The 45200-nt window shown below is 63.9% G+C and carries 42 protein-coding genes and 2 pseudogenes; 26 read left to right on the top strand and 18 right to left on the bottom strand.

Features of this window, described 5'->3' with window-relative positions:
* The 4 genes and pseudogenes from SE92_RS37010 to SE92_RS18980 all read left to right on the top strand — a co-directional run.
* Positions 1–260, top strand: a pseudogene (locus tag SE92_RS37010) (2-hydroxy-acid oxidase); the annotation flags it as partial.
* Positions 257–1579: a glycolate oxidase subunit GlcF gene (glcF, locus tag SE92_RS18990; protein ID WP_063197411.1), complete on the top strand. Its 1323-nt coding sequence runs from the start codon at positions 257–259 to the stop codon at positions 1577–1579. The pseudogene SE92_RS37010 and the gene glcF, both read left to right, overlap by 4 nt.
* Before the next feature lie 84 nt (positions 1580–1663).
* On the top strand, positions 1664–2044 hold the full coding sequence (locus SE92_RS37160) for a hypothetical protein (RefSeq protein ID WP_063197409.1): 381 nt from the start codon (positions 1664–1666) through the stop codon (positions 2042–2044).
* A gap of 390 nt (positions 2045–2434) precedes the next feature.
* Positions 2435–3451: a TorF family putative porin gene (locus SE92_RS18980; RefSeq protein WP_063203627.1), complete on the top strand. Its 1017-nt coding sequence runs from the start codon at positions 2435–2437 to the stop codon at positions 3449–3451.
* Between the two features lie 153 nt (positions 3452–3604).
* Here the strand turns inward: SE92_RS18980 and SE92_RS18975 are convergent, their stop codons facing one another.
* Positions 3605–5362, bottom strand: a complete 1758-nt coding sequence (locus tag SE92_RS18975; protein ID WP_063197407.1) for an ABC transporter ATP-binding protein/permease — start codon at positions 5360–5362, stop codon at positions 3605–3607.
* A 313-nt stretch (positions 5363–5675) separates the two neighbouring features.
* Here SE92_RS18975 and SE92_RS18965 point away from each other — a divergent pair, with 313 nt between their 5' ends.
* Positions 5676–7340: an L-lactate permease gene (locus tag SE92_RS18965; RefSeq protein ID WP_063197403.1), complete on the top strand. Its 1665-nt coding sequence runs from the start codon at positions 5676–5678 to the stop codon at positions 7338–7340.
* A gap of 138 nt (positions 7341–7478) precedes the next feature.
* Positions 7479–7877: an META domain-containing protein gene (locus SE92_RS18960; protein ID WP_063197401.1), complete on the top strand. Its 399-nt coding sequence runs from the start codon at positions 7479–7481 to the stop codon at positions 7875–7877.
* A 169-nt stretch (positions 7878–8046) separates the two neighbouring features.
* Here SE92_RS18960 and SE92_RS18955 read toward each other — a convergent pair whose 3' ends face one another.
* From SE92_RS18955 to SE92_RS18945, 3 genes are all read right to left on the bottom strand, one after another.
* Entirely contained in the window at positions 8047–9258 is a 1212-nt protein-coding gene (locus SE92_RS18955) for a hypothetical protein (RefSeq protein WP_063197399.1), read from the bottom strand.
* Positions 9259–9400: 142 nt separating this feature from the next.
* The gene (gene groL, locus SE92_RS18950) at positions 9401–11032 is read right to left on the bottom strand and encodes a chaperonin GroEL (protein WP_063197397.1); all 1632 of its coding nucleotides are present in this window, start codon (positions 11030–11032) and stop codon (positions 9401–9403) included.
* A gap of 197 nt (positions 11033–11229) precedes the next feature.
* Entirely contained in the window at positions 11230–11526 is a 297-nt protein-coding gene (locus tag SE92_RS18945; RefSeq protein ID WP_063197395.1) for a co-chaperone GroES, read from the bottom strand.
* A gap of 316 nt (positions 11527–11842) precedes the next feature.
* On the opposite strand from SE92_RS18945, the gene SE92_RS18940 reads away from it, so the two are divergent.
* The gene (locus tag SE92_RS18940) at positions 11843–12364 is read left to right on the top strand and encodes a hypothetical protein (RefSeq protein ID WP_063197393.1); all 522 of its coding nucleotides are present in this window, start codon (positions 11843–11845) and stop codon (positions 12362–12364) included.
* Between the two features lie 118 nt (positions 12365–12482).
* Here the strand turns inward: SE92_RS18940 and SE92_RS18935 are convergent, their stop codons facing one another.
* Entirely contained in the window at positions 12483–13271 is a 789-nt protein-coding gene (locus SE92_RS18935; protein ID WP_063197391.1) for a protein phosphatase CheZ, read from the bottom strand.
* Between the two features lie 316 nt (positions 13272–13587).
* Between SE92_RS18935 and SE92_RS18930 the strand changes: the two genes are divergently transcribed.
* Positions 13588–14400 carry a L,D-transpeptidase gene (locus tag SE92_RS18930; RefSeq protein WP_063197389.1) on the top strand — a complete coding sequence of 271 codons (813 nt, stop codon included), beginning with the start codon at positions 13588–13590 and terminating at the stop codon, positions 14398–14400.
* 73 nt (positions 14401–14473) lie between these two features.
* On the opposite strand, the gene SE92_RS18925 is transcribed toward SE92_RS18930, so the two are convergent.
* From SE92_RS18925 to SE92_RS18900, 6 genes are all read right to left on the bottom strand, one after another.
* The gene (locus SE92_RS18925; protein WP_063197387.1) at positions 14474–15304 is read right to left on the bottom strand and encodes a DUF2076 domain-containing protein; all 831 of its coding nucleotides are present in this window, start codon (positions 15302–15304) and stop codon (positions 14474–14476) included.
* Between the two features lie 120 nt (positions 15305–15424).
* On the bottom strand, positions 15425–16270 hold the full coding sequence (locus tag SE92_RS18920; protein ID WP_063197385.1) for a ChbG/HpnK family deacetylase: 846 nt from the start codon (positions 16268–16270) through the stop codon (positions 15425–15427).
* Positions 16267–17313, bottom strand: coding sequence for a glycosyltransferase family 2 protein (locus tag SE92_RS18915; RefSeq protein WP_063197383.1), 1047 nt, complete (start codon positions 17311–17313; stop codon positions 16267–16269). Before SE92_RS18915 ends, SE92_RS18920 begins: the two co-directional genes overlap by 4 nt.
* Before the next feature lie 98 nt (positions 17314–17411).
* Positions 17412–18389, bottom strand: a complete 978-nt coding sequence (hisG, locus tag SE92_RS18910; protein WP_063197381.1) for an ATP phosphoribosyltransferase — start codon at positions 18387–18389, stop codon at positions 17412–17414.
* A gap of 3 nt (positions 18390–18392) precedes the next feature.
* Entirely contained in the window at positions 18393–19544 is a 1152-nt protein-coding gene (locus SE92_RS18905; protein ID WP_063197379.1) for an ATP phosphoribosyltransferase regulatory subunit, read from the bottom strand.
* Positions 19545–19769: 225 nt separating this feature from the next.
* Entirely contained in the window at positions 19770–20003 is a 234-nt protein-coding gene (locus tag SE92_RS18900) for a hypothetical protein (protein WP_063197377.1), read from the bottom strand.
* Between the two features lie 135 nt (positions 20004–20138).
* Between SE92_RS18900 and SE92_RS18895 the strand changes: the two genes are divergently transcribed.
* On the top strand, positions 20139–20705 hold the full coding sequence (locus tag SE92_RS18895) for a hypothetical protein (RefSeq protein WP_245324643.1): 567 nt from the start codon (positions 20139–20141) through the stop codon (positions 20703–20705).
* Positions 20706–20715: 10 nt separating this feature from the next.
* Positions 20716–21729, top strand: coding sequence for a helix-turn-helix domain-containing protein (locus SE92_RS18890; RefSeq protein ID WP_063197375.1), 1014 nt, complete (start codon positions 20716–20718; stop codon positions 21727–21729).
* Here SE92_RS18890 and SE92_RS18885 read toward each other — a convergent pair.
* Positions 21726–22481 (bottom strand): 16S rRNA (uracil(1498)-N(3))-methyltransferase, encoded by a 756-nt coding sequence (locus SE92_RS18885; protein ID WP_063197373.1) that lies wholly within the window; start codon positions 22479–22481, stop codon positions 21726–21728. The genes SE92_RS18890 and SE92_RS18885 overlap by 4 nt on opposite strands.
* A 209-nt stretch (positions 22482–22690) precedes the next feature.
* Here SE92_RS18885 and SE92_RS18880 point away from each other — a divergent pair, with 209 nt between their 5' ends.
* Together SE92_RS18880 and ubiA are read left to right on the top strand one after the other, a co-directional pair.
* Positions 22691–23368 carry a hypothetical protein gene (locus tag SE92_RS18880; protein ID WP_063197371.1) on the top strand — a complete coding sequence of 226 codons (678 nt, stop codon included), beginning with the start codon at positions 22691–22693 and terminating at the stop codon, positions 23366–23368.
* Positions 23365–24303 (top strand): 4-hydroxybenzoate octaprenyltransferase, encoded by a 939-nt coding sequence (gene ubiA / locus SE92_RS18875; protein ID WP_063197369.1) that lies wholly within the window; start codon positions 23365–23367, stop codon positions 24301–24303. The genes SE92_RS18880 and ubiA overlap by 4 nt, the downstream gene beginning before the upstream one ends.
* A 112-nt stretch (positions 24304–24415) precedes the next feature.
* Here the strand turns inward: ubiA and SE92_RS18870 are convergent, their stop codons facing one another.
* Entirely contained in the window at positions 24416–24934 is a 519-nt protein-coding gene (locus tag SE92_RS18870; RefSeq protein WP_063197367.1) for a DUF6101 family protein, read from the bottom strand.
* A gap of 265 nt (positions 24935–25199) precedes the next feature.
* Here SE92_RS18870 and SE92_RS18865 point away from each other — a divergent pair, with 265 nt between their 5' ends.
* The 7 genes from SE92_RS18865 to SE92_RS18835 all read left to right on the top strand — a co-directional run bounded on the left by SE92_RS18865 (position 25200) and on the right by SE92_RS18835 (position 31202).
* On the top strand, positions 25200–26603 hold the full coding sequence (locus SE92_RS18865) for a TldD/PmbA family protein (protein ID WP_063197365.1): 1404 nt from the start codon (positions 25200–25202) through the stop codon (positions 26601–26603).
* Positions 26590–27399, top strand: a complete 810-nt coding sequence (locus tag SE92_RS18860; RefSeq protein WP_063197363.1) for a 3'(2'),5'-bisphosphate nucleotidase CysQ — start codon at positions 26590–26592, stop codon at positions 27397–27399. Before SE92_RS18865 ends, SE92_RS18860 begins: the two co-directional genes overlap by 14 nt.
* A 63-nt stretch (positions 27400–27462) precedes the next feature.
* On the top strand, positions 27463–27705 hold the full coding sequence (locus SE92_RS18855; RefSeq protein ID WP_063197361.1) for a DUF4170 domain-containing protein: 243 nt from the start codon (positions 27463–27465) through the stop codon (positions 27703–27705).
* The gene (locus SE92_RS18850) at positions 27702–28421 is read left to right on the top strand and encodes a lysophospholipid acyltransferase family protein (RefSeq protein ID WP_063197359.1); all 720 of its coding nucleotides are present in this window, start codon (positions 27702–27704) and stop codon (positions 28419–28421) included. The genes SE92_RS18855 and SE92_RS18850 overlap by 4 nt, the downstream gene beginning before the upstream one ends.
* Entirely contained in the window at positions 28414–29730 is a 1317-nt protein-coding gene (locus SE92_RS18845) for a 3-deoxy-D-manno-octulosonic acid transferase (RefSeq protein ID WP_063197357.1), read from the top strand. Before SE92_RS18850 ends, SE92_RS18845 begins: the two co-directional genes overlap by 8 nt.
* Positions 29723–30739 (top strand): tetraacyldisaccharide 4'-kinase, encoded by a 1017-nt coding sequence (gene lpxK / locus SE92_RS18840; protein WP_063197355.1) that lies wholly within the window; start codon positions 29723–29725, stop codon positions 30737–30739. Before SE92_RS18845 ends, lpxK begins: the two co-directional genes overlap by 8 nt.
* Before the next feature lie 157 nt (positions 30740–30896).
* On the top strand, positions 30897–31202 hold the full coding sequence (locus SE92_RS18835) for a hypothetical protein (protein WP_063197353.1): 306 nt from the start codon (positions 30897–30899) through the stop codon (positions 31200–31202).
* Between the two features lie 32 nt (positions 31203–31234).
* On the opposite strand, the gene SE92_RS18830 is transcribed toward SE92_RS18835, so the two are convergent.
* On the bottom strand, positions 31235–31465 hold the full coding sequence (locus SE92_RS18830) for a DUF2093 domain-containing protein (RefSeq protein WP_063197350.1): 231 nt from the start codon (positions 31463–31465) through the stop codon (positions 31235–31237).
* A gap of 219 nt (positions 31466–31684) precedes the next feature.
* Between SE92_RS18830 and SE92_RS18825 the strand changes: the two genes are divergently transcribed.
* Positions 31685–32509, top strand: a complete 825-nt coding sequence (locus SE92_RS18825) for a dienelactone hydrolase family protein (RefSeq protein ID WP_063197348.1) — start codon at positions 31685–31687, stop codon at positions 32507–32509.
* 257 nt (positions 32510–32766) lie between these two features.
* Positions 32767–32919 carry a hypothetical protein gene (locus SE92_RS35945; RefSeq protein ID WP_157095551.1) on the top strand — a complete coding sequence of 51 codons (153 nt, stop codon included), beginning with the start codon at positions 32767–32769 and terminating at the stop codon, positions 32917–32919.
* Between the two features lie 152 nt (positions 32920–33071).
* On the opposite strand, the gene xseA is transcribed toward SE92_RS35945, so the two are convergent.
* A complete protein-coding gene (gene xseA, locus SE92_RS18820) occupies positions 33072–34694 on the bottom strand; it encodes an exodeoxyribonuclease VII large subunit (RefSeq protein WP_063197347.1) in 1623 nt (540 codons plus the stop codon).
* A gap of 163 nt (positions 34695–34857) precedes the next feature.
* Between xseA and SE92_RS18815 the strand changes: the two genes are divergently transcribed.
* The 3 genes from SE92_RS18815 to SE92_RS18805 all read left to right on the top strand — a co-directional run bounded on the left by SE92_RS18815 (position 34858) and on the right by SE92_RS18805 (position 37737).
* The gene (locus SE92_RS18815) at positions 34858–35661 is read left to right on the top strand and encodes an acetoacetate decarboxylase family protein (protein WP_198172702.1); all 804 of its coding nucleotides are present in this window, start codon (positions 34858–34860) and stop codon (positions 35659–35661) included.
* Positions 35662–35743: 82 nt separating this feature from the next.
* A complete protein-coding gene (locus tag SE92_RS18810) occupies positions 35744–36982 on the top strand; it encodes an ABC transporter substrate-binding protein (RefSeq protein ID WP_084251848.1) in 1239 nt (412 codons plus the stop codon).
* On the top strand, positions 36979–37737 hold the full coding sequence (locus tag SE92_RS18805) for an SDR family NAD(P)-dependent oxidoreductase (RefSeq protein ID WP_063921225.1): 759 nt from the start codon (positions 36979–36981) through the stop codon (positions 37735–37737). Before SE92_RS18810 ends, SE92_RS18805 begins: the two co-directional genes overlap by 4 nt.
* Here the strand turns inward: SE92_RS18805 and SE92_RS18800 are convergent.
* Positions 37734–38501 (bottom strand): IclR family transcriptional regulator, encoded by a 768-nt coding sequence (locus tag SE92_RS18800; protein ID WP_063197343.1) that lies wholly within the window; start codon positions 38499–38501, stop codon positions 37734–37736. The genes SE92_RS18805 and SE92_RS18800 overlap by 4 nt on opposite strands.
* 199 nt (positions 38502–38700) lie before the next feature.
* Here SE92_RS18800 and SE92_RS18795 point away from each other — a divergent pair.
* Positions 38701–38999 (top strand): annotated as a pseudogene (locus tag SE92_RS18795) (transcriptional regulator).
* Positions 39000–39251: 252 nt separating this feature from the next.
* Here SE92_RS18795 and SE92_RS18790 read toward each other — a convergent pair.
* Complete coding sequence (locus SE92_RS18790) at positions 39252–40673, bottom strand: hypothetical protein (RefSeq protein ID WP_063197341.1); 1422 nt, start codon at positions 40671–40673, stop codon at positions 39252–39254.
* A 224-nt stretch (positions 40674–40897) separates the two neighbouring features.
* A complete protein-coding gene (locus SE92_RS35940) occupies positions 40898–44236 on the bottom strand; it encodes a metallophosphoesterase (RefSeq protein ID WP_157095550.1) in 3339 nt (1112 codons plus the stop codon).
* A gap of 469 nt (positions 44237–44705) precedes the next feature.
* Between SE92_RS35940 and SE92_RS18780 the strand changes: the two genes are divergently transcribed.
* On the top strand, positions 44706–45200 hold a 495-nt coding region (locus SE92_RS18780), incomplete at its 3' end, for a phosphoribosylamine--glycine ligase (protein WP_502686768.1).

Below are 45200 nucleotides of genomic sequence, written 5' to 3'. Positions count from 1 at the left end.
TCTACGATTGGGGCGGCGGCCTGATCTGGGCGGCGCTACCGCCGAAGGCTGACGCGCATGCCCCGGCGGTGCGCGCGCGCGCGGCCGCGGTCGGAGGGCACGCTATGCTGATCCGGGCGGCCGAAGATGTCAGGCGGGATGTCGACGTATTCCATCCGCAAGCACCGGGTATTGCGGCGCTGAGCGAGCGGGTGCGCGCCAGTTTCGATCCAAAGACCGTTCTCAACCGGGGACGCTTGAGGCGGGGCGTTGGAGCATGAAGACCGAATTCTCACTGGCCCAGCTCGCCGATCCCGATATCGCGGAAGCCGACAAGATCCTGCGCGCCTGCGTCCATTGCGGCTTCTGCACGGCGACCTGTCCGACCTATGTGCTGCTCGGCGACGAACTCGATAGCCCGCGCGGCCGCATCTACCTGATCAAGGAGATGCTGGAGAAGGACCAGACGCCGACGGCCGAGGTGGTCAAGCATGTCGACCGCTGCCTGTCGTGCCTGGCCTGCATGACGACCTGCCCCTCGGGGGTGAACTACATGCACCTCGTCGACCAGGCCCGGGTCAGGATCGAGCAACGCTATCAGCGGCCGCTCACCGAGCGGCTGCTGCGCCAGGTGCTGGCCTTCGTCCTGCCGGACCCGCAGCGCTTCCGCATCAGCATGGTGCTGGCGCGGCTGGCCCGTCCGCTTGCCGTGTTCCTGCCGACCCCGCGGCCCTCGGCGACGCCCGGCCTGATCCAGCGTCTCAAGGCGATGCTGGCGCTGGCACCCAACCGGCTGCCGCCGCGGGGTGCGCTGCCGGGTAGCGTGTTCGCGGCCCTCGGCAAGAAGCGCGGCCGGGTCGCGCTGCTGCAAGGCTGCGCCCAGCAGGTGCTGGCGCCGCGTATCAACCAGGCCGCGATCAGTCTTCTCACCCGCCACGGCGTCGAGGTTGTCCTGGTTCGGGACGAACAGTGCTGCGGCGCGCTGACCCATCATCTCGGCAACGACGCTGATGCCTTGGCGCGGGCGCGCGCCAACGTCGCGGCGTGGCGGAAGGAAGCGGCCGGCGAGGGGCTCGACGCCATCCTGGTGACCACGTCCGGCTGCGGCACGGTGATCAAGGACTACGGCTATCTGCTGCGCGAGGACAAAGCCTTCGCCGCCGATGCGGCGCAAATGTCCGCGCTCGCCAAGGACATCACCGAATACATCGCCGGTCTCGGACTCGAACCGACCGCGCGACATGACGACATCGTCGTCGCCTATCACTCAGCATGTTCGTTGCAGCACGGACAGAAAATCACGACGCTTCCGAAAGAATTGCTTTCCAAGAATGGATTCGTGGTGAAAGATGTGCCCGAGAGCCATTTGTGTTGCGGTTCGGCGGGGACCTACAACATTCTCCAGCCCGAGCTTGCGGGCCGGTTGCGCGATCGCAAGGTCGCCAACATCGCGAGCGTCAAGCCGGACATGATTGCCGCGGGCAATATCGGCTGCATGGTGCAGATTGCCAGTGGCACTTCAGTTCCGGTCGTACACACGATTGAGCTTCTCGATTGGGCTACGGGCGGGTCGCGGCCGGCACTGAATGCGCAGGTTTGAGCTTTCAGAGCCTGAACTTTCCTCCCGAGGTGACGACTGAAGGCGCCCGATCGACCATTGTTTGGCGGCAACAGGAGGACCACGATGGCGAAAGCGAAGAAGAAGAAAAGCAAGAAGGCCAAAAAGGCGAAGAAGGCCGTAGCGGCCAAGAAGACCGCGAAGAAGGCGACGAAGAAGGCAGCCAAGAAGTCCGCGAAGAAGTCTGCCAAGAAGTCGACCAAGAAAACTGCAAAGAAGGCCACCCCGAAGAAGGCCACCCCGAAGAAGACGGCAAAGAAGGCGGCGGCCAAGAAGGCTGCACCGAAGAAGGCCGCGAAGAAAGCGGCACCGAAGAAGGCGAAGGCAGCTCCCGCGCCGAAGCCGTCAGCGCCGGCGGCAACTCCGGCTCCCGAGCCGGCGGCCGAGACAAGTTGGGCGATGCCTTCGTCTTCTGCGGAAGCGGCGCCGGCCGAGGGGCAAGGCTAGGTCCCCGTCCAGCGCCCGCGCTCGTCAACCGGAAGGCCGCGGCGGCGACGCTGCGGCCTTTTTGCATCGCCACAGGCACCTCTGGACGCTGCCCCTTTCCACGCCCGGCTGATTCGTAGCGCGGCTGCCACGGCTACCCGCCGCCCCGTACTTGCACGGTCTCTCCGTGCACTTTGGAATGCAAATAATGTGATCGAGAAGACACACAGGCCGACAACCTTTCGTGGAATCGCCAAAACGCCTAAAAAGTCGGCAGATGCCCGTGATTTTTGCTTCACGGCCCCCATCCCTCAATCCAGATTGTCGCAGTAACGCAATTTTGCACGTAGGTCGTTCGCCCCGGGGGGCTTCCGGGATCCGACTGGGTAAAAACTGGTGATGGGGATCGAAATGAAAAAAGTGGCTTTGTTGGCAACGGCGCTGGCAATGGTGACGACGGGTTCGGCTTTCGCGGCGGATATGGCTGTGAAGGCCAGGAAGGCCCCGCCGGTGGTTGCCTTCGATCCCTGGGATATCGCCTTCGGCGGCGCGATCATGAGCAATTACGTCTTCCGCGGTATCACCCAGTCGAACAACAAGCCGTCGGTCGCTGCCTATTTCGAGCCGCGCTACAACGTCACCAAGGACCTTCAGCTCTATGTCGGCGTCGCCGGTGAGAGCATCTCCTTCCCGAACCGCGCCGCGGCCGAGATCGACATCTACGGCGGTATCCGCCCGACCTTCGGCGCGTTCGCGTTCGACATCGGCGTCTGGGGTTACCTGTATCCGGGTGGGACCTGCTACTACGGCGCGGCGGCCGACACCGCCGGCAACCCGCTCAGCGCAGAGTGCGCCACCAACTTCCTGCCGAACGGCAACGTCATGAAGAGGGATGTCAGCTTCTTCGAAGTCTACGGCAAGGTGAATTACACGATCAACGACAACTGGAGCGTCGGCCTCAACGAGTACTATTCGCCGAACTTCCTTAACACCGGCGCTTGGGGCAACTACACCTCGATCACGGGCAAGTGGACCGCGCCCAGCACAACGTTTGGCTCAAGCGGCGTCGGAATGTACGTGTCGGGTGAATTCGGCCGCCAGTGGTTCGGCACCTCCGACTCGTTCTACGGCACCGGCATCCCCAGCCCGCTGGGCGGCGGTCCGTTCCCGAACGGCATCAAATATGCCGACTACAACACCTGGAACCTCGGCGTCGGCTTCACCTACAAGGTGATGACGCTGGATCTCCGTTATTCCGACACCGATCTGTCGAAGGCGAACTGCAACGCCTTCACCAGCGACAACACCTCCACCTTCAACAACAGCTTCAGCAGCATCAATCCCTCGGGCGTCGGCTCCAAGTGGTGCGGCGCGACCGGCATCGCCAAGCTCTCGTTCGACCTGACGGCGATGACCAACCTGAAGTAAGTTCCTCCCGGGACGGCTTTCTAAGGGGCGGCAGAGCAATCTGCCGCCCTTTTGCTTTTCTCGACGCCGTCATGGCCGGGTCAAGCCCGGGCATGACGAGTGTACGGGAGTGAGGGCTCGAACTCGATGGCCAGCGGCCACACGGCGCTCGCCTCAGCGCGCCGCCGTCGGCTCCCGGGCCGGCTCGCCGGTTTTGCCGAGGACGTGAATCTCGCCGTCCTCCACCAGCGTCACCTTGCGAGTATGGAAAACGTCCAGGGTCGAGCGGTGGCCGATCGAGACGATGGTGGCCTGTGGCAGCTTCTCCGTCAGCAGCCGATAGAGCCGGTCCTCGGACGGCTCGTCCAGCGAGGCGGTCGCCTCATCGAGGAACAGATAATCCGGCACGTGCAGCAGCGCGCGGGCAAGCCCAAGGCGTTGCTGTTCGCCGAGCGACAATGTCCGGTTCCAGTGACCGTCCTCGTTGAGCCGGTCGGCCAGCTGCTTCATGCCGACTGCAATCACGGCATCGCGGATCTTCTCGGCCGGGATGGAGCCGTGCTCGGCAGGGTAGATGACGGCGTCGCCCAGCGGGCCGATCGGGAAATACGGCCGCTGCGGCAGCATCATCAGCTTCGACGTCGCGGGGATAGCGATCGTGCCGGTGCCGAACGGCCAGATGCCGGCAATGGCCCGGAACAGGGTCGACTTGCCGGAGCCCGACGCGCCGGTCACCAGCACCCGCTCCGACGGCTGGATCGTGAAGGCATCGGCTGCGACCAGAGGTGTGCCGTTCGGCAGCCTGACGAGCAATTGCTCGAGCGCGATGGCCTTGCCCTTCGATGGCGTGACGTCGATGGTCGGCTCCAGCGCCGCGCCTCGGGCGGAGGAGCTGACCGACATCTCGAAGCCGTCGAGGCGGGCGATCACCGAGCGCCACTCGGCGAGCGAGCGATAGGCGGTGACGAAGAAGGACAGAGCGTCCTGCACGCTGCCGAACGCCGAGCCGGTCTGCATCATGTCGCCGAGCTGGATCCGCTTGGCGAAGTAGGCCGGCGCCACCACTACATAGGGAAAGATCGTTGCGGCCTGACCGTAGCTGGCCGTGAACGCGGTCAGGCGCTTGGTCCGGCTCATGATCTCGTACCAATTGCCGATGACGAAGCCGAAGCGCCGCAGGAGATGCCCGCGCTCCGCGTTCTCACCCTTCAACAGGGCGATCTGCTCGGAATTTTCGCGCACGCGGATCAGGTTGAAGCGGAAGTCGGCCTCAAAGCGCTGCTGCTCGAAATTGAGATTGATGAGCGGTGCGCCGATCCAATGGGTCAGCGCGGTACCCGCAATCGCATAGGCCACCGCACACCAGACCAGGAAACCGGGGATGACGATGTCGGTGCCGTAAATGTACAAGGGCGCCTTGTAGGACAGTCCCCAGAGGATGACGACGAAGGAGGCCAGCGTCACGACCGAGGACAGCAGGCCAAGGCCGATCGACAGTGTCTGCTCGACGAAGGTCTTGACGTCTTCGGTGATGCGCTGGTCCGGATTGTCGGCGGCGTCGCCCTTGAGCTGCATGCGGTAATGGGTGGCGCCGTCGAGCCATTCGCCGAGATAATGTCGCGTCAGCCATTGCCGCCAGCGGATCTGCAGCCACTGGTTCAGATAGAGCTTGTAGACGGCGAGCGCGACGAAGGTGAAGGCGAGGCCGAGGAAGATCCAAACCTCCTTGACGAACTCGGGGAGGTCATAGGCCTGCAGCGCGCTGTAGAACCGGTTCTGCCATTGATTGAGCAGCACGTTGATCGCGACCAGCACCAGCTCCATCGCGATGACGACGGCGAGCAGGCCGCGGCCAACCCATTTGTCCTCGGACCGGAAATAGGGAGCGGCGATTCGCCAGACGATCGCGAGCGTGGCGCTGATGTTCTTCACAGAGCGGGGTCTCCTAGGGGGATGTGCACAACCACCCGGAGCCAAGGACTTGAGACCATGGCGGAAATGGGCGCGCTTAGACTAAAGTCGCGAGTTCTGCAATTTGCGTTGGCTTGTCGCAGCTTGCAACCCTAGCATGGGGCTCGACGGCGCGGGGTGGGGTGACCTGGGATTTCGCGAGCTTGTGAGCGGACGGGAACCGCTGCAATCGCGAGGAATTCGTGTCCATCTCGGGGGTTATCGCTTCCAGCGTCAAGCAGGTCCGGCTGTCCACGCGGGCCGCCTGCAGCAACATGCGTGGGGGAGGAAGACCATGTGGAATCAAGTCTATGATCCGCTGCACAGCCCGGTGCTGTCGACGATCGCGGCGGCGGTGCCGGTCGTCACGCTGCTGGTCCTGATCGCCAGCGGCCGCGTCCAGGCGCATATCGCGGCTATTATCGCCGTGATCGTGGCCAATCTGATCACGATCTTCGTCTTCACCATGCCGGCGAACATGTCGATCCGCGCCTCGGTGCTGGGCATCGTCACCGGCTTCTTCCCCATCGGCTGGATCGTGCTCAACGTCATCTTCCTCTACCAGGTGACGGTGAGCACGGGACGCTTCGAATTGCTCAAGCGCGCCATCGGCGGCGTCACTGAGGATCGGCGGCTGCAATTGCTGCTGATCGCGTTTTCCTTCGGCGCGTTCTTCGAGGGCGCCTCGGGCTTCGGCACGCCGGTCGCCATCACCGGTGCCGTGCTGATCGGCCTCGGCTTCTCGCCGCTCGCCGCCTCCGGCCTGTCGCTGATCGCCAACACCGCGCCCGTCGCCTACGGCGCGCTGGGCACGCCGATCCAGGGTCTCGCCTCGGTCACCGGGCTCGATCCCTACATCCTCGGCGCCATGGTCGGCCGGCAATTGCCGTTCTTCTCGCTGATCGTGCCGTTCTGGGTGGTGTGGGCGTTCGCGGGCTGGAAAGGCATGAAGGATGTCTGGCCGGCGATCCTCGTCACCGGCATCTCGTTCGCTGTTCCGCAATTCGTGATCTCGAACTTCATCAATCCCTGGATCGTCGACATCGGTGCGTCGCTGATCTCGATGGGCGCGTTGATCCTGTTCCTGAAGGTCTGGCAGCCGAAGCAGCTCTGGCTGTCGCCGGCGCTGCGCGGCCGCGATGAATCGGCAGCCACGATGGCGGCGGCCAAGCCGCTCGACAAGACGCCACTGACGCAGAGCGAGCTGTTCAGCGCGTTGCTGCCGTGGATCGTCGTCTGCATCGTGATGCTGGTCTGGGGCAATGGCGGCTTCAAGACTTGGGCGAATTCGATTTTCGTCTGGAACTATCCCGTTCCCGAGCTGCACCAGATGATCAACAAGATGCCGCCGGTGGCGGCCAAGCCGACGCCTGAGGGAGCGGTGTTCGGCTTCACCTATCTGTCGTTCACCGGCACGGGCATGCTGATCGCGGCGATCATCTCCGGTGTCCTGATGGGCGTCGGTCCCGGCAGGCTCCTGACCGAGTACGGCCGCACCATCCGGCTGTGCGCGATCTCGCTGATCACGATCTCGGCGATGCTGGCGATCGGCACGCTGACCCGGCTCTCCGGCGTCGACGCCACGCTTGGCCTCGCCTTCGCCGCCACCGGCGTGCTCTATCCCTTCTTCGGCACGCTGCTCGGCTGGTTGGGCGTGGCGCTGACGGGATCGGACACGGCGTCCAACGTGCTGTTCGGCAATCTGCAGAAGATCACGTCCGAGCAGCTCGGTCTGTCGCCGGTCCTGATGGCCGCGGCGAACTCGTCCGGCGGCGTGATGGGCAAGATGATCGACGCGCAGTCGATCGTGGTCGCCTCCACGGCCACCAACTGGTACGGCCACGAGGGCACGATCCTGCGCTTCGTGTTCTGGCACTCGATCGTGCTGGCCTGTCTCGTCGGTGTGCTCGTGACGTTGCAGGCCTATGTCTGGCCGTTCACGGCGCTGGTCCTGAAGTAGCAGGCCACGCCCCGATTCGACGCAAATCCCCGCGAGGTTCGCCCTCGCGGGGATTTTTGCATCCGGGTTGCGCGAACCTTCTCAATGGCGCCGCCGTCTTATAGAAGGTGCCGCAAATCACGTCGGACGAGAGGTTTCATGGTTTCGCTCAAGCATTTGGTGTGTGTGGCGGTTGCAATGCTCGCGATGTCGACGCTCGCGCGTGCCGAGGACGGTTTTCCGTTCGGCACCGAGATGACGCTGGAAGCACTGCCGCAACCCGGCTCCAAGCGGATTCCGAACATCGAGATCGGCGACCATGGCGAGGTCTTGCTGGAGCTCTGGTGCAAGGGCGGCAAGGGCCAGTTTTCCGTCGCCGGCAACACCGTGATCTTCGTTCCCGGCCAGATCCAGGATCGTAATTGCCCGCCTGCACGCGCGCAGGCCGACGACGAGTTCGTCGCGGCGCTCTCCAGTGTCGAGACCTGGAAGCGCCAGGGCGACGTGCTGACGCTGATCGGCCCGAAGCCGTTGCGGTTCCGGACGACGGGGAATTAGGGCTCTCGCGAACGTTGCTCTCGTGTCCCGGACAAGGCGCAGCGCGCAAGCGATGCGCCGCAGAGCCGGGACCCAGCCTTTCATCCGCGACTTTGCTTGTGGCTCTGGGCCCCGGCTCAGCAGCGCATCACTGAAGTGCTGCACTGCGTCCGGGGCACGATAGCGCCACCTATTTCCACACCGACTTGTCGGCGTCCCAGCGCTGGCCTTTCAGCTCCCTGGTGAGCGCCTCGACCGAACCGTTGTCGTCGGGCTGGTCGCCTTCCTCGTCGACCGAGGCGTCGTCGGAGAGATTGAGCTTGGCGCCGCTGCTCTCATCAGTGGTCGTCGTCGCTGGGCTGCCGATCCAGAGCATGAGCTTGTCGGTGGTGCCGGGCTTGTCGGGCGAGACGAGCCCTGCGACCTCGATCGTGTCGGTCAGCTCGAGCGCCGGAAAATCAGGGTTCGGCCGCTTGAAGACCAGCTTCAGCTTGCCCGTGGCGGGATTGAAGCTTTGCGAGACCGGCTTTGCCGCGAGGGTTCGGCTCAGGACGTTCGCGACGGTGGTCGCCAGCTTGGTGCGGTTGATCTTGTCGCCCTCGCGCCAATCGGCCGCGGCGAAGCGGATGGTGCGGTCCATCTCGGTCATGCCGGCGGTCCAGCCGGCGGCGGTGACGCCCGGCATCGCCTTGAATTTCGCCAGCAGCGCGCCGGCGCGCTCGGGATCGACCGACATGTTGATGGTCTGCTCGCCGGCGCGCAGCGCGTCGCAGCCGACGGTGAGGCTCGCCAGCGTCACCTCGACCTCCTGACCCTTCAGGCTCTTCAGGAAGTCCGTCGCAGCATCCAGCTTGACCTTGACCGCGATCGCCTCCGGCGAGACGTCGGTGAAGTCCTTCGGCTGCGGCGTGATGCCGTCGTCGGAGGTCTGGTTGTCCTGAAATTCCTTCTCGCTGAGATCGGAATTGTCGGGCGAAGTGACCTCGGTCACCACCTGGCCGATGCTGATCTGGCCGCGGAATTCGAAGGTATCCCCGCTCTGCTTGCGCAGCAGCTTGACGCTGACGGGCGCCTTCTCGCTCATGCTCTGCGTGGTGCCGGTCAGGTTCTGGCCTGCGACCTGGAGATTGACGACGAAGCGATCCTTGCGGTCGGAATTCTTCGCGACGGGATAGCAGACGTCGAGCACGGCCGCCGTGACCGTCTTGCCCTGGCGGGTCTCCTTGAGGATCACGTCGGCATTGCCGTCCATCAGCCCGTCGATCGAGGTGAAATAGCGCGTCTCCACGCCGCCGGGCGCCGTGGCCTTGGGCGACAGCTTCATCTGGGCGGAGGCGACCTCGGGCGCAACTGCAAGCAGAGCGGCCAAAACGACTGTCGGACAAACCAGAAGCGCGCGCATCGACGAAATCCCTCGAGCAAAAGAATCGGCGCCACCGTAGTGGGTTTTGGCCGTCGGTTGAATCGGAAAGCTGAAGGCAGGGTCGGCAAAAAAGAAGGCCGCCCGGAGGCGGCCTTCGTGATCGTGTGAGGTGAAGTTGGGCTCAGAAGCCACCCATGCCGCCGCCGGCGGGCATCGCGGGCGGAGCTTCCTTCTTCGGCGACTCGGCGACCATGGCCTCGGTGGTCACCAGCAGGCCGGCGATCGAGGCGGCGTCCTGCAGCGCGGTGCGCACCACCTTGGCGGGGTCGATGATGCCCTTCTCGACCATGTCGACATAGTCCTCGTTCTGGGCGTCGAAGCCGAAGGTCTCGGACTTGTTCTCCAGGATCTTGCCGACCACGATCGAGCCTTCCACGCCGGCGTTCTCGGAGATCTGGCGGATCGGAGCTTCCAGCGCCTTGAGCACGATGTTGATGCCGGCCTGGACGTCGGGATTGGCGTTGGTGAGACGGCCGACCGCCTTCTTGGCGCGGAGCAGCGCGACGCCGCCGCCGGGGACGATGCCTTCCTGCACCGCGGCGCGGGTGGCGTTGAGGGCGTCCTCGACGCGGTCCTTCTTCTCCTTGACCTCGATCTCGGTCGCGCCGCCGACGCGGATCACCGCGACGCCGCCGGCGAGCTTGGCGAGGCGCTCCTGGAGCTTCTCACGGTCGTAGTCCGAGGTGGTTTCCTCGATCTGGGCCTTGATCTGGCCGACGCGGGCCTCGATCTCCGGCTTCTTGCCGGCACCCTTGACGATCGTGGTGTTCTCCTTGTCGATCACGACCTTGCCGGCGCGGCCCAGCATCTTCACCGTGACGTTCTCGAGCTTCATGCCGAGATCCTCGGAGATCAACTGGCCGCCGGTGAGGATCGCGAGGTCCTCGAGCATGGCCTTGCGGCGATCGCCGAAGCCCGGCGCCTTCACGGCCGCGACCTTGAGGCCGCCGCGCAGACGGTTGACGACCAGGGTGGCCAGCGCCTCGCCCTCGACGTCCTCCGCGATGATGACGAGCGGCTTGCCCGACTGCACCACGGCTTCCAGCACCGGCAGCATGGCCTGCAGGCCCGAGAGCTTCTTCTCGTGCAGCAGGATGTAGGCGTCCTCGAGCTCGGCGGTCATCTTCTCGGGGTTGGTGACGAAGTAGGGGCTGAGATAGCCGCGGTCGAACTTCATGCCCTCGACGATGTCGACCTCGGTGTCGAGCGATTTGTTCTCCTCGACGGTGATGACGCCCTCGTTGCCGACCTTCTGCATCGCCTGGGCGATCATCTTGCCGATGGCGGCATCGCCGTTGGCCGAGATGGTGCCGACCTGGGCGACCTCGGAGGAGGCGGCGACCGGCTTGGCGCGCTTCTCGATGTCCTTGATGACGGCGGCCACCGCGCTGTCGATGCCGCGCTTGAGGTCCATCGGGTTCATGCCGGCGGCAACCGCCTTGGCGCCTTCGCGCACGATGGCCTGGGCCAGCACGGTCGCGGTGGTGGTGCCGTCGCCGGCGAGGTCGTTGGTCTTGGAGGCGACCTCACGCACCATCTGGGCGCCCATGTTCTCGAACTTGTCCTCGAGCTCGATCTCCTTGGCGACGGTGACGCCGTCCTTGGTGATGCGGGGCGCGCCGAAGCTCTTCTCGATGACGACGTTGCGGCCCTTCGGGCCGAGCGTCACCTTGACGGCGTTGGCGAGAATGTCGACGCCGCGCAGCATGCGATCGCGCGCGTCTCCGGAAAACTTGACGTCCTTGGCAGTCATTTCTGCAGTCCCTCGTGTTTCGTAATGTGTATGCCGCGCTCTCTCCGTCATTGCCGGGCTCGACCCGCCTGCGCGGCCGAAGCCGCTTCGGCGTGGCGTAGGCCCGGCAATCCATCTTCACTCAAAGAATGATGGATGCCCGGGGCAGGGCCCGGGCATGACGACGAAACATTCAGCGGCCGTTCAGGCGGATGGCCTTAGGCCAGAACGCCCATGATGTCCGACTCCTTCATGATCAGGAGATCTTCGTTGTCGATCTTGACCTCGGTGCCCGACCACTTGCCGAACAGCACGCGGTCGCCGATCTTGAGGTCGATCGGGGTCAGCTTGCCGGCCTCGTCGCGGCCACCGGGGCCGACGGCGACGACTTCGCCCTGGGACGGCTTTTCCTTGGCGGTGTCCGGAATGATGATGCCGCCCTTGGTCTTTTCCTCGGCGTCGATACGTTTGACCACGACACGGTCATGCAGCGGACGAAATTTGGATTTAGCCATGACGTTTCCCTTTGGAGGCTCGCTTCGGAAGGTGTGGAAGTGGGTGGGGCGGCGCTTCCGTCCAACCCCTCTCCCGAGGATCGAACGGCGCGCTTAGCAATCGGGCTTTCCGAGTGCTAATAGTGGGCCCGGAAATATGGCTTGGCCGCGATCCTGTCAAGCAAAGGTGGTTAAGCGATTGGTGAGGCGGATATAGGATGGTGGCATTGGAAACTTGTTCGGGGCTAAGGCGTATCAAAGGACGTCATTGCTCCGGCAGCTTTTTTGCGCTTGGCTGCGGGAGGGGTGCGGCCATGGTCTTGCTCGGGGGAATGCCATGATCAGTTCAGCTCACGCGCGCACGGTTGCCAATCTGGCGGCCGCCTCTTGTCTGGCGCTGCTGCTGGGCGCCTGCGGCGGCGGCATGAGCCTGCCGTCGTTCTCGTCGTCCTCGCCGCCGCCCGATGCCGAGCCGGGCGTTGCTCCGGAAATGCCTGCGACCATTCGTGCCGACGAGATCGTCGGCCGTTGGGGTCTGGCCTCGTTCCAGAACCCGGCCGACCGCGCCCGCACCGAGGCTGCCGCCCGGGCCCAGTGCAAGAACCCTTACGTCATCACCGCCGGCTCCTCCGGCGGCGTGATCATGCATCTGGCCGACCAGGCGACACCCCAGGAGCTGCGGCTGAAGGGCTCGCCCAGCGGCAAGAATTACATCGGACCGGCAGGTCCCACCCCCGGCGAGCAGGACCGTGAGATCGTCTCCTTCGACGGCCGCGTCCTGATTACCCGTTTCATCGACAAAGACGCCGCCACCCGCTACGGCAACATGGTCTACGTCCGCTGCGCGCCAAGGGCGTGAGGCGACGGCGCGACTTTCCTTCTCCGCAAGGGGAGAAGGAAGCGAGCCCGGGCGTTCTCTAAAAACGAAAAACGCCGGCTCTCGCCGGCGTTTTGTTTTTCTGTCGGTCCGCGTCCGTTCAGTCGAACAGCGCGTCGATGTCGTCCTGCGAGGCGTGGCCGACGTCGCCGGCGAGCTTGGGGCCGTTGAGAAGCTTGTCGTCCTCGCTGCGATTGTCGACCTGCGGAACGACGTGGGCCTTGATCGCGTCGACGCCGCCCCAGATGTCCATCATCGAGTTGATGTGCTGCTCGATGAACTTCATCGTGGTCATGACCTTGCTGATGCGCTGGCCGGTCAGGTCCTGGAAGTTGCAGGCCTCGAAGATCGAGATGACGCGTTCCTGGATGTCGTCGGCGAGCCGCTTCTGCTGGTCGACCGAGTCCACCTTGGACATTGCGCTGGCGGCCTGGTCGATCGATTCCGCGGCTTCGAGGATCTGTTGGGTCGCCTGCTCGGTGCCGCCGACCACCGCGCCGAGCTCGCCATTGACCTTGGCCATTTCGCCGCCGTCGAAGCTCTTGCCGTGCAGTGTCGCGATCTCGCGCTTGGTGCGGTCGATGGCGTCGTGGATGAGGTCGAGCTCGACCTTCAGCTTTTCGCACTGTTCGATCTGGGCCCGATAGGTTTCGAGCATCGTGCGGGCCTCGGCGAGCTCGTGGGCGGTGGAGGCGTCGATCGCCGCCATGGCTGCGCTGCCGGACAACGGCGCTGGCACGCTGCCCTTCGCCATCTGTGCACGGATCGCGCGCAGCTCCGCCATGATCTCGCTGTGCATCGGCATTGCCTCTTCAGTTACGTCAAAATTCGGCATCTCGCCGCCACCAGCGATATCCTCGACGCGAAAACGTTTGCGGTGAACAGCCATCAGGATACTCCCCCCACCTCACTCACGCGTCTTTGTAGGCAGAAGCGATTTAACACGAAGTTCACAGCAGGAACTGTTGTGCTGCGTCGCGCGACGGCATGAAAACCGGCGATTAACCATGGCCGCGCCGCGTTCATCGAAAATAAACGCTGATCGCCAAATTGCCCCTCGGTTGACGACGTGGTGAATCCAAACGCCCGATACGTTTACCAAACGCAACGGCTTTTGCTTTTTATTGACCACGTCGAGGGGCGCTGACCAGCCATCAGCTCTCCACGGCGCGTGTGATCTAGACGAAACAGTACAGAGTACGTCGATGTTCAAGAAAATGTCTGTTGCGCTGCTCGGCAGCGCTTGCACCTTCATTGCCGGCGCAAACAATGCCAGCGCCTTCGACAATTCGGTGCCGAACGATCCGCCCGCGGTGCTCTACCAGCCGCGAGTGCCGCCGGCGCCGGTCCGCGTCGCCTCCAATGCCAACATGGGCGGCGGCTTCATCGAGTTCCTGTTCGGCGACGGTCCCGGCCGCGGTCCGGCTTACGCGCCGGAGCAGCCCGTGTATCAGCAGCAGCCGGCTTATTACGATCAGCGCCGCCTGCCGCCGATGGGCGAGCCGCAGATGCAGGGTGGATATCAGCAAGGCACGCTCCAGCAGGAGGCGGCCGACCCCCGGCAGCGTCAGTTCGATCCGAGGTTCGAGAAACAATCTGTTGACTATAGCGGCAAGGAAAGTGCCGGCACGATCGTGGTCGATACGCCGAACAAGTTCCTCTATCTCGTCGAAGGCAACGGCAAGGCGATGCGCTACGGCATCGGCGTCGGACGTCCCGGCTTCACCTGGTCCGGCGTAAAGTCGATCACGGCCAAGCGCGAATGGCCGGACTGGACGCCGCCGGCGGAAATGATCGCGCGCCGCCCCGATCTGCCCCGGCACATGGAAGGCGGCCCGGAAAATCCGCTCGGTGCCCGCGCGATGTATCTGGGCTCGACGCTCTACCGCATCCACGGCTCCAACGAGCCCTGGACCATCGGCACCAACGTCTCCTCCGGTTGCATCCGCATGCGCAACGAGGACGTCATCGACCTCTACGGCCGCGTCAATGTCGGCACCAAGGTCGTCGTGATGTAGCCGAGCGCTCGCTGCTCACGAAAACGGCCGCCTCCTGGGCGGCCGTTCTTGTCTGTGACGCTGTCAGGCAGCCTTACGCGTAATCGCTGTCGCCATCGTCGCCGCCGAAATCGCTGTCGTCGGCCATGTCCATATTGCCGGCGTCACGATTGTCGTCGTAGTTCTGATCGTTGTTGTTTCGATCGTCGTTCGAGGCCTGGTCGAAGAAGCCCTGGCGGGAATCGCGGTTCGAGCCGATGTCGTTGAGGCCGGCATCGCGCGCGAGCGATCCGCCGGACTGGTCGCTGCCGCCCCAGGGGCTTCCACCAGCGCTGCGATCGCCGAGGGCATTGCTGTCGCCAAAACCCTGCTGGTGCGATCCACCCATCATGCCGCGAATGCTGGAGAGCAACAGCGAGCCGCCGACGACGCCGGCTGCGGCTGCCGCCGCCGTGCCAAGGAACGAGCCGCCGCCACCACCGGCCGGCGGGGCACCATAGCCCTGGCCCGGACCTTGACCATAGGCCTGTCCGTAAGGCGGCGGTGCGCCGTAGCCCGGCTGACCCTGCGGCATCGCCTGGCCGGTGTTCCAAACCGGCCGCTGCTCGCGCGGCGGCACGTTCGGAACCGAGCCGCGCGGCGGGCTTCCGCCAAACAGCGTGTCACGCATCGTATCGAGGAAGCCGCCGGAGGACTGCGCCTGCTCGGGCGCATGGGCCGCTTCGAGCTCCTGGATGCGGTTATGAGCACGCTTCAGCGCTTCGTCCTGCAACAGCGTGGTCTGCACCAGCGCGTAGACGGCGCCGGGGGCTTTGCGTAGCCCGTCGGAGATCGCAGCGATCGCGTCGGGATCGCGCGGTGCGTTTTCCAGTTTCGAAAGCCGGTCGAACAGGTCGTCGACGAGCTGGCGTTCCTGCGGCGTCATGATCAATCTCCCTTGCGCAAACAAGCGCGAGGCAGATGTAGGGTTCCATTGTGGCCCCAACAGTGCCGGCTGGATTAAATTTCGGTATGCGACAAGCTGCCCTGCGGGTTTCCGCCGGTTTCACTCCAGCGTGACGCGGCTGTCCGCGAGCAGGCGCGCGAAGGCCTCGCCCGACAGATAGGCGTGCTCGCGCTCGCGCACGTCGGTCATCGGGTCGAGCCCGGCCAGGACCTCATCGGCGAAGCCGGGATGGCACATCACGAGGCCGCCATCGGGGAGGCCTTCCAGAAAGTGCCGCATCAGCGCGTCGAAATCGGTTGCGCGCGTGAAGTCATAGGCGCCGGCAAAGCCGGGATTGAAGCTGAGACCGGCGCTGCCGGCGCGGCGGCGGAATTGCGTGCTGAGCACATCGAGCACCAGGGCCTTGGGGGAGGCCAGCCGCTGCCTCAGCGGCAGGCCGCGGCCGCCCTGGCGCACCCAGGCATTCGGCGCGCCCTCGACGACGGCATCGACAAAGCCGTCGCGCACCTGCGGATAGAGCTGCACATGCTGATGGCCGTCGACGAAATCAGGCAGGCGCCCGAACGCCTCCGCGAAGGCGGCGAGCTGCGCCTTGACCTCGTTGCGAAAGAATTCGCGGTCGAGCCGCCGCAAAACGCCGGCACGCAGCAGTTTCGGAAACGGCATGAACATGTCGCCGTCGAGCGGTCGGAAATGCATGGTCAGCGGCCGGAACGGCGCCGACAGCGTCACGTGCAACCCGATCGCGCAGCGCGGGCTTTGCTTGACCGATGCCTGCAGCGCCTCGACCTCGCTGCGCGCGATCGCCGGGCCCACTGTCATCACCGAGGTGGCGTTGAGGCGGCCGCGTTCGATCAGGTCGCGGATGGCGCGGTTGACGCCCGGGCTGATGCCGTAATCGTCGGCGCAGAGCCAGATCCGCCGCAGGTCCGCGGCCTCGCTCATTCGGCCGCCGTCCGCTTCGCGGCGTCGTCAGCCTTGTCGGCTTCGAAGTGCTTTTCACTGTGCTCGGCGACGAAATAGATCGGGCGCGCCTTCAGCTCCGAGAGGATCTTGCCGATATATTCGCCGACGATGCCGATCATGATGAGCTGCACGCCGCCGATCGTCATCAGGCCGATCACCAGCGAGGGATAGCCGGGCACCTGCTTGCCGGTCGTGAGCACCTCCCAGAGGATCGAAAGGCCGAACAGGAAAGCGCCCGCTGCGAGAATGACGCCGAGCAGGCTGGCGAAGCGCAAGGGGGCGACCGAAAACGAGGTCAGGCCCTCGATCGACAGGCCGAGCAGGCTTGCGGCGTTGAAGGTGGTGACGCCATGGGTGCGCGCCGAAGGCTCGTAGTCGACGCGGATCTGGCGGAAGCCGATCCAGCTGGCGAGGCCCTTGAAGAACCGGTTGCGCTCCGGCAATTGCCTGAGCGCGGTGACCGCGCGTGGCGAGAGCAGGCGGAAGTCGCCGGCGTCCTCGGGGATCTTCTGGCGTGCGCCCCAATTGATCAGCGCGTAGAAGCCGTGCACGGCGACGCGGCGCAGGAAGCCCTCGTTGTCGCGATGCGCCTTGGCGGTGTAGACGACGTCATAGCCGTCATCGATCCAGTGCCGCACCAGCTGTTCGATCAGGGCCGGCGGATGCTGGCCGTCGCCGTCCATGAACATGACGGCGCCGAGCCGGGCATGGTCGAGGCCGGCCATCAGCGCCGCCTCCTTGCCGAAATTGCGCGACAGCGACACCACCTGGACGCCCAGTGAATCGGCTGGCAATGAACGCGCGATCGAGAGCGTCGCGTCCTTGCTGCCGTCGTCGACATAGACGACCTCGCAAGCGAGCCGATAGCGCTCCCGCAAGGTCTTTGCGAGATCGCAGATGCGCATGTGCAGGGCGGCGAGGCCCGCCGCCTCGTTGTAGACGGGGACGACGATCGACAGTCCCTTCGCCGCGGCGGTGGCTGCGGTGGTCGTCATGCCGGAAACGTCAGAGCCCAGCGTCATCGGTCAAGTCCCAGAGGCGTTCAATGTCATCTCAACAGCATATGGTAGCTGCCGTTTGCTGTCGCAAAGCTGAACGGAAAAGCCGAGCGGACCTGGGCTCACTGCCGCAGGAACGCCTCGAGCTTGGCGAACAGCGGGTTCTCGCGGTCGAACACGTAGTCGAGCGAAACCACCGAGACGGTCTCGGCGCCATGCTCGCGCAGGAAGCTCGCCAGCGCATAGAGCTGCCCCGGCGGGCAGTGCAACGTCAGCATGCCTGACGAGGTCGGTCCGCCGAACGGGGCCTCGACGCCGTACCGGCTGTGGGCTTCGCCGAGCAGGGTGGCGTCGCATTGCCGGAAGCGGGTGCGGACCTCGCGGTACTTGTTGGCTCGCGCCCTTGCTGCGATGTGATCGAGGATGATGCGCGCGGTCTCGCGCGCCTGCGGCGACCAGTCGGCCTCTTTCGAGGCGACCAGATTGGCCTGGCTACGCAGGATCACACCGTCGTCGAGCACCCGCAGGCCGTTGGCGGCGAGCGTCGCGCCGGTCGTCGTGATGTCGACGATCAATTCGGCGCTGCCGGCTGCAGGCGCGCCTTCGGTCGCGCCGGCGCTTTCGACGATGCGGTAATCGGTGATGCCGTGGCTCTGGAAGAACGCGCGGGTGAGATTGACGAACTTGGTCGCGACCCGCATCCGCATGTGATGCTGCTCGCGGAAGCCGGTGGTGACGTCGTCGAGGTCGGCCATGGTGCGGACGTCGATCCAGGCCTGCGGCACGGCGACCACGACGTCGGCATAGCCGAAGCCGAGGCCGTCGATCAACGACACGCGCTTGTCGGCGTCGGCGATGTTCTCGCGCACCAGGTCCTCGCCGGTGACGCCGAGATGCGCGAAGCCGCGCGACAGTTGCGAGGCGATCTCGCTCGCCGAGAGATAGGCGACCTCGACATTGTCGAGGCCCGCGATGGTGCCGCGATAGTCGCGGGCACCGCCGGCCTTCGACAGCTTGAGCCCGGCGCGGGCGAAGAAGGCTTCGGTGTTCTCCTGCAGGCGGCCCTTGGAGGGAACGGCCAGAACGAATGGCGCGCTCATGACTTAAGCTCCCACCTTGCGGCCGATCTTCGTCAGCGCATCCACCCAGACCGAGAAGCCGACCGCGGGGATCGGCGTGGCTGAACCGAGCTGGGTCATCAGCCCGTCATAGCGCCCGCCGGCAACCAGCGGCTCGGTGCCGTCGCCCCGGTGATGCAGCTCGAATTCGAAGCCGGTGTAATAGTCGAGGCCGCGCCCGAACGCGGTCGAGAAGCGCGTCTGCTTCACGTCGATGCCGCGCGCGGCCATGAAGCCGACCCGGCTCTCGAACTGGTCGATGGCCGCGGCAAGGTCGAGCTTGGCATCGATGGTGAGCGCGCGCAGCGCGGCGATGGAATCGTCTGGATTGCCTGAGATCGACAGGAAGCGCTTGAGCACGGTGATCGCCTCGCGCGACAGTGCGCCGCCCTTCAGCGTCGATTGCTCGAGGAAGCGATCGGCGATCTCGGCCGTGGTGCGGCCGCCGACATTGGTGGTGCCGGCGATCGACATCAGATCCGTGACGAAGGCGAGCGCCGCCTTGCGATCGGAGCCGGCGAGGGCGGCGAGCACGCCCTGATATTCGCTTGGGCTCGCGGTGGTCGCGGCCGCCAGCCGCTCCAGATCCTGCTCCAGGCTGATCTTGCGGTTGAAATCCTTGACCAGGCGCCGGCGCCAGACCGGATAGAGGTCGAGCGCGTCGAGCAGCGCGTTGAACAGCGCCACGTCGCCGGTGCGGATCTCGACGTCGCGGACGCCAAAGGCCGCGGTCGCCTCCAGTGCCAGCGCCAGCGTCTCGGCGTCGGCCGCGGCTCGGTCCTGGCGGCCGAACGATTCGATGCCGGCCTGCAGGAATTCGCTGGCCTGGCCGCTGCGGTAGCGAAACACCGGGCCCAGATAGCTAAACCCGGCCGGCTGGCCGGCGCGGTCGGAGGCGAGGTAGTCGCGGGCCACGGGAATGGTCAGGTCCGGGCGCAGGCACAGCTCTTCGCCGGACAGATCCGTCGTCAGGTACAGGCTCTTGCGGATATCCTCGCCGGAAAGGTCCAGGAACGGCTCGGCCGGCTGCAGGATCGCGGGCTCCGCCCTGAGGTAGCCCGCCTGCGCGAACGACAACAGCAGCGTATCCGCCCAGGCGGCGGAGCCGGCAGCATTTGAGGTGGCAGTCGCGGTCATAACGGGGTCCATCGTCCCGGAGGAACCGGGCAGGCAAGGGGAGCACAGAATTGCGCAGCCCTTAGCATGGCCGATCCGCGGTTTCGACCTCCAAAGGATCAATCGCTTAACGAGGTTTGGCGCGAAGGCGGCCGGTCAGTCAGGCCAGAAACGGAGAAGCGCTGTCATTTTTGACAGGTAATAAAATACCTCTGCTGGTGTCGGCTGTTGACGAGAGCAGCAGCCTTACTCGGTGGGGGCAGCGAAGTCCCTGATCGGCTCCGGGGCCGATGCGTCGGCCGCGACGAAGGCCGGCCCTGCCGCAGCGAATTCGGTGTCCTCCGCGAGCTGCTCCACCAGGTTGAGGATCTTCTGCCTTCGGCCGGGGTCGGTGAGACGGAGAAATGCCCTGATGAGCCGCAGCTCTTCATATCCTGTTGTATCCAGCGCGCCGCCGTCATTGACCGCCCTGCCTTCCATCGCTCTCGTCACCTCGAGTGGCCGTCATCGCCTTCGCGAACGCATCAGCGAGCGACGTCGCGGTGCGGCCGAATGCCTGAAGCCACAATGATAAATTGAGAACCGACGGCAAGTCGCCGCATACTCAATTTGGGTATGGCGGATGATCCGCTCGCCGTAGCCATCGTTTACAAGATGGATGTTGGTTTTCGATTCATGCGCAATGCTTCAGATATTATCCGGACGGTCTCGCGACATACGCTGGCCTACATGCTGTTCTCGATGAGCGAGCTGTTCCGGCACTACGAGGAATTCGATCCACTGGACCTTCTGATCGTTCATGCGGTTCTGAACGCGAACGTCATCCACGTGATGAACGACCCGGTGTTGGACGAGAAGTTCTCAAGCATTCACGCGGTCGAGCCGGATGTGATCAAGCAGGGCGTCTCGCGTGCGGCACTCTCACGTTTTCTCAGCCTGCCGCTCGAAACCGTGCGCCGCCGCGTGACGGGATTGAAGAGGCGCAAGATTCTCGAAGAAACCAAGGCCGGACTGATCGTGACCGAGCAGAACGCATTCAGGTTTGGAAATAACCACGAGCTGCAGAACACCAACATGCTGCTGCTGAAGAAGCTGCTTCGAGATCTCAAGCGTGCCGGCATCAATGGGCCGGACGATCTGCGCGCCTCCAAGGGGGCCGTGAACGTGAGGAAGGCCAGGTAAGCAGCAGCATATGGATCAGGGCCATTTCGATATCGCGCGCGATGGAGCGCCAAAGCAGGCGACGGACCGCTTGATGTCCTTCCAGAGGCTCAAGCCGTCGTCCGCCCTCGAGCTCAAGGCCTATGACATCGACCATTTCGGCGAGACGGAGACGTATGCCGGCGCATCCAGCATGCCCTTGTCTGCCGGAGCGATGCCAATCATGCGCGCCCGGCTCAGCTTGCCGAGCATGACCCTGTCGCTGGTGAAAACCTTTCCGCGGATCATTCGCGGCTATCACCTGACGAATGCTGCCGCCGCCGTCGTGGTGCCGATGGATCACGTGACCTCGGCTCGCATCAACGGGCAATCGATGGGCCGCTCCATCGTCATGCTGCGAGGGGCCTCTGATTGCCTGGTCCACGAGCCGGAGGGCCGGCTGATAGCCATCGTGTATTTCACTCCGCCCCCGCGTGAGCCATGGACGCAACTGGATCGCGGCTATCATCTGGTGAACCCGGCGTCGGACGCGCTTGCGGCGTTACGCCGTCTGGTCTCTGTCACGCTGGAAATTGCAGCGCACGACCCGGACTTCCTGAACGAGCAGGCCTCGTTGACGGCCGTCGAGCAATCTCTGCTCAGCACGATGGATGCTGCGTTGCGCACGGGCACGAAGGACGAGGCCGTGTCGTCCACGATGCAGAGCTACAGGCGCATCGTCGCGGACATGGAAAGATTGATTCAGCAGGATCTGACGATCTGGCACAAGACGCCTGAGCTCGCGGCCCAGGTCGGTGTGTCCGTTCGCACGCTCCAGAGCGCGACGCAGGCCATTTGCGGCCTCAGTCCGCATCGCTATAGCCGGATTCTGCGGCTCTGGTCGGTCCGCAAGCAGCTGCGCCTCGGTGCGGGCCGGCGCAGCGTGAAGGCCTGCGCGATTGCGCACGGTTTCTGGCATCTGGGCGGGTTCGCGGCGAGTTACAAGGCGGCCTTCGGAGAGCTGCCGTCGGACACCTTGCTGGGCAGGACTCGGAAAACGATCTAGCCCCTCCGATCGCCCCAATCGCCCAGCACCGCCTGGACCAGAGCCAGCGCGGCCACCGCCGCGGTGTCGGCCCGCATGATTCGGGGACCGAGCGCGAGGCGCAGGATGTCCGGCTGCCGCAGCAGCAGGGCCCGCTCTTCCTCGGCAAAGCCGCCTTCGGGGCCGATCAGGACGTCGATACCTTGTCCGGTCCTGCGGGCGGCTTGCAGGGCCTGAATGGGGTCTTGGACCGCGGCCGCCTCATCGCAGAAGATCAGCAGGCGGTCGGCCGGGCGCTGGCTGAGGAAGCGCTCCAGGGCGACCGGTTCGGCGACGGTGGCAATGCCCAGAATACCGCACTGCTCGGCGGCCTCGACGACATTGGCGCGCATCCGCTCGGTGTTGACCCGGGAGGCCTGGGTGAACCGGGTCAGCACCGGCTGCAGACTGGCGGCGCCCATCTCGATGGCTTTCTGGACCATGTAGTCGAGCCGGGCATGCTTCAGCGGGGCGAAGACGTAAGCGAGGTCGGCGAGCCGGTCCTGCGGCCGGGTCTGCTGGAGGATGACGAGGCCGTCCGGCCGCTTGCGGCCCTCAATCGCGGCCTGCCACTCGCCGTCGCGGCCGTTGAACGCCAGAACCTCGGCCCCGGCGGCAAGCCGCAACACGTTGCCGAGATAATTGCTCTGGTCGCGGTCGAGCAAGACCCTGGCGTCCTGGGCCAAGGGGGTGTCGACGAACAGGCGGGGAGCGCGAAAATCGTGGGACGGCATGCTTCAAAAGTCCAATTTGGCGCCGTTATTAACCGAAAGCAGCCATTTCGGGGTAAATATTGCCAAGTCGCTGCGTCGGCGCGCCGCGCTCTTGCCCTATTCGGTGGGTTGTTAAGGGCCGGCGGGAATCGTAAAATCGCGAGCACGCTGGTTGCGCTTCAATTGGAAGACGCTGGACCCCGTCAGCTCCTGCCGGAGAGATTTTCTTGATGATCCGTCATTTGGTGGTTCCGATCACTGCCGCCATGGTCACCATGGGTGCCGCCGGTGCTTATGCGCAAAGCGCGTTCCCGGCGCCTCTGCCCGGTCAGGCCGCGACCAGCGCCCCCGCGGCCAGCTCTCCCTTTCCGCCCGTGAATGGTGCGGCACCGACCGCCTCCGTGGGCACGGCGCCGCAATCGTCCTTTCCCGTGAACGGCGCCGCACCGATCGGTGGCGCCGGCGCCTTCAGCGCGGCGCCGCCGACCCAGGCCGGTCCCGGCGAGGACTGCATGAAGGCGTTCATGCCCCTGCGCGAAGAGGCCGAGAAGCGCGGCAAGCTGATCAAGGCCGCGAGCGACCGTCACGCGCCGCCTGACGAGGCCTGCAAGCTGATCCGCAATTTCAGCCAGGCCGAGTCGAAGATGATCAAGTACATCGACACACACGCCGCCAAATGCGGAATCCCGCCGCAGGTCGGCGCGCAGATGAAGGACGGCCACAAGAACACCGAGGCCATGGCGACCAAGGTCTGCAACGTCGCGACGCAGATGCAGCAGCAGCAGGCGCGCCCCGCAGGCCCGTCGCTGAGCGAGGTGCTGGGCTCGGGCTCGGCGCCTGAGGCCAATGCCGGCAAGAAGGGCGGCAGCACCTTCGACACGCTCAACGGCAACGTCCTCACCCGATGAGCGACGCATCCGCCCGCGTTGCCGATTCCACCGGCAACTGGGTTGATACGCGCGCGCCGCAATGGGCGCGGCCTTATTTGCGCCTGTCCCGCTTCGATCGTCCGATCGGCTCCTGGCTGCTGCTGATGCCCTGCTGGTGGTCGGCAGCGCTCGCGAGCGGCATGGCGCATGACGTCCGCGGCCTGCCGCTCACCATCGTCCTGTTCTTCATCGGCGCTTTCGCGATGCGCGGGGCGGGCTGCGCCTGGAACGACATCACCGATCGCGATCTCGACGACAAGGTCGAGCGCACCCGCTCGCGGCCGTTGCCCGCGGGGCACATCAGCGTGAAGCAGGCGCTGGCCTTCCTGGTTGCTCTGGCGCTGGTCGGGTGCGTCGTGCTGCTGCAGTTCAACCGCTTTGCCGTCATGACCGGCATCGCCTCACTCCTGGTTGTCGCCATCTATCCCTTCATGAAGCGCGTCACCTGGTGGCCGCAGGTCTTTCTCGGGCTCGCCTTCTCCTGGGGTGCGCTGATGGGCTTTGCCGTCACTTTCGGACGCATCGACGTCACCGCACTGGTGCTCTATGCCGGTTCGATCGCCTGGGTGATCGGCTATGACACGATCTACGCGCATCAGGACGCCGAGGACGACGCGCTGATCGGTGTCAAATCCACCGCACGCCTGTTCGGCGCCCATACGCATCAGGCGCTGATCCTGTTCTATGGCGTCGCGGTGATGTTGATCGGCGTCGCCCTGGCCTCCGCCGATGCGCGCTGGCCGGCCTGGCTCGGGCTTGCCGCCTTTGCCGCGCATCTGGCGTGGCAGATCGCGCGCCTCCGGATCGACGATCCCGAGCTGTGCCTGCGCCTGTTCAAGTCGAACAAGCATGCGGGCTTGCTGCTGTTTGCGGGATTTCTGACGGACGCGGTGACGCGGGCACAGCTCTCGTAGGATGCGTAGGGCGGATTAGCGAAGCGTAATCCGCCAACTTCTGTCCGAGTAGAACGCAAAGAGGCGGGTTACGCCTACGGCTAACCCGCCCTACGGCAGCTGAAATTGCCGCTCAATTCCGCGCGATGATCTCGCGCTCTTCGCGATGAACGATGAGCTCGCGCGCCATCGCAACGCGGCGGCGCATCAGGAATTTCGGACGGCGGGCGCGGATCGCATTGGCGCGGCGGCGGCGGGCTGCGGGCTTGCGCGCGCCTTCGTCGAGTTGCGGCAGCGCGAACAGCTCGCTCCAGACCGCCCAGGCTTCCGCGAGTTCTTCGCCGTCGGCGCCGACCAGCAGCGGCACGGAGAGCGAGGGATCGCGATGCACGAGGACGAGAGCTTGCGCCTCGTCATTGCCGCGCAGCGCGACACCGGTGAAGTCGCTGACGCGGACGTTGATCGCCATCTGCATGCCGCGGACGGCACGGCGCAGCACGACACGTTCGCGATGAAGCTCGATCTGCCGGACATGTCCGTCGGCGCGCGGATCGTGCGCATCGAAGCGGACCGGAAGGGAAAGTGGGTCGAGCCGCAGAGAGCGGCTCGACCCGGCGGGAGCGACCCCGCATGTTGCTGTTTGACGCCTCACGGCTTTAGTTCTCCCCGCCGGGATTATGTTCCCGGTCGATGCGAGGACCTTAGCGCGGCCGTTTCCGAAACCGCTTAAAAAGGCTGGTTAATCCATCCTCACTGCTGCTCATGATTGACAAGAGCTTGGCGCGCATGATTGACGAGACGTTGCGCGCAACCGGCGAATCTGAGCTTTTGGCAGGCTGAAAATGCTTGAAGTCCGCGCCATTAGGGCACATCTGTGGGTTCCGGTCCCGAACCCCCGCCCCAACAGGATTTCGTTCGTGAACTCTTCACCAAGCTCGACGTCTTCGACCCAAAAATCATCTGGGGCCAATCGCGACCTGTTCGACCAATCCGCGCTGTCGGATCTGGCGCAGCGGCTGGTCGAGGCGGCCAGGCGCGCCGGCGCCGATGCGGCCGATGCGGTCGCGGTGCGCGGCGTCTCGCAAGGCGTCGAGGTGCGCGACGGACGCGTCGAGGAATCCGAGCGCTCCGAGGGCGACGATGTCGGCCTGCGCGTGCTGGTCGGCCAGCGCCAGGCGGTGGTCTCGACCAACGACGTCAGCGGCGATGCCGTCACCAAGCTCGCCGAACGCGCGGTCGCGATGGCGCGCGTCGCGCCCGATGACAAATATGTCGGGCTTGCCGATCCCGCGCTGCTCGCGCGCGACTTCCCCGATCTCGACCTGCTCGATCCCGACGTGCCCGCCACGAGCGAGCTCGAGCGCCGCGCGCTCGAAGCCGAGGCTGCGGCCCTCGCCGTGAAGGGCGTCACCAAATCCGGCGGCGCCTCGGCGTCCGCGGGCATGGGCGGCATGGTGCTGGTCACTTCGACCGGCTTCCACGGTTCTTACCTGCGTTCCAGCCAGGGCATCTCGGCCACCGCCATCTCGGGCGAAGGCACCGGCATGGAGCGCGATTACGACTTCACCTCGGCGCCGCATGGCGCCGATCTGCTGTCGCCCGGCATCGTCGGCCGTTCCGCCGGCGAGCGCACCGTGGCGCGCTCCAATCCGCGCAAGGTCGAGACCTGCAAGGTGCCCGTGGTGTTCGATCCGCGCGTTGCCGGCTCGCTGGTCGGCCATGTCGTCGGCGCCATCAACGGCGCCTCGATCGCGCGCAAGACCAGCTTCCTCAAGGACAAGCTCGGCCAGCAGTTGTTCGCCAAGAACATCCGCATCATCGACGATCCCTTGCGCAAGCGCGGCCTGCGCTCGCAGACTTTCGACGCCGAGGGCGTCGCGGTGAAGAAGATCGCGCTGATCGACGAGGGCGTGCTGACGACCTGGCTGCTCGACTGCGCCACCGCGCGCGAGCTCGGCCTTGCCACCACCGGCCACGCCCATCGCGGCGTGTCGTCCTCGCCGTCGCCGGGCCCTTACAATCTGCATCTCGAGCCCGGCACGCCGACGCCCGCCGAGCTGATCTCCGACATCAAGCAGGGCTTTTACGTCACCGACCTGATTGGCTCGGGTGTCAACGGCGTCACCGGCGATTACAGCCGCGGCGCCTCCGGCTTCTGGATCGAGAACGGCGAGATCACCTATCCCGTCAGCGAGGTGACGATCGCCGGCCATCTGTTCGAGATCTTCAAGTCGATGCAGCCGGCGAACAATCTCGAGTTCCGCTACGGCATCAATGCGCCGACGGTGCGCATCGAGGGCTTGACGCTTGGCGGACGCTGACGCGAACGACACGATCCTGACGCGCGACGCGGCGCTGCTGCAAGACACGGTGCGGGAAGCGGGTGCGCTGGCGCAGTCGATGTTCCGGACCGAGCTGAAGACGTGGACCAAGGGTGCCTCGTCGCCGGTGTCGGAAGCCGACATCGCCGTCAACGATCTGCTCGAAGCGCGCCTGCGCAGTGCGACGCCGGATTATGGCTGGCTCTCGGAGGAAAGCGTCGACGACGCTAACCGGCTGTCGCGGCGGCTGACCTGGATCGTCGATCCCATCGACGGCACGCGCAATTACCTCGGCGGCCATCACGACTGGTGCGTCAGCGTCGCGCTGGTCGAGGATGCCGCACCGGTGCTGGCCGCGGTATTCGCGCCGACGACCAATGAGTTCTTCTTCGCCGCACGCGGCCGGGGTACCACGCTCAACGGCGCTTCCGTGCAGGCCTCGCCCGGATCCGCGCTCGACTTCTCCCGGGTCGCAGGCCCGAAACCGCTGGTGGAGCGGCTCAACGGCTCCGGCCGCGACATCAAGCTACATCCGCGAATCGGCTCGCTTGCGCTGCGCCTGTGCCGGGTCGCCCACGGCGCGCTGGATGCGGCTTTTGCGGGCGGCAACAGCCATGATTGGGACCTTGCGGCGGCCGATTTGATCGTGCAGGAAGCCGATGGTAGGATGAGTGACCTCTCCGGAGAACCCATCCTCTATAACCGCCGGGAAGTGGCGCACGGGGTGCTGGTGGCAGCGGGGCGCGATCGTCATGCGGGCATTGTCGCGCATTTTCGAAACCGCCCCTTGGCCTAAGGCGCTTTTTGTCGTGCTTCTCGAACAACTGCTTTGCCGGGCAGCCCGTTAGGAACAGAACTCATGCCAGATAGTGCCCCGCAACAACTGCTTCACCTCGTGATCGGCGGCGAACTCGTCGATCTCACCCAAAACACCTTCAAGAATCTCGACGACGTCGAGATCGTCGGCCTCTATCCGAACTATGCAACCGCCCACGCCGCCTGGCGCGCCAAGGCGCAGAGCACGGTCGACAACGCGCAGATGCGCTATTTCATCGTCCATCTCCATCGGCTGCTCGACCCCAATCAAGAACCGGCACGTTGAAAAGACTGCTTCGCAATACGCTGCGAAGCAGCTGGTTTCAGCGTGCCGTCGGGGTTCTGGCGGCCGAATATCTGCGTCTGGTCTGGCGGACCAACAGATTCACGCTGGATCCGCCCGACGTCTATGCGCAGGTTGAGCCGCAGCTCCCTGCGATCTTCGCGTTCTGGCACGGCCAGCATTTCCTCACGCCCTTCATCAAGAATCAGAACAAGGCCTCCTATCGCGCCAAGGTGCTGATCTCCCGCCATCGCGACGGCGAGTTCAACGCGATCGCCGCGGAGCGGCTCGGCATCGGCACCATCAGAGGTTCCGGCGATCATGGCGGCGCGTTTCACCGCAAGGGCGGGGTCGGCGCCTTCAAGGAAATGGTGCGCACGCTCCAGGCCGGTTGTAATGTCGCGCTGACCGCCGATGTCCCCAAGCGCTCGCGCGTGGCCGGGCTCGGCATTATCATGCTGGCACGGGAATCGGGGCGGCCGATCATGCCTTTCGCGATGGCGACCAGCCGCTTCATCCGGCTGAAGAACTGGGACCGCACCACCATCAACCTGCCCTTCGGGCGGGGCGCGCTGGTCGGCATCAAGGAAATCCACGTTCCGCCGGACGCCGACGCCGCCACGATGGAAACGCTGCGGCTGGAGCTGGAACAGACGTTGAACGAGGCGACCCGCCGCGCTTACGCGCAGCTCGGCCGCCCGGGGCCTCAAGATGCCTAAATCGCTGCCCATTGCGCTGCCGATCACGCTGCGGATGTATCGGCGCCTGGCCTCCGGCCTGGTGCCGCTTGCGCCCGCGCTGATCAAGCGGCGGCTGAAGCAGGGCAAGGAAGACCCCGCGCGCGTCGGCGAGCGGCGCGGCCTGTCCCGGGACGTGCGGCCGCACGGCCCGCTGGTCTGGATTCACGGCGCCAGTGTCGGCGAGGTGCTGGCGGCTGCCGCCTTGATCGAGCGCCTGCGCGATCTCAATCTGCGCATCCTGCTCACCTCGGGCACGGTCACGTCCGCCGCCGTGGTCGCCAAGCGCTTTCCGCCCGACGTCATCCATCAATACGTGCCGTATGATTCCCCGCGCTACGTCGCGCGCTTCCTCGACCATTGGAAGCCGTCGCTGGCGCTGTTCATCGAATCCGATCTGTGGCCGAACCTGATCCTCGCCGGCGCTGCGCGCCGGGTGCCGATGGTGCTGATCAACGGACGGATGTCGCCGCGCTCCTTTCCGCGCTGGCAGCGCATGCACGGCACCATCTCGGCGCTGCTGTCGCGGTTCGACATTTGCCTGGCGCAGTCGAAGATCGATGCCGAACGTTTCGCCACGCTCGGCGGCCGCGACGTGGTCACCACAGGCAATCTCAAGCTCGACGTGCCGGCACCGCCGGCCGATCCCGCCAAGCTCGAGCGGCTGATGGCGATGACGCGCGGGCGCCCCATCGTCGTCGCGGCCTCGACCCACCCGGGCGAGGACGAGATGCTGGTCGCGGCGCATCGCAGCCTCGTCGGATTCTTCCCGCAACTGCTCACCGTAATCGTGCCGCGGCATCCCGATCGCGGCTCCTCCATCGCAGGCCAGATCACGGCCTCGGGCCTGAAGCCGGCGTTGCGCTCGCGCGAGGAGCTGCCGACCGCGACGACCGACATCTACGTCGCCGACACCATGGGCGAGCTCGGCCTGTTCTATCGTCTCTCACCCATCGTGTTCATGGGCGGATCGTTGATCCATCATGGGGGGCAGAACCCGATCGAGGCAATCAAGCTGGGTGCCGCGATCATCCATGGCCCGCATGTCTTCAACTTCGCCGACGTGTTCGAGGCGCTCGACAGGAGCGGCGGCGCGCGGCAGGTCGACACGCAGGAGGCCCTCGTCAAGCAGCTCGGCCAGTTGCTGGCCGACCCCGCCCTGCGCGACAAGATGCAGCGCGCCGGCGCCCGCGTGGTCGAGCAGCTCGGCGGCGGGCTGGAACGGACCATGACGGCGCTCGAGCCCTATCTGTTGCAATTGCGGATCGAGATGGGGGCCGCCAATGCGTGAGCCGGCCTTCTGGTACCGGCCGCGCTCCTTCACGTCATATGCATTGCAGCCGCTGGGTCTGCTCTACGGCGCCATCACCGAGCGGCGCATGCTGCGCGCCGGCGCGGATGCCGGCATTCCCGTGATCTGCGTCGGCAATTACCATCTCGGCGGTGCCGGCAAGACGCCGACCGTGCTGGCGCTGACGAAGCTGCTGCGCGAGCTCGGCGAGACGCCGGTGGTGCTCAGCCGCGGCTATGGCGGACGCCTGAAAGGCCCGGTCATGGTCGACCCCGCACGCCACAGCGCGGCCGATGTCGGCGACGAGCCCCTGATGATGGCGCGCGACGTCCCGGTCGCGGTCGCGCGCGACCGTCTCGACGGCGTCGCGCTGGCCAAGGCGCGGGGCGCCACAATGATCCTGATGGACGACGGTTTCCAGAACCCGCGCCTGCTCAAGGATGCTTCGTTGATCGTGATCGACAGCGAGCGCGGCCTCGGCAATGGCGCGGTGTTTCCCGCCGGCCCCCTGCGCGCGCCGCTGCCGGCGCAGCTTGCGCGCACCGACGCGCTGGTGCTGATCGGCGACGGCCGTGCCGCCAACGACGTTGCGACCGAGCTCGCCAAGCGGGACAAGCCGGAGCTGCGCGCGCGATTGAAGCCGGATGCGGCTTCGCTCGCGCAGCTGCTCGGCAAGCGGGTTCTCGCCTTCGCCGGCATCGGCGATCCCGAGCGCTTCTTCCGGACCCTCAGCGCCGCCGGCATCGACGTCGCCCGCACGCGCGGCTTCGCCGACCATCACATGTTCTCGCGCGAGGAGATCGCAGCCCTCGCAGCGGAGGCCAGGCGCGATCAGCTCACGCTGGTGACGACGGAAAAGGACCTCGCACGCCTGCGCGGCAGCGAGGGCGTGCCTGATGACATCGTCCCGTTCGTCGTCCATCTCGAGTTCGACGAGCCGGCAAAGCTGAAGCAATTGATCAGCGACCAGCTCTACAAGGCGCGCGAGCGAAGATTTTCGAGACGCTGATATCGTAGGGTGGGCAAAGGCGCCCTTGCGCCGTGCCCACGATCTGTTGCGTTCGGAGACAGGTGGGCACGCTGCGCTTTGCCCACCCTACGGCACCACCATTCAGCCGACATTCATCGCAAGGCTTCTATCGATCTCGGACGATCGGGAGAATTCGATGAAACGACCGTCTGTCATTGCCGCCAGCCTTGCATGTCTGATCATCGCGCCTGCACTGGCGCAAACGCCAGCGCCGACGGCAAGCCCGACCGCCACGGTGCCGGTCCCCGCGACCAAGCGTGTGACGTGCCTTGCCACCACGGCGAGCCTGAAGGGACAGGACAAGCGCGACCAGCTGCAGCTCTGCCTGGCGCGGGCGCGGCTCGATTGCCTGAAGCAGGCGATCGATCAGAAGATCGTCGGCGAAGCCAGGAAGAGTGCGATCAAGACTTGCGTGGGTACGGATGGTCCCGAGCAGCAATAGTCGAGCGATGCCACCCTACGGGAGCTGCGAGATCACGAGTCCTGCGGTTTCGGCGCACCGGGAAAATGCCGCTGCAGCACGGCGGCGGGCGTGGCATAGGCCTCTTGCAGGTCCACGCTCCAGTACTTCAGCTCGTCGAGCGGGATCCGCGTGTCGGTGATGGCGCAGCGCACGAACGTCCCCGGCGAGATCACGCGGAAGTCGCCGTCGAGATACTGCACCTGGGCTTCGCCATGGCCCGAGGGGCCGAACTTGTTCAGCACGGTCGAAAGTCTCCGTGGAAGGCCGCTTCCAGAAAAACCTTGAAGAAAAACCTTGAAGGCAGACCTTGGAGGGCAAGATGTGTTGGACGGGATCTAGCATAGATAGGGCGGCTTGTCCGCCCGGTAAACCCACCGGTTTGTGATGTTTTGCCGCCGTTTCCGCATGATAATGCTCGGCCGAAGGATCGCTGGTTCCGGCACCCCCTACGGCAGAGTCCGATGCGCCTTCGACTGACCACCCTGTTCCTGACGCTTCTGATGTCGGCCGCGCGCGCCGCGCCGGCGCCGCAAGCCGTCGAGATTCCGCTGGCGTCCGGCGTCCTGCATGCGCAGCTCTACAAGCCGGCGGGAGCGGGCCCGTTTCCGACCGTGATCGCGCTGCATGGCTGCGGCGGGCTCGCTGGCCATTCCGATCCCGTGCTGCCGCGTTATCGCGACTGGGCCGAGCGCCTGCTGAGGGCGGGCAATGCGGTGCTGCTGCCCGACAGCTACGGCTCGCGCGAGCTAGGGCCGCAATGCCGCGTCAAGGAGATGCACCTCAAGGCGCGGCGTGAGCGCGTCACCGATGTCGCAGCATCGCGCGCCTGGCTGATGAAGCAGTCCTGGGTGGCGCGCGACCGCGTCAGCCTGATGGGCTGGGCCAATGGTGCGAGCGCGCTGCTCTGGGCCGTGCGCCCGCAGAGCGCGGCGCGCGATCCGGAGCCCGATTTCCGCGCCGCGATCGCGTTCTATCCGGACTGCCGGATTTCCGCCGGCCTCGGCTGGAGCACGCGGATACCGACCCTGGTGCTGATCGGCGCCGACGACGACGTCTCCTCGCCGCCGGCCTGCCGCCAGATGGTGGAGGGCGCGCATGGCCGCAGCGCGCTCGCGCGCATCGTGGTCTATCCCGGCGCCTATCACGATTTCGACCGCGCCAACACGCCGCTGCACGCAGCGGCCGGCAGCAACGACGCCGCCGCGCCCGAGCGCGGCCATCTCGGCACGAATGCGGAAGCGCGCGCGGAGTCGCAGAAGGACGTCGCGCAGTGGCTGGCGCGCTAATTTCGTAGCCCGGATGGAGCGCAGCGAAATCCGGGACGGTGCAACGTGGGGCACGAGCCCCGGATTGCGCTGCGCTCCATCCGGGCTACGCAACCCACGCGAAGCGGGGCCGCCCGAGGAACAACGTGAGGCGGACAGCCCCGCATCGACCACCGCCCTGCACGGAGTATGGCCGACCAGTAATTTACGGATCGCGCGTCAAACCGGTTTCAGCACGTGACGGCGCCTTAGTTCGACCACGATGTCGATTAAACGCAATGCTCATGCGCAACCGCATCACGCTTTTCTCCGCACTCGCCGTGTTCTCCCTCGCGGTCTTCCTGTACGAGGCCCACGCCGGCGCCCCCCAGCGCGCGCCGGAGCATTGCGGTTTCTGGACCACGATCGACGCGGGATTGTCCTGCCGCTAGGCACGGCTCGTCGTACATACTCGCTGTCATCGTCCGCGAAGGCGGACGATCCAGTACTCCGAGACGCCTGTGAGTCTCCGCGAAGCCTCGGCGTACTGGATTCCCCGCCTGCGCGGGGAATGACACCTGTAATGACGCGCGGCTATCATGCCTCAGAACAAATTGCCCTGATCCACCGCCTTGGCCACGCGCTTTGGCGCGGGCTTGGCATCCGCCGCAGCCGATTTTGGCGGCGCCGGCGCGCGCCTGGCGGTCGGTGCGGGCCGATCCGCATCTGCGGTCGCCGCGACACGTCCATCCGCGAACTCGATCTCGAGCCGCGCGTTCGGCCCGACGCTGTCCGCCGCATGCACGGGATGTCCGGCCTCGTCCCGCACCAGCGCGAAGCCGCGCGCGAGCACGCTGCGATAGGACAAGGCCGACAGCAGCTTGCCGCTGTTCTCGACGCGCGCCTCCAGCCGCTGCAGCAGCGTGAGCAGCGCGCGGCCGGCGCGCTCGCTGAGGCGATGCGTGCGCTCGCGCTGACGGGCAATGGCGTTGCGCTGCGCCTGCGCATTGGAGAGTTTTGATGCGCGCAAGCGAACCTCGAGCCCGGCAAAGCGGTCGCGCCGCCGCCGCAGCAGCGAGCGCGTGGAGAGGCCGAGCCGCTCGCCGCACACCGTCAGGCGATGATCGGCCTGCGAGATCTGGCCGTGCAGCACCCGCAGCGTCAGCTTCGAGCTGGCGGCGGTGAACCGGCGGAAATGCGCGTGCGTGTTGGCCTTGAGGCAGCGGGGCAGGGACGCGCCCGCCGAATCCAGCCGCTGCCGGGGAATGGCGAGCAGATCGCCGGCCGCCGGCAGGGCGCGCGCGGCGGCGCGCAATTCGCTGCGGCGGCTTTCCTGGGCGCGCTGCCAATAGGCGCGGGTGCGGCGGCCGAGATCGGCGACCTCGACGAACAGATCGCTGCGCACCGGCACCGCCATCTCGGCCGCCGCTGTCGGCGTCGGCGCGCGCTTGTCCGCGACGAAGTCGATCAGCGTGATGTCGGTCTCGTGGCCCACCGCCGAGATCAGTGGGATCATGCTCTCGCTTGCGGCCCGCACCACGATCTCCTCGTTGAACGACCAGAGGTCCTCCAGCGAGCCGCCGCCGCGCGCGACGATCAAGACATCGGGCCGCGGAATCTTGCCGCCTTCAGGCAGCGCGTTGAAGCCGCGGATCGCGGCCGCGACCTGCTCGGCCGAGCCTTCGCCCTGCACCTTCACCGGCCACACCAGCACGCGGCGGGGGAAGCGGTCCTCCAGCCGGTGCAGGATGTCGCGGATCACGGCGCCGGTCGGCGAGGTCACGACGCCGATCACCTCGGGCAGCCAGGGCAGCAGCTGCTTGCGCGCCTCGTCGAACAACCCTTCGGCGGCGAGCTTCTTCTTGCGCTCCTCCATCAGCGCCATCAGCGCGCCGATGCCGGCCGGCTCCAGCGCCTCGATCACGATCTGGTATTTCGAGGAGCCCGGATAGGTCGTGAGCTTGCCGGTGGCGATCACCTCGAGCCCTTCCTGGGGCTTGAAGCGCATCCGGCCGTGCACGCCCTTCCAGATCACCGCCTCGATCTTGGCGCTCTCGTCCTTGAGCGCGAAATAGCAATGGCCGGAGGAATGGGCGCCGCGGAAGCCGGAGATCTCGCCGCGCACCCGGACATGGCCATAGGTGTCCTCCACTGTCCGCTTCAGGGACTGGGAGAGCTCGGAAACGGTGAATTCGGGCGCGTTGTGAAGTGGTTCCGCAGGCGGCATGAGCAAACGATTCGGGTTGGGGGATCGAGCCCGACGTTAAGGATTTTCGCCGCGCCGCGCCAACCGATTCGGTGCGGCGAGCAGGCCCCTGCGAGCGGAGCTTGACTCGTCTCATATTTCATATATGAAAATTAAAAATCATATATGAGAGGAAGCGGACCTGATGGCTGTGGTCACCGATCCCAACGACCCGCGCGGACGCATGTTCGGGCCGTACCGGCTCAAGCCGAACAGCGGGGTCAACCCGCCTTATTCGCCGGCCTATCCTGTCGAGTGGGGCTGCACCCTGCGCACCGTCGAGGTCATGACCCGCGTCGCGCCGGGCAAGGTCGCCGCGCTGCTGGCCGACACCCCGTTCGAGATCGCGAGCGATCGGGTGGCCTTCCGCTTCATGCGCTCGCCCGGCCATTCGCTGGCGGTGCACGCCGGAGAGATGTTCGACCTGATGATCTCGGTGCCTGTGCGCTACAAGGGGCTGTTCACCGAGACGCATATCTTCATGTATTGCAGCGATCCCATGGGGATCTGCGCCGGGCGCGAGGTGTTCGGCTACACCAAGAAGGATACAAACTACGCTTTCGATGAGCATCCCGACGGATCGATCACGGGGTGGGTCCGGCGCCGCGGCATTCCGCTCGCCGATTTCTCCTTCACGCCGGACAGTTCGGCACCTGTCATACGCATTGTCGACGGCGACGAACTGCCGGCGGGCGAGATCCACGTGCGCCGCCTGCCGGATCCCGAGCGGCTCGCCACCGCCTATGCCGACATCGTCTATCGCCGCACGCCGTTGAAATATTCCAAGCCGGCGCCCGGCCGCGCCACCATGACCCTGCACGCCAGCGCGTACGATCCCATCGCCGACCTCGATCCGGAAATCCTGGGCGCGCATTTCATGGTGTCGGACGTGTATGGCGGCGGATTTGAGGTCGAGGACCGGCGGCTCATCGAACGGCTCGTTCCGTAACGACAAGATCAGCCTGCGCGCAATGCACGTGCGGGCGGCAAATCAACGTGCAGAAGCACGGGCGAGGCAGGGAGGGTTTGAGATGGTCGATCGATATCGGGTGAGCCGCCGCGGGTTGCTGGCCGGCGCTGGTGGCCTTGCCTTGGGCATGACAGGTCTTGGTGCGCAGGCGCAGGATGCAAAACCGCTTCGCATCGGCGTGCTGACGGACATGTCCAGCCTCTATGCCGATGTCACCGGTCCGGGCTCGGTGCTGGGGGCCAAAATGGCGGTCGAGGATTTCCAGGCGGCCCACAAGATGACCCGGCCGATCGAAATCATCAGTGGCGACCACATGAACAAGGCCGATGTCGGCGCCAACATCGCGCGCGAATGGATCGATCGCCAGGGCGTCGACGTGATCGTCGATGCGCCGAATTCAGCCGTCGCGCTCGCGGTCCGCAACGTCGTGCAGCAGAACAACAAGACGCTGCTGGTCTCCGGCGCATCCTCGTCCGACCTCACCGGCAAGTCCTGCTCACCCAATCTCGTGCACTGGACCTATGATACATACGCACTCTCGTCGGGTGTCGCGCGCGCTGTTGTCGAGAGCGGCGGCAAGAGCTGGTTCCTGCTCACTGCCGACTACGCCTTCGGCCACGCCATGGAAGGCGACATCAAGAACGTCGTGCAGAAAGCCGGCGGCAAGGTCCTCGGCGGCGTGCGCACGCCGATCAACACGCAGGACTTTTCTTCGTTCCTGTTGCAGGCCCAGTCTTCGAAGGCGGAAATCATCGCCTTGATCAATGCCGGCGGCGACACCATCAATTCCATCAAGCAGGCGGTGGAATTCGGCATTCCCCAGGGCGGCCAGCGCGTGGTCGCGACGGTGCTGTATCTCAGCGACGTGCACTCGCTCGGCCTCAAGATCGCGCAGGGCCTGCAGTTCACCGAATCCTTCTACTGGGACCTGAACGACGATACCCGCGCCTGGACCAAGCGATTCGCGCCGCGCAACAACGGGCGCTATCCGACCGCGCTGCATGCCGGCGCCTACGCCACGACGCTGCATTACCTCAAGGCGGTGGAGGCGCTCGGCGCCTCCGGTGACGGCAAGGCGGTGGTCGAACAGATGAAGAAGCTGCCGACCGATGATCCCCTGTTCGGCAAGGGAAGCGTGCGCGCCGATGGTCGCAAGCTGCACAACATGTATCTGTTCGAGGTGAAATCTCCCGGCGATTCCAAATATCCCTGGGACTATTACAAGCTGGTCAAGACCATTGCGCCGTCCGAGGCCTGGCGGCCTCTGGCAGATGGCGGCTGCGAGTTCCTGAAGTCGTGACCGCAAGTGACCGGCGGCCGGTGGCGCTCGTCACCGGCGGCGGCGGTGATATCGGACGCGCCATTGCGCTGAAGCTGGCGCGGATGAGCGCTGCGGTCGCTATCGTCGACCGCGATGAAGCGGCCGCCAACGCTACGGCGCGGCTGGTCGAGCAGGCCGGGGCGAGGGCACTCGCGATTCTCGCTGATGTTTCGCTTGCTCAGGATACGGTCGCTTTCGTCGAGGCGACCGAAGACCGCCTGGGACCGATCGGCATTTTCGCCAACAATGCAGGCATCGAGGGCGTCGTCGCGCCTCTCCACGAATATCCGGACGAGACATTCGATCAACTGCTGCAGGTGAACGTGAAAGGGGTATTTCTGGGCCTCAAGCACGTGCTCGCACGCATGATGCAGCGTGGGACGGGCGCCATCATCAACACCGCCTCGACGTCTGCGATCCGGGGGCGTGCAGGGCTTGCCGGCTACGTCGCCTCCAAGCACGCCGTGCTCGGACTGACGCGTACGGCGGCGCTGGATGTGGCCGGCACGAAAATCAGGGTCAACGCCGTTCTGCCCGGACCGGTGGAGTCGCGCATGATCCGGGAATTGGAAGGCCAGGCGCGCGACGGCGGCATCGCCTTGCGCCGAAGCGATGCGGTGGCTCATGGCCGGCCGCAGGATGTCGCGAACATCGTCGCGTTCCTCGCCTCCGATGAGGCGGCGCATGTCAATGGCGCCGCCTGGGTCGTGGATGGAGGGATGACCGCAACCTAGGAGACGCCGCCGATCTTCTCGGAGACGATCCTGGCCGCGCTGCGCAGCTCGGCGGCGATGGTGCTGGCCTCGGGGGCGGGGATCTGATCCTGCCTCACCAGCGGGACGGTCATCGCCGCCACCGCGCGGCCGGAGGCTTCGATGATCGGGCAGCTATAGGCAAGGATGCGCGTATAGCCGTCGTCGTTGGAGAAATTTCCCCCGTCCGCTGAAATGCGGTCGAGCGCGGCGAGCGCCTTCTTGGCGCTGATACGGTCATTGGCGGCGATGACCTGTGCAAGCTCCTGGCGCCGGCCCTCGAGCTGAAAGGCCGCCAGGACCTTCGCCGAAGCATATTGCTGCGTGAGCGGAAACACCGCGCCGACCTTGACCGACCAGCCCATCAGCCATTCCGGCTCGATACGGGCGATCACCATGAACTGCTCGCCGTGCAACACCGTGAGGTGGCAGGACAGCTGCACGCGGGAGGCCAGCTGCTCCATCACCGGCAGCGCCGCCTTCAGCAGCCGCTCGGTCGGCGGGAATTGCGAAGCGATCCGGAACAGTTTCAGCGTCAGAGTATATTCGCCGGTTGCGGGGTCGCGCGCGACATAGCCCCGACGCTCCAGCGCCACCAGCATCCGGAAGATCTCGCTGACGGAGCGGCCGACGGTCTCGGCGAGCTGTTTCTGCGTGAGCCCCCGCGACGCGCCCGCCAGCGCCTCCAGAAGATCCAGCCCTTTTTCCAGGGCGGGCGCTCCTGGCTGCAATTTCTCAGCGGTCATCCATCAGGCCTTGTGGGGTTCGCTCGCGCGAGCACATCTCGACTCCCTGTACCCGATCGTTGGCGCGGCGAAAAGTCGCCCGCCCAGGCCACGTACGCTGATCGGCTTCTTCTCATCGGCGAGGCGTTCCCCGCTCTGGACGGCCTTCGTCAACGGCGGCGGCCTGATCGTCGGGGGGGCTCTGGATGCGGCGCGGTTGGTGGCCGAGCTCGACGACATCATCCACCAGCCGCTGCGGCTGAAGATCATAGCAGCGCTGAAGGCACTGCTCGTGTCGGCGGCCCTGAAGTTTTCAAGGCTAAAGAAACTCACCGGCGCCACCGACGGCAATCTCGGCGCGCATATCGAGACGCTGGCAAGGCGGGCTATGTGTCGGTAGAGGAGGCTTTCGTGGCGAAGTAGCCGCAGACCACGGTGACCGCCACGGCCGCTGGGCGCGGCGCGCTTGCGCGGCATGTGGCGGCGTTGCAGGAGATTATTGCGGGGAAGCAGGGGTAGGCCCCGCGGACCAGCGCTTTCTCTCCCCGTCATTCCGGGGCGGCGCAAATCGACGAATCCGAAATCTATTTCGCCATCGATGCAGTTGCCAGCTGAATTCCGAGATCCCGCTGGCGCGCCCTCAGAATGACAGAGACTACGCGGAGGGCCGCCACCAATAGTGTTAACCGTTGCATTTAGTTTTGTAGCAGCAACGTCCCGGCCGCTCCTACTAGGGTCGTTGCGACCGGGCGCTTCGATCATCTATGCTACTCAATGAAGCAAGTCTCTCTTGAGATCATGAGCAACGCTCTCGACAATATCTTTGTCGCCCTTGTTCCAACACATGCTTTGAATTGCTTCCAGCTTTTGACCGGTAGCTGCTTCAAGTTTTTCTTTCTCCTCCTTGCTCCCAGCAGCTTTATCCAACTCCTCCTGAAAGCCGGCCTCCTTGGTGAAGGCCCAACGAACGAGCATCTCATCGAGGGTGCTGAGATGAAGTTGGAGGCGTGCGACAGTTCGAATGCCTTTACAAATGTTGTAGACGCTCTTTGGGCGGTTCGCGTAGTCGATCAATGGAGCTATCGGATTTGCGCCATCTCCTAAGCCGCTATCAACCGACTTAAGCGCTTTTGCGAGTGCAGTTCGTATTGAGTCATTTCCACTATTTGTACAACTTCCGCCGGCGATAGAGACCATATTGCATTGTCTGTTCGCCAGTTCGACGCTGTTGAAGATTGTCTCTGGAGTAATGGGCCCTGACCCCTGAAGTACTATCGATCCATGCCTCCGAACATAGATGACCAAGTTTCCGTGGTTCTCATCAGGATTGTCAAAGAGGCTGGGAATTTCAATGGTAATCTTGCCATTCCTTTCACTATCGTCAGGCGCAAAGTGCGTTTTTAGCACGTAGCCTTTCGAAACTTGGTTTTGCAGCGTCCCTGCGGCCTGCAAAGCAGATTGAAAGTTTTGTGCAACCTTTTGCTCGGCTGCGACCACCGGAGAGGCTAGGAAAGCGGCTCCAGACGCCCAGCCCGCCGCTGCACTCGCCGAGCTAAAGAGGCTGACTAGGTTTTGGACCGCGGCGATGTTTTCTGTCTTGCCTCCAACGACGATGAACTTGATCCGAAAATCGTCAAACTCATCTTTTGTCCCGCCTCCATTCCACTGAAGCATTGGAAACGTCGGTCGAAGAGTTTCGTCAAAGAAGCAGCCGTTACCTGCGGTCGCTGTGCCCGAACTCGCACCTCTCGCTGCTAGAACGAGTTGGCTGCCTCCCTTTAGTAGATCAACAGCCACTCGACCGTTCAATCGTTGTTGGATGTCTGCCTTCACTGAAAGTACCACGCCGTTTGTGACTCCGAACAGCGCTTTGAAGAAATTGATGAAGTTAGGATTGTCGGCGCAGTCGTTGTACTTGTTGTTGAATTGTGGAACGATCTCTAAGGAATAATAGAAGTCATATCGACCAAGTGGCTGTGGATGCGCCTTGACGAAAGCGCGATAGGACGCATCAGCATGCACGGCCGCATCCCAGCCGCCCGCGACAATGCTGACCTTGCTGCTCATGGGATTCTTCTTGTCGACAATGGTCTCTGTGCCGCTCGCCATGTCGGACATGCAGGCGAACAAAATGCCGATAATAGTAACAAAGCACTTCATAAGCTCCCCCTTTAAGAAAAGAAAGAAGCTCAACTTAAGAATGCATTATTGTCAATGGCAATTTGTTCGCAGCTATCGACCCGTGCGTTGCGCTCGCCTTCGTCGGCTCCCTCTTTGTCGGGCACTGCGAAACCTCCCACGAAGAAACCGCCAGCCAAATACAAGGCGCTCTTTAGGCCAGACCGCCTCACATAGGATTGCGGTGACAGTCCTGGACTGTCACCGCAATTCCAACAATCGGACGTTACTTGCTGCGATCAATCGCCTTTCCTGGCTGTTGAGGATAAGGCATTTGTGCTTGGTGCGGCCAGCAGGCCAGCGGCGTTTGCCCTTGCTTTGAGATAAGCGAGTTCTCGCGGTGAGCGATCGGATGTTTCGATTGCTAACGCTGATCCAAACTTCGAAATCAACTGCTGAATATATTTCTTCTCAAACTCTTCATGCCCGCGAAGCCGCCAATTCAGTGAACTGTAGCGGAAAAGACTGAACAGGTTCGTGGCGTCGTTGCGAGCTTCGAAGCCGCCCCATAGTGCTTCGTGACAGCGATCAAACAACGAGGGTATGCGTTCATTAAAAAGGAAATAGTACGCGTTCATCAACTGAAACATCTCTTTGTCTCCAAGTGTCGAAGACAGCTGAGAAAGCTCGATAATTGCTCGAGTCTGATTATAGTGATCCTTGTTGTCGCTGGAAAGACTCATAACAGGCGCAAGAATCTTCTTTATCTGCGTCTCATCCTTCGACTCCCGGGCTCGGAGAATGGCTATGTTGTTGGCGACAACGTTAGCATTCTGCTTTCGGCATTTAGTTTCGTGGGCTGCTAGACGTTGTTGTCGTCTCGGCGCATTGTCGTCGAGTCTAATCAAGATGGATTGTGCTTGCAAAGCACTTGCCGAATGCTTGTCTATGGATAGAGCGAGTTGCGCGTATTCCCTTGCTCCATCGCTGTCATCCAGAGATTGATAGCACAGGGCTAGGCTGACCAGTACGATCTGTCTGGTCGCAGATGGAAAGGGGTGCTCCGCGACGTCGAGCAGGGTGTCGCGTGCTTTCTCAGTTTCGCCTATCATGCGGAGCGATCTGCCGTAGTCGGCAAGCAAGCGTGATCGGTGGTCCGAGTCGCTATCCTCTCCTATGAGCGGGAGGATTTGTTCACAGAAATTGACGGCTCCGCTGAAGTGATCCCCGTCAATCAACGTGCCGGCAAAAGAGTGCGCCAAACCCAAGGAGCGCTCGATTTCACGATGATCGTCGTGCTCTATTGCGTCAGCGAAAAGTCTTAAAATAATCGCGGCTGCATTCTGAATGTCTCCGATCGGGCAGTCGGGATTATCAAAACGGTACGCAGCCTTCGACTTCATGAGACCCGATTTCCAACGGTCTCCGAAATAAAGCTCAGCAGCCTTTTGGTTTAGCTCTCGGAATTCATCTTCCTCCATCATTTCCCGAAGGCATTCGCGCGTTTGGCGTGGCACAACTAGCGTGCGTGCCTGAGTGTCCGATGTCTGGCTTTCAATCTTCTGGAGAGTTGTTACCTCGATCAATTGCCGATCTAGCAATTCTTCGGCGTGAGGAAGGAAGAACGGCGCATTCAAGTTGAAGCGCTTAATTCGGGATAACCGTTCTCCCTGAGGAAATATCATCAGCGCCTTCAGTAGCGAAAAGACTCTGCGTTGATTCGCATCCGATGATTCTCCCAGTTCTCGAAGCGAGCGCACTAGTGCAGGGTGAAATCGTCCCCCGACTGGGGTTGTCATCATTAGGTCGGTATTCGAGCTTAGAAGTTCCGATAGCGTGACTACCTCTAAGTGTTTGAGGGCTTGGTCAACGCGCGTCGGGATGCCGTCTGTGTGGCGATGTAGGGCGCCAACAGTGGCAGTGCTGGCGCGGTCAGGTCCGCCCTTTTCATGGTCTAAGACGTAAGCTCTCAAGTCGGCGACGTCGAGCGCGGCAACTTCAATAACGGGAAATGTGGGGCGCTTTGGAGCACGGCGCGTCTTTATGATGACGTTGAGCTGTGGACAAAATTCGAGGATTATGGCGACCAGCTCTTGGAGGTCGTCTTCGGCAGAGGTGTCGTTCTCAGCGTCCGTGAAGTTCACGGGGAAATCATCGAAGAGGACATATGAGACGCCAACGTTCGCCACTTCCTCGGCGAAACGGTCGAGACTGCAACCTAGTTTCCTCTTAACATCCTCGAGTAAATGATCGCGATTAACGAAATCGCTGAGGTCGACGCGAAACGTCGGCGACGCTATGTGACCTCTAGCTTGCTTGACGCTCGACAGAAAACCATCTTCGCCCATGCCCCATTCAGAAACTAGCCAAAGGCAGCGGTGGGTAGAAAGTGCGTCCAAGCTAGCCTGTTGTTCTATTCTCCGAACACTTTGATGCGCGGGGAGTAGTGGTAAATGATAACGTACCTTTTTTAGGATATCTTCAGATTTAGTCGGAATCTGAAGAGCCGTTGATTGGAGCGGTGGAGGCTCTTCAGCTTCTCGTGCCTTGCCGTCCGGAAGGCCTCGGTCGATCAACTGGTAAGACCCATCTGATTCTCTCAGATGAAACTTCTGGTCGCGTCCTAATGATTTCGCGCCATCTTGTCGGCTTGTCAAAATCCTAGGCCAAACTCTAACTTCAATATTGGAATTGTTGCGGCGTGCTCGCCCGACGGAATAGCCGTGTATTCGATCGAGCTTTTTGTCAATCGTTCGTAGTCCGAACAGGGAGGCGCCTTGCACAGATCGTCTAACGCTACCGCCGCCCGCCGAAACACTTTGGCTCGCTGGTGCGTGCATATGTCCGTAAAAATGCGCGTCAAACCGCTGCGATGGATTTATGTCGCTGTCCCAGAAGGCGAGACTATCGGGATGGAGCCAATCCACAGGGTGGTGCGTGATTAGGAAGTTCAAATCATGATTGTCGCACCAAGCCGCGGGGCTTCCATTGGTAACGCCGTGGAGCTGGCGAGCATCGACGTGAAGTTTTCCCAGATACTCACCGCCATCGATCTGTAGCCACGTCGAATTTAGTAGAACCAATCCGATCTTTAGCTTTCCTTTTTGAATTGCAAGCGACTGGTCCCCCGGCAGTAGTCCCACGCTCTCGGGCTTCAAGGTTGGAATGTTTGAGGCATCTAGCCGATCTTGCCACAGACTGAATTCGTTTAGCTGCTCTTCAACTGCCGCGCGGTAAGGACTTTTATCATCGGCGAAAAACTCATCGTGTAGATGTGAAAACGCCCACCATTCCTTCAGCACCTGATGAGCAGGTCCCAGCTTCTCCAGCCACTGAACGTCGTGGTTGCCCGGAATGGCGACGAGGGCGGGTTTTGAGCCTTGCTTCGCAAAAGCATCCCACATTTCAGACAAGATTTCGTCAAGCCTATCGAAGTCCTTCCGTGTACCCATTTGCGTCAGGTCGCCGGAAAATATCACTGTATCGACACGCCCGGCAGCATCCTGCATCACTGCAAGATCCTCGTAGAATGAAGCCTTGAAGGTGGGCCAAAGCCAATCTTGACCGCCCATGCCAGCATGCAGATCGGTAACATGCAGCCAAGTCAGGGAATCGTCATCGACAGATGTGGTTGTCATTAAGTTCTACTTTAGGCTGCTAAAAGGAGGGTGCGTCTCGAAATAGGTTGTTTTGAACGTGGTCGCAACTATGACGAGACTGCAACGAAAACTCATTGGCTGTCAAAGGTCAGCGGACGGAATCAATGGTTCCAACCTTGCGCAGATCAATTCATCATGCCGCGGTAGTCGCCGGCGCGTAGCCTTGGCGGAAGCAAGCTCCTCCAACGGAGGCTGAGGCATGATTCCGATCCGGGCCGTCGTTGTGGAGCTAGTTCAGATCCTAAGGTCGGCACAGCGGCACGAAGCAAGAAACCAACGAGCAATAGTCATCTGACCCATTCCATAGTTTCGCTGCGGCCTGGTGGATTTCGGGCTCGCGCCAAGAGGCGCGCCTCCGAATGACGGGGAGTTTGGGGCAACACCCCTTGAGACTCGCGGCAATTCATGCGACCTCCGCCCCAGCAAAACCCCTCATTCTGAGCCCTCGATGCACATTCTCCTCCTCGGTTCCGGCGGCCGCGAACATGCTCTCGCATGGAAGATCGCGGCCTCTCCCCTGGTGACCAAATTCTGGTGCGCGCCCGGCAATGCCGGCATCGCGAAGGAGGCGGAATGCGTGGCGCTGGATGTCGCCGACCATGGCGCGGTGATCGATTTCTGCAGGACCAACAAGGTTGAGCTGGTGGTGGTCGGGCCGGAGACGCCGCTGGCGGCCGGCATCGTCGATGATCTCACCGCCGCCGGCATCAAGGCGTTCGGGCCGAGCAAGGCGGCCGCGCAGCTCGAAAGCTCCAAGGGGTTCACCAAGGCGGTGTGCACCGAGTTCGGCATTCCCACGGGTGCCTACAAGCGCTTCACTGACGCCAATGACGCGCGCGCCTACGTGCAGAGCCAGGGCGCGCCGATCGTGGTCAAGGCCGACGGGCTTGCCGCCGGCAAGGGCGTCGTCGTCGCCAAGACCGTGCGCGAGGCGGAGGACGCC

This window comes from Bradyrhizobium sp. AT1 (assembly GCF_001590795.1).
GTDB lineage: Bacteria > Pseudomonadota > Alphaproteobacteria > Rhizobiales > Xanthobacteraceae > Bradyrhizobium.
Note: the sequence above shows the minus strand (reverse complement) of the source record. Positions and strands in the feature narration are given on the sequence as shown.

What these genes read in the sequence shown, in the direction of transcription:
- SE92_RS18960 (WP_063197401.1), top strand. Translation starts at nt 7,479, where the DNA reads ATGGTTTCGCTCAAGCATTTGGTGTGTGTGGCGGTTGCAATGCTCGCG.
- SE92_RS35940 (WP_157095550.1), bottom strand. Translation starts at nt 44,236, where the DNA reads ATGACAACCACATCTGTCGATGACGATTCCCTGACTTGGCTGCATGTT.
- SE92_RS18815 (WP_198172702.1), top strand. Translation starts at nt 34,858, where the DNA reads ATGGCTGTGGTCACCGATCCCAACGACCCGCGCGGACGCATGTTCGGG.
- SE92_RS18920 (WP_063197385.1), bottom strand. Translation starts at nt 16,270, where the DNA reads ATGAGCGAGGCCGCGGACCTGCGGCGGATCTGGCTCTGCGCCGACGAT.
- SE92_RS18845 (WP_063197357.1), top strand. Translation starts at nt 28,414, where the DNA reads ATGCCTAAATCGCTGCCCATTGCGCTGCCGATCACGCTGCGGATGTAT.
- SE92_RS18955 (WP_063197399.1), bottom strand. Translation starts at nt 9,258, where the DNA reads ATGCGCGCGCTTCTGGTTTGTCCGACAGTCGTTTTGGCCGCTCTGCTT.
- SE92_RS18965 (WP_063197403.1), top strand. Translation starts at nt 5,676, where the DNA reads ATGTGGAATCAAGTCTATGATCCGCTGCACAGCCCGGTGCTGTCGACG.
- SE92_RS18835 (WP_063197353.1), top strand. Translation starts at nt 30,897, where the DNA reads ATGAAACGACCGTCTGTCATTGCCGCCAGCCTTGCATGTCTGATCATC.
- SE92_RS18825 (WP_063197348.1), top strand. Translation starts at nt 31,685, where the DNA reads ATGCGCCTTCGACTGACCACCCTGTTCCTGACGCTTCTGATGTCGGCC.
- SE92_RS18880 (WP_063197371.1), top strand. Translation starts at nt 22,691, where the DNA reads ATGATCCGTCATTTGGTGGTTCCGATCACTGCCGCCATGGTCACCATG.
- SE92_RS18915 (WP_063197383.1), bottom strand. Translation starts at nt 17,313, where the DNA reads ATGACGCTGGGCTCTGACGTTTCCGGCATGACGACCACCGCAGCCACC.
- SE92_RS18945 (WP_063197395.1), bottom strand. Translation starts at nt 11,526, where the DNA reads ATGGCTAAATCCAAATTTCGTCCGCTGCATGACCGTGTCGTGGTCAAA.
- SE92_RS18980 (WP_063203627.1), top strand. Translation starts at nt 2,435, where the DNA reads ATGAAAAAAGTGGCTTTGTTGGCAACGGCGCTGGCAATGGTGACGACG.
- SE92_RS37160 (WP_063197409.1), top strand. Translation starts at nt 1,664, where the DNA reads ATGGCGAAAGCGAAGAAGAAGAAAAGCAAGAAGGCCAAAAAGGCGAAG.
- hisG (WP_063197381.1), bottom strand. Translation starts at nt 18,389, where the DNA reads ATGAGCGCGCCATTCGTTCTGGCCGTTCCCTCCAAGGGCCGCCTGCAG.
- SE92_RS18810 (WP_084251848.1), top strand. Translation starts at nt 35,744, where the DNA reads ATGGTCGATCGATATCGGGTGAGCCGCCGCGGGTTGCTGGCCGGCGCT.
- SE92_RS18895 (WP_245324643.1), top strand. Translation starts at nt 20,139, where the DNA reads ATGGCGGATGATCCGCTCGCCGTAGCCATCGTTTACAAGATGGATGTT.
- SE92_RS18930 (WP_063197389.1), top strand. Translation starts at nt 13,588, where the DNA reads ATGTTCAAGAAAATGTCTGTTGCGCTGCTCGGCAGCGCTTGCACCTTC.
- groL (WP_063197397.1), bottom strand. Translation starts at nt 11,032, where the DNA reads ATGACTGCCAAGGACGTCAAGTTTTCCGGAGACGCGCGCGATCGCATG.
- SE92_RS18925 (WP_063197387.1), bottom strand. Translation starts at nt 15,304, where the DNA reads ATGACGCCGCAGGAACGCCAGCTCGTCGACGACCTGTTCGACCGGCTT.
- ubiA (WP_063197369.1), top strand. Translation starts at nt 23,365, where the DNA reads ATGAGCGACGCATCCGCCCGCGTTGCCGATTCCACCGGCAACTGGGTT.
- glcF (WP_063197411.1), top strand. Translation starts at nt 257, where the DNA reads ATGAAGACCGAATTCTCACTGGCCCAGCTCGCCGATCCCGATATCGCG.
- SE92_RS18905 (WP_063197379.1), bottom strand. Translation starts at nt 19,544, where the DNA reads ATGACCGCGACTGCCACCTCAAATGCTGCCGGCTCCGCCGCCTGGGCG.
- SE92_RS18935 (WP_063197391.1), bottom strand. Translation starts at nt 13,271, where the DNA reads ATGGCTGTTCACCGCAAACGTTTTCGCGTCGAGGATATCGCTGGTGGC.
- SE92_RS18800 (WP_063197343.1), bottom strand. Translation starts at nt 38,501, where the DNA reads ATGACCGCTGAGAAATTGCAGCCAGGAGCGCCCGCCCTGGAAAAAGGG.
- SE92_RS18890 (WP_063197375.1), top strand. Translation starts at nt 20,716, where the DNA reads ATGGATCAGGGCCATTTCGATATCGCGCGCGATGGAGCGCCAAAGCAG.
- SE92_RS18855 (WP_063197361.1), top strand. Translation starts at nt 27,463, where the DNA reads ATGCCAGATAGTGCCCCGCAACAACTGCTTCACCTCGTGATCGGCGGC.
- SE92_RS18940 (WP_063197393.1), top strand. Translation starts at nt 11,843, where the DNA reads ATGATCAGTTCAGCTCACGCGCGCACGGTTGCCAATCTGGCGGCCGCC.
- xseA (WP_063197347.1), bottom strand. Translation starts at nt 34,694, where the DNA reads ATGCCGCCTGCGGAACCACTTCACAACGCGCCCGAATTCACCGTTTCC.
- SE92_RS18900 (WP_063197377.1), bottom strand. Translation starts at nt 20,003, where the DNA reads ATGGAAGGCAGGGCGGTCAATGACGGCGGCGCGCTGGATACAACAGGA.
- SE92_RS35945 (WP_157095551.1), top strand. Translation starts at nt 32,767, where the DNA reads ATGCTCATGCGCAACCGCATCACGCTTTTCTCCGCACTCGCCGTGTTC.
- SE92_RS18885 (WP_063197373.1), bottom strand. Translation starts at nt 22,481, where the DNA reads ATGCCGTCCCACGATTTTCGCGCTCCCCGCCTGTTCGTCGACACCCCC.
- lpxK (WP_063197355.1), top strand. Translation starts at nt 29,723, where the DNA reads ATGCGTGAGCCGGCCTTCTGGTACCGGCCGCGCTCCTTCACGTCATAT.